The organism is Erythrobacter sp. (assembly GCF_036351135.1).
Lineage (GTDB): Bacteria > Pseudomonadota > Alphaproteobacteria > Sphingomonadales > Sphingomonadaceae > Erythrobacter.
Map to the genome: position 1 here is coordinate 1 of NZ_JAZBON010000013.1, position 57,671 is coordinate 57,671.

Here is a 57,671-nt window from a genome sequence, read left to right on the forward strand (position 1 = left end):
CGCGGTGGTGCCCATTTTCACGAGGCTCCACGAACGCAGGATATATTCCTGGATCGAGGCCTTGATCCACCACATCGCATAGGTCGCGAGGCGGAAGCCGCGATCGGGCTCGAACTTCTTGACGCCCTGCATCAGGCCGACATTCCCTTCCGAAATCAGATCGGAGACGGGCAGGCCATAGCCGCGATACCCCATCGCGATCTTCGCAACGAGGCGCAGATGCGAGGAGACCAGCTGCGAGGCGGCCTCGGGATCTTCATGCTCGGCATAACGCTTGGCGAGCATATATTCCTGCTCGGCGGTCAGCACAGGGTATTTCTTGATTTCCGACAGGTAGCGATTGAGGCTCTGCTCGCCGCTCAGCGCCGGGACGGTAGATGCTTTGCTCACTGTGTTCCAAACCTTTCTTTCGCCAGCCTCGCTTTGCCGGACCCCTGATGGGCATCCGGATGATCGGGCCGCATGGTTACAAATGAGGACTTCAACTCTTGAGGGTCATCCTTATATACGTTGGCTGACCGGGATTGGATGCGCATTTCATCGATCAAAACGGCCAAGTTCGTCGATTAGTTCCCGCATGTCGCCCGGCAATTCCGCTTCGAAACGGAGGTTTTCGTCGGTCACCGGGTGGACGAAGCCGAGCTCGGCGGCATGAAGCGCCTGACGCGCGAAGTCCAGCCGAGAGAGCAGCGGTTTGAGGGATTTGGGCGTTTGTCCGTAGAGTGGATCTCCCAATAAAGCATGACCGATTGACGCGCAGTGAACGCGCACCTGATGAGTGCGCCCTGTTTCGAGCCGACATTCGACCAGCGAAGCCGGCCCGAGGCTTCTGATAAGCCTATAATGCGTGATCGCGTGTTTCCCGCGCGAGGAATTCTTGTCCAGCACCGCCATTTTCTTTCGGTTCGCATCCGAACGGCCGAGCCGTGCGTCGATCGTGCCCGCCGGCGGGTTCGGATGCCCGCCGACGACGGCGAGATAGCGCCGGTGGACGCTGTGCGCGGCGAATTGCGCGGCGAGCCCTTCATGCGCGGCGTCGGTCTTGGCGGCGACCAGCAGACCCGATGTGTCCTTGTCGATCCGGTGGACGATGCCGGGACGCGCCGTCCCGCCGATCCCGCTGAGCGATCCGCGGCAGTGGTGGAGCAGCGCGTTGACCAGCGTGCCATCGGGATTGCCCGCCGCCGGGTGAACCACCATGCCCGCCGGCTTGTCGACGACGATCAGATATTCGTCCTCATAGGCGACGATAAGCGGGATATCCTGCGGCTGGGCGCGCGCAGGGGCGGCGGGGGGTACGGTGATGCGGAAGGGGGTGCCCAATGCAACCTTGGTGCTGGGGGAGGTTTGCGTCACCTCGTCCACGTCGACCCGGCCTTGCGCGATCAGAGCCTGAATGCGGGCGCGTGAGAGGTCGGTCTGCTCGGCGAGCGCCTTGTCGAGGCGGGTGGATGAAGAGAATAGCCCTTTGATAACGTCGGTTCTCGAAGTGGAGGACGGTGCTTCGACAAGTTCAGCACGAGCGGATCTTGAAGTTGTCACGCTACCCACACCTGCTCGTCCTGAGCTTGTCGAAGGACTGTTCTTGCTTTTTGACAGCTTTGAGATCGCGTCCAGATCTCCCCGGATCAAGGCCATTTTCTTCGCCCGCGACCAACCCTTTACCCGGCGTTCCATCTCGAACGCTTCCTGCCGTTCGGCGAATTCGCCTGCCCAAACGAGTTCGACCGGAAGCCGTTCGCTTGTAAATTCGGACCCAAGTCCGGCATTGTGCTGTGCAATGCGTCCTTCGAGATCGTCGGTGTGGCCCGTATAATATTTGCCACCACGACAATGCAGCATGTAGGTCCAGAACGGCATGACCGACGATAAAAAGGAAAATCGGTCCTTCGACAAGCTCAGGACGAGCGGTGGCGGGGAACACCCTATGACGGCTCTCTCCCACCGGGCGGACTTGGAGGTATCCCGCCGCGCGCTCGCCGTGATGGAGGCCGCCTCGGATCGCGCTCACCCGAAAGAAGCGTGCGGGCTGCTGCTGGGCCATGGACGCAGCATCTTGCAGGCCGTGCCCACCCGCAATGTTCATCCGCAGCCCGAAAGCCGCTTCGAAGTGGATCCGCAGGCGCTGATCGATGCCCACCGCGCCGCGCGCGGGGACGGGCCGCAAGTGCTGGGCTATTTTCATTCGCACCCCTCGGGCGAACCCGTGCCTTCGGCGATCGATGCCGCGATGTCGGCCGCTGATGGATCGGTATGGGCGATCCTGGGCGAGGGGCAGTTGCGGTTCTGGCGCGATCTTGACGGAGGGTTCCGTCCGCTTTCCTACGTCCTCGTTCAGGCCTAGATATCCTCGCATGTATCGCAGCGACATCTCCCTTCGCCGACATATGCACACGCTGCGCAGCGCAGGTCACTGGAAGCGGCGGTTTTTTGCCCCTAGGACCGTGTTCCACCTGTTCCATCCTGTAGGATTTCGACCTCTCGCATGACTTCGCAAACCGATCTTGCCGCGCTTTTGTGCTCGCGGCTCTGTCACGACATGCTCTCGCCGGTGGGCGCGCTTTCGAACGGGCTCGAATTGCTTGCCGACGAGGACGATCCGGAAATGCGCGCGCGCTGCATCGAGCTGCTCGAACAAAGCGCCAAGGTCAGCACCGACAAGCTGAAGTTCTTTCGTCTCGCTTTCGGGGCGGCGGGCGGCTTCGGCGAGAATGTAGAGGTCGAGGAGGCGAAGGCGGTGATCGCCTCGCTGGTCGCGGATGCGAAGCGGGTCGAGGTCAACTGGGCGCTCGCCGATGCGACCTTGCCCAAGCCTGCGGTCAAGGTGCTGTTGAACCTGGCACAGATCGCGCTCGATGCGCTGATCCGCGGTGGGACGCTCGACATCGGCGCGGAGCGGACCGGCGGCAATGTCGAGATCGTCGCGCGCGCCGTCGGCAATCGCATCGCCTTCGACGAGAGCATCGGCGAGGCGCTTCAGGGCAACATGCCGCCCCACGAAATCACCAGCCGAACCGCGGCGGCGCATATGATCGCGCTGGTCGCCGAGGAGATGGGCGGAGGCCTGCAATATGCGCTCAGCGAAGACGCGCTGGTGCTGGGCGGGGTGTTGCCCGAACCGGAAGGGATGATCGGATGAGCCAGGACGGGCCACAATTCCAGCCCTCGCAGGAGGTCGAAACCGAGATCATCCGCGACATGGAGATCAACGAGCGCACCCACGCCGTGATCCCTTCGCCCAATTTCGACGATCGTGCGCTGCCGATCTCGATGGTGGTGCTGCATTACACCGAGATGCAGCCGATGGAGCGCGCGCTCGGCAAGCTCATCAACCCCGATTCGGGCGTGTCGGCGCATTACATCATCTCCGAATATGGAGTGGTGACACAGCTCGTGCCCGAGGCGAAGCGCGCCTGGCATGCGGGCGTCTCCTATTGGCGCGGGATCAAGGATGTTAACTCGGCAAGCATCGGGATCGAGCTCGACCATCCCGGGCACAGCGCCGCGCAGCGCGACTTCAAGGATGCGCAATTCGAGGCGCTGGTGCCGCTGCTGGCGCGGATCGTCGAGCAATACGACATCCCGCGCGCCAATGTGGTCGGCCATTCCGACGTCGCGCCGATGCGCAAGATCGATCCGGGCGAGTTCTTCCCGTGGGACCGGCTGGCCGAGTACAAGCTCTGCCTGCCCAGGCCCGAGAAGTTCGACAAGGGCACACCCTTCGACAACGAAGGCGCCTTCATCCTCGGGCTCGAGCGGTTCGGCTACGACATCACCGAGGGGCGCAAGGCGATCGAGGCGTTCGAGCGGCGCTGGCGACCGGAGAAGATCGAGGGCAAACCCGATGCGCAATTGGGCGCGATCTTATGGCACCTGCTGCTGGAGCGCGATCGCGGCGACGCGCGCTAGGACGTGCGCATCTGGGTTCGCGCGAGACAATGGGGGGCGCGGTAAAGCTTCCCTACATCCGCGCGCTGGTATACAGGCGCTGACGCATCGGGGGGCCGAGGCAGCCGCGCACTTCCGCTAGGGGATGCGAGGAAAGTCCGGGCTCCACGAAACGAGGGTGGCGGGTAACGCCCGCCGGCTCCGGACATGGTCCGGGGTCAGGGAAAGTGCCACAGAGAGTATACCGCCGATGGCCCCGGTTCGCACCGGGGCACAGGCAAGGGTGAAAGGGTGCGGCAAGAGCGCACCGGGGGCCTGGCAACAGGCCTCGCAAGGCAAACCCCACTCGGAGCAAGGCCAAATAGGGGTCTCGCGCTCGCGCCCGATCGAAAGGGACGGGCAGGCGTGTTTCGCGCCGAGAGACCCGGGTTGGCTGCTCGAGCGCGCCTGGCAACAGGCCGCCCAGATGAATGGCTGCCGCCCGAGCGCTCACAAGGCGCGAGGGAGACAGAACCCGGCTTATGACGCCCCCCGATGTATTCTTCGGCGCTCAGCTCCTCCTCGCTTACCAATCTGAAAGGCAGTGGTGCGCTTGATGAGGCCTAGAATGGCGGGGAGATGGTCATGAAATCTGCGAATATTGGCTGGATCGTGGCCTCGGTGGGAATGGCGCTCTCGGCATGCGGACCAGCTCCGTCAGCCACCGAAAACCGTGCCGAGGTTCGCTGGCGCATGACGATCAACGTCGACACTCCGGAAGGCACGCGCTCTGGATCGAGCGTATGGAGCTTGACGCTTTCAGAACCGCGCGTTGCTTTGGTCTCGCCCTACAACAGCGACTTCGTGGCTGAAGCTGTTGCCGTGGAACTGCCAAACGACCAGGTCTTGTTTGGCCCCATCTATCAGAATGCGCGTAGCATCCAGTTGTTACCCGAGCGTCATTTCGAAGGTCTGGGTTTCAACGCGAGGCTCGAGGACAGGTTGGGAAACCTCCGCAGCGTTGCCTCCAACGTCGGTGCTACGCATGAAATCCCCTGTCAGACGCCGGAACCGGGTGACGAGGCATGGCAAGCAAGGTTTGACTGCCTGCCGCTGGTAGCTTTTCGCGATCTTGACGACCCGACGAGCGTCTTCAAGGTCGATTATTCGAATGCTTCTCAAAGTCTCGGGGACGGCTACGCGATAAACTCGATCGTCATGACGATCACGGACGAGAAGCCAAGCACTACTATTCATGCTCGATTGCCGTGGCTGAGCAGCCTGAATAACAGCGAATACCAATGGGAAAAGCTGCCGGACGGTATCTTCCAAGGAGCCTTCGGCATGAACTTTTCTAGGGGATTGGATGCTCCCTAAAAGTGTTTGCACGGCACTTCGTGGCCTCGCAAACACCTGAGACCTCAATGCAGAATCAAACAAGGCCACGGCGCCAAAACAAAAACGCCGGGCCTCTCCGCTTAAGAAGAGGCCCGGCGTCTTATTCAGCCGGAGCTATGCGAACCCGCTTAGAAGCGCCAGTTGAGGCCCGCCTGCGCCTGGTCGTTCGACAGGACGCCGCGGCCCATATCGCTGGTCACCGAGACCGAGGCGGTCATGTTATGACCCACGGCCATTTCGGCGCCGGCATTGACGCTGACCCAGCTGGGATCGAGCGCGTTGACGATCGTGAAGGGCGTGTCCGCCGCGCCCGCAAAATGCGCGGTGACGACATCTTCGCGGTCGCCCAGCTCGCGGGCATAGGCGACCGAGCCGAACGCCTTGATCGCGCTGGTCTCGCCGGTCTTGATGTCGAGGCTCGCCATGGCGCCCAGCTTCGCGCCGAGCGAGATGAAGGTGCGATCGGCAATGTTCAGGCCGAACTCGCCCGCGCCCACTTCCTCGTAGCCGCCGATGCGGTTGCCGAGATAGTCGACGCTTGCCACCGGACCGACTTCGACGTTGCTGGCAAGGTCGAAGGCATAGCCCAGACGCACGCCGCCGAAGACCTGGCGGCCGCTCGCCTCACCGATCGCGTTCTCGAAGGCGAAGCGGAAGTCGCCCTGCGAGCGCCGATCGGTGCCGAGACGCTGCTGCGCGGTACCGGCATAGCCGTCAGCGAAGAGGCCGCCATCTTCGTAAGACGCGTAGATCGCGACGGCCTCGCTGCGATCCTCCTGGCCCTGGAAGCCGGCGAAGGATTGCTGCGAGTTGCGGATGTTGGACACCGCGATGCCGAAGCTGAACCCGTCTGAGACGCGCATGTCGGCGCCGATGGTCAGCTCGCCGGCTTGTTGCAGCGCGGCCTGTTCGAAGGCGTTGGCCCCGATCTCGCCGGTGCTGACGCCGTTGATGCCGAACGCGCCGAAGCCTGCCGTTCCGTTGCCCTGGACGCCCAGCTGCTGGCCGCCATTGCGGTAGAGCCCGGAAGCGCTGCCGAAGACGCCGAGCTTGCCCGCTTCCGCAGGCGCATTGCCGGCGATCGCGTAGCTTGCATTGCCCGCCGCGGTGAACCCGCCCGCTGCACGCGACCCGCCACGCAGCGCGAGCGTGCGCTGGGCGATCTGGCCGGTGAAACGATGCGAGAAGGCATTGGCGGTGAAGGTCTGGCCGAACGCGCTGGTCGGAGCGAGCGAGGAAAGCGTTGCGCCGAAATTGGCGAGGTTCGCCCCGTCGATCACCGCGAACATGTCCGCGAACTGGTCGAAATTGGCGTTGCGCAGATCATCCAGCGCCGAACCGAGCGATGCGAGATTGTGGCTGCGGCCGACGATCCCGGCAATGCTGCGTGCTCCGATCTCGACGATCACTTCGTTGCCTTCGACCCGCGCTTCGGCGACGAGCGTCACCGAGTTGCTGAACAGGTCGACCTCGGCGAAGTTGCCGTCGATCGCACCAGCAGTCAGGGCAACATATTCCGAGCCGAAGCGCGGACGGCGATCCCCGGTCGTGACGAGCAGCGTGCCGTCGAGCACCGCGGTTCCGGTGACGTTGTAGACGTCCTGCTCGACGTCGCCCCGGCGACCGACACTGAATTCGGACAGCAGGCCGCCCCCGCTCGTCTGGACGTAGTCGCCGTCGATCGTGAGCGTGCCGAAGTCGTTGCGGCCGCCTGCGCTCAGCAGACCTGCGACATTGAATAGCACGTTCACGTCGAGCGTGCCGCCGTCACCCGCGATCTCGCCGCTGGCCAGCGTGTAGATCGGCGCAGACACCAGACCGTCGACCTCGACCAGCCCCGAGAACTGCTCGATGCCCTGAATGGTCGTGAAGCTGCGCTCGGAACCGACGAACACGCCGGCATTGCGATCGTTTACCACCAGCTTGTCGATCTCGACGTCGATATCGACATTGGTCGTGCCCGGACGATTTAGGTGAACTTCGAAATATTGCGCCGGATTTTCGAATGCGGTGCCGACAATACCGTCGGTGTTCTGCGGGACGAAACCGGTCGAACCCGGGCCGAGGAGCGCGGAACTTTCGGGAAGGCTAACGTCGATATCTTCGAAACCGGGTGTTACGGCGGTGGTGTTGTCCGAAATGTCCTGACCGCGAACGAGACCGACTTTCGGTCCACTTGCGAAAATGCCCGGCTCGTTCCCTTCCGGAATGCCGTTCACGATGTTTCCGTTTGCGTCCTCGATGAAGAAGCCGGGATCGAGATCTTGCGTCCAGCGCTTCGGATCCGACCAGTCGCCATTGCCCGACTTGGCCGAGACGTACTTGTACGGCGTGTTTTCGGTGATGAATTCAAAGAACGGGAACAGCGGATTGTAGAAGCTAACGTCCGAATAGGCGCTGCCCAAGCCGAAGAAATCGTAACCACCCGACAAGACACCGATTGCCAGCGGGAAGTCCGCAAGCTGATCGGCGACGAGCGGCGAACCGGAATCACCAGGAGCAGTGCCCGCTTCGAGCGGGAGCGCGTCGCCATCGAAATAGTCGATCGCGAAGACCGCGGCGAGCGAGTCACACGAAATCGTGTCGCCCGGAAAGTCGCAGCCGGCCTGCTCCTCCGGGGTGCGGTCGGGATTATCGAAGTCGGTCCAGTAATATGCCTGCGATTCGATGCCGAGAACCTGCGTTGAGGGCGCAAAATCGGTGAAGACGCCGTCAATGTAGTCCCCCGGACTACCGATGAGACCGAGCATGTTCTCGCCGACGCGGCGCAGGAAGCGCGAACCCGTATTGGTGCCGCCGTTGAGGCCAGTGCCGTTGGTGCCGTAGCCGACCTGGACGACATGGGTCAGTTCACCCAGAGGCGTCAGCAGAATGGGCAGTGAGGGCACGTCGGTAATAGGCGCATCGAGCGCGATCAGCGCAACGTCCGCCCAAGGAAAGCCAAGGCCGACATTGTCCGGATTGGCGGTCGGGTGGATGATGACGTCGGTGCTGCTCGCAACGCCGCCTTCTGCATAGCCGGCGCCGGTGGGAAGATAGGTGAAGAGGCGGTCTGCGCTGCTCTGACCGGTTGCGATGAGCAAGGTGCGTTCGGCACCCGCTTCGGGCAAACCATAGGTTTCGGATGAAGTCGTCGCGAGACCGGCCACACTGTTGTTCACGCAGTGAGCGGCGAACAGGATCGTGCGCGGATTGATGACACTTCCCGAGCAGTTGAAGAACACTGCGCCATCGCTGTTGCGCTGATTGAAGATATGCACAGCGTAGGGCGCGACATTGTTCGGGTCGCCGAAATTCACGCCGACATCGTCGCGGACGATGAGATCGGGTTCGGGATTGCCGACATTGCCGATGTAGCCGCCACCGTCGAACCGTACGCGGACCTCATCAAAACTGTCGAAGTCGGTGAATTCGATCGTGCGGAAGCCCGCGAAGCTGTCCGTCGTCGAATTCGAAGAAGGCGCGGGCGAAGATTGCGCTTCTTCTTCCTCGCTGTCGGACGCTTCGGTCGTCGTGTCTTCGTCGGTTTCGGATGCGTGAACGGGAGAGGCCGCAAGTGCCCCCGCGAGCGCCAGCATGCCGGCGCCCGCAAATTGCGAACGTAGTTTCATGGATTCAGCCCCCTTGGTGTGATCCTGATTCGGGACGCTACATCAAAGTTAAGGGAATCCAAAAGCGAATAATGAACATAGGCAAAACAATTCCATCGATCGACCGCTTGGGTAACAAATCATTGGGCGACAATGGATTAACCCGCTTAAGAACGAGGTGCACCTGTCCCGATATGGGGCAGTTCAGCCGCGTCCGACTCCGGCATAGGTGAAGCCGCGAGCGCGCAGGTCTTCGGGATCGTAGATGTTGCGCAGATCGACCAGGACCGGGGCTTTGGCGAGTTGCTTCACGCGGTCGAGATCGAGCGCGCGAAAGGCGTCCCACTCGGTGACGATGGCAACGACATCGGCATCCGCGATTGCCTGGTAAGGATTTTCGCACATCGTGACCTCGGGCATCAGCGGGCGGGCCAATTCCATCCCTTCGGGATCGTAGGCGGCAACCTCGACGCCTGCATCGATCAGCGTCTGTGCGACCGCGATGGCGGGCGAATCGCGCATGTCGTCGGTGTTCGGCTTAAATGTGAGGCCAAGCAGCGCCGCCTTCTTGCCGCGCCCCGCCTCCGCCCCGCCGAGCGCGTCTAGGACCTTGCGACCCATCGCGCGTTTGCGGCTGTCATTGACCTTGACCACCGCCTCGACGATGCGGGTCGGACTGTCGTAATCTTCCGCCGTCTTGAGCAGCGCGAGCGTGTCCTTGGGGAAGCACGATCCGCCGTAGCCCGGCCCTGCATGCAGGAACTTGGGACCGATCCGGTTGTCCATCCCGATCCCGCGGCTAACATCTTGCACATTGGCACCGACCTTTTCGCACAGATCGGCCATCTCGTTGATGAAGGTGATCTTGGTCGCGAGAAAGGCGTTGGCGGCATATTTGATGAGCTCGCTGGTGCGCCGCGAGGTGAAGAGGATGGGCGATTCGTTGAGGAAGAGCGGACGGTAGACCTCACGCATCACCTCGCGACCGAAATCGTCCTCAGTGCCGATCACGATCCGGTCGGGGCGCTTGAAATCGCCGATCGCGGCTCCTTCGCGAAGGAATTCGGGGTTGGAGACGACCGCGAAACGATGCGGCGTCCCGCTCGCCTGAAGGATGCGCTCCACCTCGTCGCCGGTACCGACCGGGACCGTCGATTTGGTGACCACCACCGCCTCGCCCGAGAGGTTTGCGCCGATCTCGCGCGCCACTTCATGGACATAGGTGAGGTCTGCGTGGCCGTCGCCGCGCCGGCTCGGCGTGCCGACCGCAATGAAAATCGCCGAAGCGCCCGCAATTCCCTCAGCGAGCGATGTCGTGAAGGAAAGCCGTCCGGCGCCGACATTGCTTTCGACCAGCGCATCGAGTCCCGGTTCGTAAATCGGCATGATCCCCTGATGCAGGGCGTCGATCTTGGACTGGTCCTTGTCGATGCAGACGACTTCGTGGCCGAAATCGGCGAAACAGGCGCCCGATACGAGCCCGACATAACCCGAGCCCACCATTGCAATTTTCATCGCTCGTGTCCCCTCACACCCTGTTCGTCCGATGCGACCTTTCTTGGCACACGGCCGGCCTGGCCCGCTCTTGCCGACAAACCCGGCTCAGGCTTCCTGCGCCGCGCGTTCCCCCTGAACGATCGCGATCGATCCGTCCGCCTCCTCGATCGCCTGGATCACGCGTCGCTGCTCGTCCTCGAGCACGAGTGCGGTAAGCACACCTGAACGAAAAGCGCCAGTGTCAATGCCGATCCGGTTGCCGCGGTCCGTCACCCGATCGAAGATGGTATGACCGTGCACCACCACCTTTTCGAGCGGTCCAGAATGATTGAGAAAACGCTCGCGAATCCACAAGAGGTCGCTGCGCTTCTGTTCGTCGAGGGGCACTTCAGGATCGATCCCGGCGTGGACGAAGAGATAGTCGCCGGCCTCGATCATTTCCTCAAAACCTGCGATGTAATCGCGCTCCTCCTGCGGGACGAGCTCGGGCAGGCGTTCGAACAATTCCTCGAGGGTCAGCGCGTTGAAGCGGTCTTTCGCCAGACCATAGGAGAGGATCGTCTCGCGTCCGCCATGCTTGAGGAAATGGCGCAATATTTCCGGCTTCTTGAAGGCACCCAGGAACATGTCCTCGTGGTTCCCGGCCAGCACGCGTACGCGCCGCTCGCTTTGCCAGGCCCGGGTGCGGTCAATCACGCCCGCGCTGTCCGGCCCGCGATCGACGAGATCGCCCAGCAGGACGACCTGCGTATCGCGCGCCTTTTGCGCCGCATCATCCGCATCGATCGCGGCGATCAGCGCCTCGTAAAGGTCCAGCCGTCCGTGAATATCGCCGATCAGATAATGACGCGTGCCGGGAGGCACCGCGGGTAGCGGCACCTGGGGAGGGGGACGAAAAAGATTGCGGATAGCGTCGAACATCGATTGTCGTTTTTATGGGAGGGAGGTGAAGCTGTTGCCAGGCTTCCGCGAGCAGGATCGATCCCTGTGCCGGAGCGGCAATGTCGCACGTAGCGTCCTGTGCGTGAACCTAAGGCGAATGGCGAGCCGCGGCAACCGCCCGCAGCGCAGAGATCTCCAATGCCTGCGGAGGGCTCCGGCTCACACGTGACATTCAGCCATTCATCACGGCGCCCCTTCCGTCCGTCCCCCTTTCCGCGCTAGGCGCGCCTGAACGTATCGGCGAAGGAGCATGTTTCATGGTCAAATATTTGCATTCGATGCTCCGGGTCAGCGATCCGCAAGCGACGGTTGATTTCTTTCGCCTGATCGGGCTCGAGGAAGTGCGCCGCTTCGACGTCGAGGCCGGACGCTTCACCCTTATCTTTTTGGCAGCACCGGGGCAGGAGGGCATCGCCGAGGTCGAGCTGACCTATAATTGGCCAGCCGAAGACGGGTCGCAGACCGAGGATTACGACGGCGGGCGCAATTTCGGCCATCTCGCCTACCGGGTCGAGGATATCTACGAAACTTGCGAGCGGCTTGCCGAGGCCGGACACGTCATTCATCGCCCGCCGCGCGACGGGCACATGGCCTTCGTCAAGACGCCCGACGGGGTATCCGTCGAACTGCTCCAGGACGGTCATCTCGAACCGCGCGAACCCTGGGCCAGCATGGAGAACACTGGCAGCTGGTGATCCCGAGGCAGCGCTCGGCGATCAGCGCAGCGGATCCTTGGGAAAGGGATCGTGCGGCATTTCGCCCTGATCGTCGCATTCCTCGTCGGTGTGGCTGGCGGTCAGGCGCAGGACGACGAAGCCGAGTGCCGCAGAGATGGCCGAGCCCAGAAGGATGCCGAGCTTCGCGGCTTCGCGTAAGGGTTCCTGGTCGGCGTCGGGGAAGGCGAGGCTTCCGATGAAGATGCTCATCGTGAAACCGATCCCGCACAGGATCGCGACGCCGTAGATTTCGGGCCAGCTGGCGCCCGGCGGACGGGCGGCGAAGCCCGCTCGGTCGGCCAGCCAGACGACCGAGAAGATGCCGAGCTGCTTGCCGACGACGAGCCCCGTCGCGATTGCCAGCGGCAGCGGGGCGATCAGTGCCTCAGGACCCATACCGGCGAGCGACACGCCGGCATTCGCAAAGCCGAAGACCGGCACGATGAGATAGGCGCTCCACGGCGCGAGCGTATGTTCGAGCCGCTCGAGCATCGAGTTCCCATCGCGCCGGCGCAGCGGAATGGTGAGTGCGGCGACGACGCCCGCGATGGTCGCGTGGACGCCGGAATTGAGGACGCAGAACCACAGCGCGAGGGCGAGCAGAATATAGGGCCAGAAATAGTCGACCCGCAGTCGGTTGAGCACGATCATCACCGCCAGCACGCCGAGTGCGGCGAACAACCAGACCGTGTAGAGCGCTTGAGTGTAGAACACCGCGATCACGATGACCGCGCCGATATCGTCGACGATCGCGACGGTCAGCAGGAACAGCCGCAGCGAGGCGGGTACGCGGTTGCCCAGAAGGCCGAGCACGCCCATCGCGAAGGCGATGTCGGTCGCGGCGGGGATCGCCCAGCCATTGGCATAGATGCCGCCGCCCGAAATCAGCATGAAGACACCGGCGGGCACCAGCATCCCCGCCGCCGCAGCCAGCATCGGCAAACGCCGCGCGGCCGGATCGGATAGTTGTCCGGAGACGACCTCGCGTTTCACTTCGAGGCCGACGACGAAGAAGAAGATCGCCATCAGTCCATCGTTAATCCACAGATGAAGATCGTAGAGCTTGGGGATCGGGGTCCATGGCAGCTCGCCGTAGAACAGGTCGCGATACTCGTCCGCCATTGCCGAATTGGCCGCCAACATTGCAGCTGCTGCAACAAGGATGAGTAAAATGCCCGCCGAGGCGTCGCCGACAAAGAGCGCGCGGACTGGTGCAAAAATTCGAACTATAGGGTTCTGAATAGATGTCGCGGTCTTGGTCATGGTTAAAGCTGTTCTTCTGTGAATCGCTGCAGTTGCAATCGAAAATTAGCGGTGTTAGCCGTCCGTTCGTTCAAGGAATGAGGGGGTCGCCTTGGCTTACATTGGATGGGATATCTGGCACTGGCTTGCCGTATGCCAGCACGAATTGCTGCTGTTCGCAGGATTTTTCTTTTTGCTGGGCGCGGTCGATGATCTGGCTGTCGATTTGGCGTGGCTATGGCTCAAACTGACGGGCCGGGCAAGGACGGGGCGGGTAACGCGTCAGGAGCTGCAGGAGCGGCCCCTGCATGGGCCCACAGCTGTCTTCGTGCCAGCCTGGCAGGAGGCGGACGTGATCGTCGAGACGATCGCGCATCTGCTCGGCGTCTGGCCGCAGCGGCATCTGCGCCTCTATATCGGAATTTATCGTAACGATGCGGCCACGCTTGATGCGGCGATGGCGGGCGCGCGGGGCGACCCGCGCCTGCGTCTGGTCATTCACGATCGCGACGGGCCGAGCACCAAGGCCGACTGCCTCAACCGCCTTTACGAGGCGATGAGCGACGATGAACTGCGCTCGGGCTTCCGTTTCAAGGCGATCGTCTTCCACGATGCCGAGGACATGGTCGATCCGGCAGGGCTCGGGCTGCTCGACTGGGCGATCGAGGACGGCGCGGATTTCGTCCAGCTACCGGTGGAGCCGCTACCGCAGCCCGCCCGCGACTGGCTCGGCAGCCATTATTGCGAGGAATTTGCCGAAGCGCATGGCAAGGCGATGGTCGTGCGCGGCGCGATCGGGGCCGGTCTGCCGGCGGCGGGCGTTGGCTGCGCCGTTGCGCGCGGCGCGCTGACGGCGATGGAACGGCGTACCTCGAGCGCGCTGCCGTTTGCGTCGGATTCGCTGACCGAGGATTACGAATTGGGCCTGAGGATCGCGGAGTCGGGCGGGCAGTGCCGCTTTCTCCGGGCGCGCGGCGAAGACGATCGTCTGATTGCTACCCGCGCCTATTTTCCCTCGCAGCTTGGGCCGGTCGTGCGCCAGAAGACGCGCTGGGTTCACGGCATCTCGCTGCAGGGGTGGGATCGCACAGGGTGGAGCGGCGGCCTTGCCGAGCGCTGGATGCGTGCGCGCGATCGCCGTGGGCCATTGACCGCACTGGTCCTGGCTCTGGGCTATGCCCTTATCTTGCTAACGGTATTCTCGGCCCTTGCCGCCTCGATCGGCGGTGCGCAGCCGATCGAATTGTCACCGTTGCTGATCGGCGTGCTGATCGCCAATCTCGCCTTCTTCGCATGGCGGGCGGCGTGGCGCTTTGCCTTTACTGCGCGCAATTACGGGATCGCCGAAGGGCTGTTCGCGGTGCTGCGCATTCCGGTGACCAATCTCGTTGCGATCATGGCAGGTAGGCGGGCGGTGTCGGCCTATTGGCGCACCTTCTTCGGCGAGGTGACGGCCTGGGACAAGACTTCGCATTCGCGCCATCCTTCGCAGCCGAGCCACGAGCACAGCTACGATCACAGCTCCAAACAAAGGGCACCCGTGCCGCTCCACGATCTACACCGCACGCAGGTCGACGGCGATCCAGATGCACCTGCTCTGCCTTTGCGGCGCGGTGCTGGGCATGGCGAACCCACTGCGCTTGGGCAGCTGCCCGAGGAGGTCGAGGCATGAGCGCGATCGACACCGTGCGCCGACGCGGCAGCCCGCTCATTATGCTGAGCCTGCTATTGATCTCATGGGTCGGTGGGCGAGTCGCGACCTGGGAGCCGCCCTTCGCCCTGCCGGGCGGAGATGGCGGGATCGGCAAGGTGCTGTTCGCCGAAAACAGCCGCGTCAACATGCGCGAGCCGGGGCCCGCACCGCAATCGATCGCTTATCCGCATCTCCAGGGCCTACCTGCGCTCGCGCCCTATCCGGCCTACGGCAACGGCACAAATCCACCGCCGGCCGCAGGTCTTCCGCCGGCGGGATATGGCTATCCCTACCTCTATTCCTCGGCGCATCCAGCGGCGATGCGCGGCGTGCCGGTGATGGCCTATCCGGTCTACGTACCCTACCCGCCGCCGCCAGCAGCAAGGCGGGCCGGGACGCGCGCGGCGCGTGGCACGGGTGCAAACCGATACGGGCGCTTCGGTCCCGGCGAAGGCGCTTATCCCTATCAACCGTCACCCGATCTTCGCAGCTACGGAGCAGGCGGCGGTGCCGAGCTTCAACGCTTGCGCGCAGCGTTCGATCGGCAAAATCCCTACCACGGGGCCTATTCGGCCTCGGCCTCTGCCAGCGCAGCGAGCGTAGCGCAGGGGCAGCCGCCTTTCGTCGCGCCTCGCCCGCCGGCGTCTCCGCCGCGGGCGAAGCGTGCCGATCGCTGGTCGCTCGACGTCTTCGGCTTCTACCGCCAGGGCTCAAACGCTCTCGATGTCTCGCAGGCGCGCGCACCGACCTATGGCGCGAGCCAGATTGCCGGCAATCTACAATGGCGCGCCCGCCCGTCCTCGTCGCACGATCCCCGCCTCTATGCCCGCGCCTACAGCGCGCTCGTCCCGGGCGGCGAGAGCGAAGTCGCCGCTGGGCTCTCCGCCCGGCCTTTCGGTGCGTTGCCGCTTCGCGCCTACGGCGAGGTGCGCGCGACGCGCAATCCGCTCGTCCCGGATGCGGACGGTTCGGCTTCGAGCGACATCCGGCCGGCGCTCTACGCGGTCAGCGAGGCGGCGCCCGTCAAGCTACCGCGCGGCTTCTCGCTCGAGACATATGGCGCGGCGGGCTATGTCTGGGGCGATTTCGACACTTATTTCGTCGACGGCCAGGCGGTTGCCGTGAAGCCGGTCCTGTCGCTGGGGGGAAGCGACGGTTCGGGCGGACAACTGAGCGTCGGCGCCGGCGCATGGGGCGGCGCGCAGGAAGGGGTCAGCCGGCTTGACATCGGGCCGACCATGCGGCTCGACTGGAGCCTCGGCGACGTCCCGGCGCGCGTCTCGGTCGATTATCGCCAGCAGGTCGCGGGCGACGCCGAGCCCGGTTCGGGAGTCGCCGCCACGGTCTCCACCCGCTTTTAGCGCATAGGAGGGCGCGCCGAGTTTCGGAAGGCGCGATGTCGCGCCTTCCAACGCCCTTCATGCTGCGGTAGTCGCGATGGCATGGACGTCTACCTGCCCATCGCGAATCTCTCGGTCGACGGGCTGTTCATCGTGTTGCTCGGCGGGCTGACCGGCATCCTGTCGGGCCTGTTCGGGGTCGGCGGCGGGTTCCTGACAACGCCGCTGCTGATTTTCTACGGCATCCCGCCCACCGTTGCCGCCGCCTCCGCCGCGACGCAGGTAACCGGCGCCAGCGTTTCGGGTGTGATCGCGCATGGCCGGCGCAAGGGCGTCGACTACCGGATGGGCGGCGTCATGGTCGCAGGCGGCGTAGTCGGCGCGCTGATCGGGGCGCTGCTGTTTCGCCTGTTGCAGGTCTGGGGACAGATCGACGTCGTCATCAACATCCTCTATGTCGTCATGCTGGGGACGATCGGTTCGCTGATGCTGCGCGAGGCGCTCGATGCGCTGTTCCCCGCACCCGAACATCGCGATGCCCGCCCGCGCAAGCGCCGCCACCATCCGCTCGTCGCCGCGCTGCCGTTTCGCACGCGCTTCTACGCATCCGGGCTCTATATATCGCCCATAGCGCCGCTGGTGCTGGGCGTGGTGGTCGGCATTCTGACCATGCTGATGGGCATCGGCGGAGGATTCATCCTCGTGCCAGCCATGCTCTATATCCTCGGCATGAGCGGCAATGTCGTGGTCGGTACATCTTTGTTTCAGATCCTGTTCGTCACCATGGTTACCACCATGACCCACGCGCTCACCACCAAGGCGGTCGACATCATCCTGGCCGGGCTGTTGCTGCTCGGCTCGGTCATGGGGGCGCAGTGGGGCACGCAGATCGCCCTCAAGGCACGGCCCGAGGTCCTCCGACTGGTGCTCGCGGCGATCGTCATCGCAGTGGCGCTGCGCATGCTTTACGGCCTCGGCGTGCAACCCGACGAGATCTACACGGCCAGTCCGCTATGACCCGGTGCCGCAGATTCTCCGTCGCCGCGCTGGCGTTGTGCGTCGCCGCGCCGTTCCTGATGGGCCAGCGCGAGCCGATCCTGGTCCCGGAGGTCAGCCAGTCGCGGGTCGAAGTACGGCAGGGCTTCACCGGCGCGAACCTTCTCCTTTATGGTGCGGTGATCGAGCCGGGGCGGGGCGCCGCCGCCCTTGCCGCCGCAGACCGGGACGCGCTGCCACCCTACGACATTGCGGTCGTGCTTAAAGGCCCCTCGCAGCCCATCAGGCTGCGCGAAAAGGAGCGGATTGCGGGGGTGTGGATGAATGCGCGGTCCAGCGATTTCCGCTCCGCCCCTTCCTTCTTCGCGGTCGCCTCCTCGCGCCCCATCAGCGAGATCGTCGATGCACGCACCGCCGCCATCTACGAGCTCGGCACCGAGTTCATCCAGCTCTCTCCCACCGGCCAGATCGAACCCGAGGAACAGGCCCGCTTCGCCCGCGGGCTCGTCGAATTGCGCCAGCGCGCCGGGCTCTACCAGCAGAACCCGCAGGGGGTGCGGATCAGCGAAGGCGTGCTCTACCAGGCGCGGATCGCGCTGCCCTCCAACGTCACCACCGGCGAATATACCGCCGAGACCTTCGCGATCGCCGATGGCCGTGTGCTGGCGAGCGCCACCGCCGATATCGAGGTGATCAAGGTCGGGCTCGAGGGCAGCGTCGTCTACGCGTCGCAGCGTTGGGCGCTGTTTTACGGGCTTGGCGCGATAATGCTGTCGCTTGGCATGGGGTGGTTCGCCGGGCAGGTCTTCTCGAAGATCTGACACGGCCGGCACCCCGCCGACTGTCGCATTCACAGATAAGCGCGTTCTTGACGCGATCTTAACCTTGCCTCCGCAAAGTCGCCCTGGCTTGGGATCGGGCGGCGCGTATACGCCGTATCGACCTTTATCACGGGGTTTCGAGACACGCGCATGAGCGATATGAGCAACCACAATTTCCCCGCCGGCCAGCCCGGCGCCCGGTCCCAGCAAGAGGCGCCGCGCGTACCTACGCCGGCGCCCGAGACGTCGGCGGAAGGCCGGACGCCGCCGGCTTCCGACAACGGCGGGGAACGAGGCGGCGAGAAGGACAATGCCAGCCTGCCAATCGGCATCGTGCTCGAAATCTCGGGCGCCGGCTCGCAGATCGCCCTCGACATGCAGCGTCTTTCCGAATGCATGGAGGACGAGGACCCTTCGATCATGCTGGCCGGGCAGGTCGGCAGCCAGATCAAGATCCGCGTCGGCAATGCCTGGCTGCTCGCCAATGTCCGCGACCAGCGCAAGGATCGGCGCGCGCAGGACGGCATCATCGCGCATATCGACTTTCTCGGCGAAGGTTCGGAGGAAAAGCTCACCGGACGCATCCACGGCTTCAAGCGCGGGGTTACCCGCTATCCCGTACCGGGTGCGATGATCTATCCCGCGACCACTCCCGACCTCGAGCAGATCTATGCGAGCGACGGCCGCGCCAACATCACCATCGGGACCGTGTTCCCGACACGCGACATTCGCGCCGGGCTCTATATCGACGCGATGCTCGGCAAGCACTTCGCGCTTCTGGGTTCGACCGGGACCGGTAAGTCGACCAGCGCCGCGCTAATCCTTCACCGCATCTGCCAGTCCGCGCCCGAGGGTCATGTCGTCATGATCGACCCGCACGGCGAGTATTCCGCGGCGTTCCGCCAGACCGGTCGCATCCTCGACGTCTCGAACCTCCAGATGCCCTATTGGCTGATGAACTTCGAGGAGCATTGCGAAGTGCTTCTGACCAGCGACGGCAACGAGCGCCAGGTCGATATGGACATTCTTGCCAAGTGTTTGCTGCATGCCCGCTCGAAGAACCGGCTGGCCGAGAACATGGGCAAGATCACGGTGGATTCGCCGATCCCCTATCTCCTCTCCGATCTCTCGACCAAGCTGCAGGACGAGATGGGCAAGCTCGACAAGGCGACTTCGTCGGCGCCCTATATGCGGATCAAGGGCAAGCTCGAAGAGATCAAGTCCGACCCGCGTTACCAGTTCATGTTCTCCGGCATGCTCGTCGGCGATACGATGACCGACTTCATCTCCAAGGTCTTCCGCATGCCGGGCGAGGGCAAGCCGATCTCGATCATCGACGTCTCGGGCGTGCCTTCGGACATCACCTCCACCGTCGTCGCCGTCCTCTCGCGCCTCGTTTTCGACTTCGCGATCTGGGGCCGCGAGGAGAAGACTCGGCCGATCCTGCTCGTTTGCGAGGAGGCGCACCGCTACGTGCCCAACGAGAAGAACTCCGATGGGTCCTCGGTCGGACGCATCCTCAGCCGGATCGCCAAGGAGGGTCGTAAGTACGGCATCTCTCTCGGCCTCATCACGCAGCGCCCCTCGGACCTTGCCGAAGGCGTGCTGTCGCAGTGCGGTACGATCATCTCGATGCGTCTCAACAACGACCGCGACCAGGCTTTCGTGCGCTCGGCCATGCCCGAAGGGTCGCGCGGCTTCCTCGATTCGATCCCCGCGCTGCGCAACCGCGAATGCATCATCTGCGGCGAGGGCGTCGCGATCCCGATCCGCGTCAACTTCGACACGCTCGAGGAGCACAAGCGGCCGGCCTCCGAAGACCCCAGCTTCAGCGAGCTGTGGAAGACCAGCGGCGGCGAGGACGAACTGGTCGAGCGCGTCGTGCAGCGGTGGCGCTCGCAGGGTTGAGGTTGACGCGAGTTCCCGCGAAGGCGGGGACCTTTCCGCAACCTGGCGCCAAGCCGAAAGAGGTCCCCGCCTTCGCGGGGACTCTCCCCCTTTCTCATGTTGCTCTCTCATCGCCGTAGAGGTGGATGTGCAGGCGGTCGCTCATGCGAAAGCCGTGTTCGAGGCATAGCGGCGCCAGCCATTCCTCGCGCTCGCGCAGCGTCGCGCTGTCCGTGCCTTCGGGCATCAGGAAGACGTGGCCGCGCTTGAACATGTAGCGGCGTTGGAGGGCGAGGACCTCGTCGACGTCTTCAGGCTGGGCGATCACGAACTTGAAGAAGGCGCGCGGGTCGGTGGCATAGGCATCGAGCCGTTCCTCGATCAGCGCCAGCTCGCGCAGGTTACCGGAATGCGCGAGCTTGGGGCTGACGTTGTACTGGTCCACGCGAATGTCGACATGCGCGCTCGCCTTGGTCGTGCCGTTTGTCTCCACCTCGACCTCGATGTCGGGCAGGATCGCCAGCATGTCGGCGAGCGCCCCGCATTGCAGCAGCGGTTCGCCCCCGGTGATGACCAGCCGCCTTTGCCTCAGCGCGGCGATCTTCGCGGCGGCCTTGGCGGGGGACACTTTCACCTGATTGGCTCCACGCTCGTACGTGACGCCGCCGCGATGCGGACGCTCGTCGCCCTCGAAGTGCCATGTGTAGGCCGTGTCGCACCACACGCAGGCAAGGTTGCAGCGCGACAGGCGAATGAAGGCCACGGGCTGGCCGGCACTGGGGCCTTCGCCCTGCAGCGAGGCGAAGATCTCTGGATCCCCGTGGTCGTCGGTGGCGAGCACTAGATCGGCCATGCGCGCCTCGCATATCCTACAGGATGGAACAGGTGGAACACACTCCAGCGGGAAAAGCGCGAAAGTGTAATCCTACGCCGCCCAAAGTGTGACTTTGGGCGCGATAGTGTCACCGTGGCTGGGAAAAGCGTCACCCTGCGCCGCGCAAGCGTCACTCTACGCGCATCGCAAGTGTCACTCTCCTGGGGCGCAGCTGTCACACTACGGCCTGGGAAAAAGGCGTTCGGAGTGAGGCGACGGGATGGGGCGGAACGGACCATTCGTGCCTTGTGCCATATCCCGCTTTGGTAGGAAAACTTGGTGTCTGAAAGACCGTTCGTGCTGAGCTTGTCGAGAACGCTTCTAAAGCTCTCGGCTTCGCTCGAGCGTGCCGTTGGCGCTACGCGCCCTCTTCGAGTCCGACACCCGCCTGCGCGGGCGCAGGCAGGCTCAGGGCGAACGGATTTCTTAGTTCAACCCAGCCGCGCCAGCGCCGCCTCCAGCCGCTCAACCTCGGCAGCATGATGCCCATGATCCTCGCGCGCTTTCTCGACCGCTTCGGGCTTGGCGCGTTCGACGAAATTCGCATTCGACAGGCGGCCTTCGAGCGACTTCGCCTCCTTTTGCGAGGCGGCGAGCGCCTTTTCGAGCCGCGCTTTCTCGGCGTCGATATCAATGATGCCTTCGAGCGGGATGATGAAGACGTCCGAGAGCGCAGTTACCTGCATCGCCGGGCCGTCGGGTGCTTCGCCGACGGTCACTGGCGTAAGCCGCGGCAGTCGCTCGATTGCGGCGCTGCTGCGCTCGATGGTGCTCTTCGCCAGGTCCGAAGGCGAAGGGACATAGGCTGCAAGTTTCGCCCCTGGAGCAATGCCGAGCTCGTTCTTCGCGCTGCGCACATTGGTGGTGAGGTCGATCACCCAGTCGATCGCGTCGGTGGCGTCTTTCGAGACTTCGGCGCGGGGATCGGGCCATTTGGCGAGGATCAGGTCGTAGGGGCGCTCACCGCCTTCAAACTCGGCCTGCGCGTGCCAAAGCTCTTCGGTGATGAAGGGCATGAAGGGGTGCAGCATCACGAGTATCTGGTCGAGCGCCCATCCGGCTACTTCGCGGGTCTCCTGAAGCGGAGAAAACTCCCTCTCTCCTTGGGGGGGGAGGGTCGGGGAGGGGGGGCGCGGCGCGTCGGCCCCTCCCCCAACCCCCTCCCCTGAAGGGGCGGGGGCATTGGCAAAGACCGGCTTGATAAGCTCCAGATACCAGTCGCAGAATTTCGACCAGGTGAACTGATAGATCGCATTCGCCGCGGCATCGAAGCGAAGGTCGGCCATCGCCGTCTCGATCTCTTCGCACGCGGCCTGAACCTCGCCGATGATCCACTGGTTCGCGGCGAGCCGCGCCTGCGGAGCCAGAATCGTGGTCGATGCGCCGATGCCGTTGGTCTGGCAGAAACGCGTCGCATTCCAGAGCTTGGTCGCAAAGTTGCGGTATCCTTCGACCCGCTTCTCATCCATCTTGATGTCGCGGCCCTGGCTTTCCATCGCCGCCATGAAGAACCGTAGCGCGTCGGCGCCGTACTGGTCGATGAGGCCGAGCGGATCGACGACATTGCCCTTGGACTTGGACATCTTCGCGCCGTCCGCAGCGCGCACGAGACCGTGGAGATAGAGCCGCGGCCACGGCGCCTCGCCCATATTGTACTGCCCCATCATCATCATCCGCGCATCCCAGAAGAAGAGGATGTCGAAACCGGAGATGAGGAGCGAGTTAGGGAAGTGTTTTTCGAGCAAGGAAACCGGTTGTGCGCCATCCTCCAAACCCGCTCGTGCTGAGCTTGTCGAAGCACCGCTTTCCGTTTCAGCGCCGTTGGAAGAAGTTAAGGACGGCCCTTCGACAGGCTCAGGGCGAGCGGGGTGGGCGGTATTCGTTTCACCTTCCGGCCACCCGAGCGTCGCGAAGGGCCAGAGCGCACTAGAGAACCACGTATCCAGAACGTCTGGGTCCTGCGTCAGTGCGACACCATCACCCGCCTGAGCCCGCGCTTCTTCCTCAGTCGGCGCGACGAACACATTACCCTCTTCGTCGAACCAAGCCGGGATCCGGTGCCCCCACCACAGCTGGCGCGAGACGCACCACGGCTGGATGTTTTCCATCCAGTTGAAGAAGGTCTTCTCCCAGCTTTTCGGCACGATCTCGATCGTTCCGTCTCGCACGTCCGCGATCGGCTTTTGCGCCAGTTTCTCCGCATCGACATACCACTGGTCGGTCAGCCAGGGCTCGATCACCACTCCGCCGCGGTCGCCGAAGGGCGTGGCGATTGCACGCGGTTCGGCGTCCATTTCGACTTCCTCGCCCTTTTTGGTCTTGGCGATGTGCGGGATGAGGTAGCCCTGCTCCTTGAGCCGCTGGACGACCAGTTCGCGCGCGCCCGGTTCTTCGCCGGCAATCTTTTCGGGGCGGAAGCGGTGGAGGCCGATGAATTCGTCGGGCACGAGCCCGTCCGCCGTCTGGCAGACATCGGCATCGATTGTCAGCATGTTGAGCATGTCGGCCGGCTCGATCCCGGCGCGCTTGCCGACCTCGAAGTCGTTGAAATCGTGCCCCGGCGTGATCTTCACCGCGCCCGAGCCGAGTTCGGGGTCGGCATGTTCGTCGGCGACGATCGGCACGCGGCGGCCCGTGATCGGCAGGACGACATGCTTGCCGACGACGCTTTTGTAGCGCTCGTCGGAAGGATGAACCGCGACCGCCATGTCGGCGAGCATCGTTTCGGGGCGGGTGGTCGCGACCTCGATATAATCGCGGCCATCATCAAGCGTCACACCATCGGCGAGCGGATATTTGAAGTGCCAGAAATGGCCGGCAATCGTCTGCTGCTCGACCTCCAGATCGCTGATCGCGGTTTTCAGCTTCGGGTCCCAGTTCACGAGCCGCTTGTCGCGGTAGATCAGGCCGTCATTGTACAGGTCGACGAAGGTCTTGACGACGGCCTTGGTGAAATGCGGGTCCATCGTGAACTGCTCGCGGCTCCAGTCCATCGAACAGCCGAGGCGTCGCAGTTGGTGGGTGATCTGGCCGCCGCTTTCGCGCTTCCATTCCCACACCTTTTCGACGAATTCTTCGCGCGAATAATTCGTGCGCTTGTCCTGACGTTCCTCAAGCTGCCGCTCGACCACCATCTGCGTCGCGATGCCTGCATGGTCGGTACCCACCACCCAAAGCGCGTCCTTGCCGCGCAGGCGCTCGTAGCGGATGACGATATCCTGCAGCGTGTTGTCGAGCGCGTGGCCGATATGCAGCGAGCCGGTCACATTTGGCGGTGGGTTGACGATGGTGAAGGGTTCGGCGTCGGGCCGCTCGGGCCGGAAGGCGCCGGTGCTTTCCCAATGTTCGTACCACCGCTTCTCGATCTCGGCGGGGTCGAAGGTCGTGTCGAGTGTGTGTGTCATTTCGCAGATGGCCATGCCAAGCCCATAGGTGCAGTGCAACACATGCCGTCACTCAAGGCGCGCGATGGGGCGATTTCGGTATCGACCTCGCCTTCGCGGGGGAGGGGGGCACAACGGCGCTTGTCGCGCGACGCATTTACTCGCATATCTCGCAGCCGATATGGATGGGGTGGCATCTTTTACGCTGGAAGAGGACGGCGCAGAGGCCGAATCCGGCGGGAATGACGGCGTGCGCGTCGCGCTCACCGGGCCGCTTCTGGTGGCGACGGTCGGCCCGCTCGAGGAGCGGCTGGACGCGATCACCGATCCGGTTTCCTCCGTCGATATTGCCGGCGTGCCCGAAATGGACACGATCGGCGCCTGGGTGACCTATCGCCTCGCCGAGCGGCACGATGCCCGGATCGTCGGGGCGAGCGACGCGGCCGAGCGGCTGCTGACCGCCGTCCGCTCGGTCGGCGAGACCGATGTCGAGCCCGCCCCGCGGCAGCCGGCCTGGAAACGCGTGCCGCGCTCGATCGGGTCAAAGGTCTTCAGTGCGCGCAGCGGCGTGCTTGGCGTGGTCGGCTTCTTCGGACAGATCCTCACGGGGTTCGCCAATCTCGTGCGCCACCCCTCGCGCTTTCCAGGCCGCGCGGTGGTGCGCCAGATGGAGCTCGTCGGCGTGTCCGCGCTGCCGATCATCGGGCTGATGAGCTTCCTCATCGGCATTGTCATCGCGCAGCAGGGTGCGGTCCAGCTGGCGCAGTTCGGGGCCGAGACGCTGACCGTCAACCTGGTGGGCCGTATTACCCTGCGCGAGCTCGGCGTGCTCATGACCGCGATCATGGTCGCCGGGCGTTCGGGCAGAGCCTTTGCCGCGCAGATCGGCACCATGCGCCTCACCGAAGAGGTCGACGCGATGCGCACCATCGGCATCTCTCCGATCGAACAGCTGGTGATCCCGCGCATCATCGCCTGCACCTTCATGATGATCGTGCTCGGCTTCTTCTCCTCGATCGTCGGGATCATCGGCGGCGCCGTCATTGGCCAATTGTCGCTCGGCATTCCGTTCTTCACCTTCCTCGAACGCATTCAGGAAGTGGTGCCGCTCTACGATGTCTGGGTCGGGCTTATAAAGGCACCGGTCTTCGGGCTGATCGTCGCGCTGGCGGGCTGCTATCACGGGATGCAGGTCAAGGGGGATTCCGAGGCGGTCGGCATCCGCACCACCATGGCGGTGGTCTCGGCCATCTTTGCGGTGATCGTTATCGATGCGTTCTTCGCGGTGTTCTTCACCGAGATAGGCTGGGGCTGAGGCGATGGCGCGACGCAGGAAGAAGCCGGTTCAGCACCCGTCGAGCGCGTTCAAGCGCTTTTCCGACGAGCCGCCGATCGTGGTCGAGGGGCTGGTCAACCAGTTCGGCGATTTCCGCGTGCACGACAATCTCGATCTGGAGGTTCGGCGCGGCGAGATCATCGGCGTCGTCGGCGGGTCGGGAACGGGCAAATCGGTGCTGATGCGCTCGATCATCGGCCTCCAGCGGCCAACGCAAGGCACGATCCACGTTCTGGGCAGGAGCATCACCGATTCCGATCTCGATCAGAAGATCGGCGTGCGCCGCCGCTGGGGCGTGCTGTTCCAAGGGGGCGCGCTGTTCTCAACGCTGACGGTGGGCGAGAATGTCGAGGTGCCGCTGCGCGAATTCTATCCCGAGATCGGACCCGACCTGCGACGCGAGATCGCCCGCTACAAGGTGCTTCTCTCCGGCCTTCCCGAAGAAGCGGTGCACAAATATCCGAGCGAGCTTTCCGGCGGAATGAAGAAGCGCGCCGGGCTCGCCCGCGCGCTGGCGCTCGATCCCGAACTGCTCTTCCTCGACGAGCCGACCGCCGGGCTCGATCCGATCGGCGCGGCCGCCTTTGATCGCCAGACGCGCGACCTCAAGGAGACGCTGGGCCTTACAGTGTTCCTCATCACCCACGATCTCGACACGCTTTACGAGATTTGCGACCGGGTCGCGGTGCTGGCGGACAAGCAGGTCATCGCGGTCGGCACCATCCCCGAATTGATGGAAACCGGCCATCCCTGGATCGACGAATATTTCAACGGCCCGCGCGGGCGCGCCGCGCTCGCATCGAAGGAGCGCGCCAATATCGAGATGGCGGGCGCGGCTTCTCCGAGCGAGGGCTAGGAATTCGGGCGGCGCTTGTTCTCGGGAAACACGGGCACAGGCACGGGCTTAGCCATGGACAGGCACGGGCGATATCGCCCATAGGGAAACGCGATGGAAACGAGGGCAAATCATTTGTGGGTGGGGGCCGTCACGCTGCTGTTGCTGGTCGCGCTCGCCGCATTCGTCATCTGGATCGCCCGCCTCAATCAGGGCGCGGTTAACGAATACGACATCTTCTACAAGCAGTCGGTGTCCGGCCTCGCCAATGGCAGCCAGGTTTCCTATGCCGGCGTGCCCGTGGGCCAGGTCAGCCAGATCTCGCTGTCGACCGAGGATCCCGAATTCGTGCGGGTGCGCGTGCGCGTGCGCGACGAGGTGCCGATCCTGGTCGGCACGATGGCGACGATCCAGGCGAGCTTCACCGGCGTTTCCACCATCATGCTCGACGGGGCGCGCAGGGATGCGCCGCCGATCACCTGCGAGACCACCGCCTGTCCCGAGGGACGCCCGGTGATCCCGCCCGGACGGGGCGGCTTTGGCGAGATCGTCGCCAACGCGCCGCTGCTGCTGGAGCGGCTGGCGACCCTGACCGAACAGCTCAACACCATTCTCGGCCCCGAGAATCAGGAGCAGATCGCGGGGATCCTTCGCAACTCGAACCGGCTCACGAACGACCTGGCGGCGGCCTCGCCCCAGCTCGAATCCACGCTCGCGGAGCTGGAGACCACCCTGCGCGAAGCGGGCGAGGCGCTCGACGCGTTCGAGCAGGCGACCCTGACGACCGACCAGCTGTTGAACGAGGAAGGCCCGGCGCTGGCCGAGGAACTGCGCGGGACGCTCAATTCGGCGAACAAGGCGGCCCTGTCGCTTTCCGCCACGCTCGAAGACGCACGCCCCGCGGCGCGCGCGCTGCGCGAGACGACACTGCCCGCGGCGGAGGCGACGCTGCGAGACCTGCGCACCACCAGCCGGTCCCTGCGCGCGATTACCGAGCGGCTGGAAACCGAGGGCGCGAGCTCGCTGCTGTCGAGCCGTCCGCTGCCCGATTACGAGCCTTGATGAAGGGGTGCGAGGCGTGAAATATCAACTTGGAAGAACCCGTATGATCGCTCGTGTAAGCGCAGCCAAAGCCGCGGCTGCCAGCGGTTTCGCCCTGCTCCTCGCCGGCTGCGTCAGCTTCGGGCCCGAGCCGCCCGAAAACCTTTTCACCCTGACGCCCGACAATCGCGTGGCCCAGGGCGCGAGCGCGATGGCGGCCAGCGGCGCAGGCGAGGGGCCGATCGCGGTGCTGACGCCCGAAACCCCCGCCCGGCTCGACGTGACCCGCATACCCGTCACGGTGACCGATACGCAGATCGCCTATCTGCAAGACGCGCATTGGGTCGAGAAGCCCGCGCGCCTGTTCCGTCAATTGCTCGGCGAAACCCTGCGCAGCCGCACCGCGGGGGGCGGCGATACCGGTATCCTGGTGCTCGACACCGACGATACGCCGGTGGTGGCGACGCGCTTCTTGCGCGGCACCCTGCTCGACATGACCTATGACGCGGCCACCTCGTCCGTGATCGTGCGGTTCGACGCGCTGCACACCATGGACGATGGCAGTGTCGCCTCGCGCCGCTTCGAGGCGCGCGAGGATGGCGTCCTGCCGGAAGCGGCTGCCGTGGGTCCGGCACTGAACCGGGTCGCCAATTCGGTCGCGCAGGATGTCGCCGACTGGGTGATCGCCGCCGGCTGAGCGGCTCAGGTGGCAGCCAACCGCGCGAACTCGCAAGCCCTGACGAAATCCGCCTCGCGCCTGTCGCGGCGGGCTTCGGCCTCCTCGTCGCGGCCCCATTGCTCCGCCTGCCAATCCTCCTCGAGGTTCGCCGCCTGCCATAATGCGCTCGGATCGCTCCCCTCTTCGAGCGCTTCCAGCCCCGTAATCAGCGAAGCGGCGAGGCTGGTCGCGATGTCGAGCGCGGCGAGGGTAAAGGGGCCATGCCCATCGAGCACGCTGCGCAATCTGCCCATGGCGTCGGGGTCCTGTGGACGCGCGATAATGCCCGAGACCCGCGTCAGCATCAGCCCATGCCGCTCCTCGAATCGGCATACGATCGGCTCCCACTCCTCCTGCTGGCGCGCATAGAGCGGCTCTTCCGGGTCGGCGCGGTAGAGCAGCGTGTCGGTCTCGCCATAGGGCAGGATCGCCGCGATGCGCGACGCAGGGTCTGGCGCTATCACGTCGAGCGCGTAATCGGCCATAGCGCGAAGAGGCATTGCGGACGGGTCTATCTTCTCGCCCTGCGCCTCCCATTCCGCCGCGAGCGTGTGGGCGAGTGCCTCGCTCGGCGCGATCTGCGGTGCGCCGCCCGGGGTCTTCACCGAACGGCCATCGAGAAGGACGCGCCAACCCCCGAGCGCCGGATCGACGCCGACCTTCTGGTAGAATCGCTTCATTTGCGGTCCAGGTGATCGGGCAGATGGTTGTCGCGCGCCTTGAAGCGGCGGGCGAGCAGCGGCGGACCGAAGAAGAAGGCGAGCAGCCCACTCACCGCCAGTACGACGCCCAGCCAGTAGGGTGCGGGCAGGACGTCTTGCGCAATCGCGACGCCGACGAGCACCGCGATGATCGAGGCGATCCGGGTGAATTGCAACCAGACGAAACGGGCCTGCGCACGTTCGCGTTCGGCGTCGGTGTAGCGGCTCATGGGGCGCCCAACGCCTCTTGCAGATGCGCGACATCGCGCGCGACCAGCTCCGCACCGCTGGCGAGCAATTCGTCCGCGCCGTGATAGCCCCAGGCGACGCCGACGGCGCGCACACGGGCGGCTCGCGCCATCTGCATGTCGAAGCTCGTATCGCCGATCATCACCGCGTCGCCCGCCTGCGCGCGGGCTTCGAACAGGGCGGCTTCGAGCATCGCCGGATGGGGTTTGGAAGGGTGGCGGTCGGCGGTCTGGAGCGAGACGAACAGATCGGTCAGCCCGTGTTCGGCAAGGCAGGCGGTCAGCCCGCGATCCGACTTGCCGGTGGCGACCGCAAGGCTCCAGCCCGCGCCGTGCAGCGCATGGAGCAACTCGGCGATACCGTCGTAAAGCGGTTCACTGAGCAGCCCTTCCTCGCGCCGTGCGCGGAAACTCGCCTTGTAGAGCTCGACCAGATCGCGCTGCAGCCCGTCCTCCGCTTCCGGCGCGAGCTCGCGGATGGCGACCGGCAGGCTGAGTCCGACCAACTGGCGGACCCGCTCCGGGGCGGGGGGCGTCAGCCGCGCCTTCTCGAAGGCCCGCCGCATCGCCCACAGGACATCGGCCTGGCCATCGACCAGCGTTCCGTCGCAATCGAATATTGCGAGGCGAGTCACCTGCTAAGCCCCCGAGATACGATCACCGCCGTTTCCCTGTCGGCTTGCCCTTCGCCTTTTTCTTCGCCGCAGCTTTCGAAACGGTGCGCGAGCGGCGTTCGCCGCGGCGGTCCTTGCGATATTGCTTGGCGTGGCGGCGGGCGGCCTGCTTCTTTTCCGCAGGCGTGCGCTCGGGCGCTTCGTCGCGGATCGGTGCGGCGTCGGACAGCGCCGGGTCGAATCCCAGCGCATTCATGCTGGCAGCGAAATGCGCGGGCAGATCGGCGGTGACGTCTAGCTTCCCGCCGGCATTGCCCTTGCTTTCCGGAGTCCCGATGATGAGGCGGCGGGCGTGAAGGTGCATCTTGCGGCTGATCGCGCCGGTCAGGAAGGCATCCTGCCCGCCATATTTGCCATCGCCCACGATCGGATGGCCGATCGCCGCCATATGAACGCGCAGCTGGTGCGTGCGGCCCGTGAGCGGTTCCAGTTCGACCCATGCTGCCTTCGTCCCGGCGCGCTCGACCACGCGGTAACGCGTCTTTGCGCTTTGCCCGGCCTCCTCGTCGACATGCATCTTCTCGCCGCCGGTGCCCGGCTGTTTGGCGAGGGGGGCATCGATCGTGCCCTCGCGCACTTCGGGCACGCCGACCACCAGCGCCCAATAGATCTTGCGCGCGCTGCGCCCGGAAAAACGCTTGGAATAGCTCGCCGCGCTGCCCGGCGTCTTCGCGATCAGCAGCACGCCCGACGTGTCCTTGTCGAGCCGGTGGACGAGGCGCGGCCGCGGCTGGTCCTCGCCGTCCATGAAGGCATCGAGCAGCCCGTCGACATGGTTCTTCGTTTTGGTCCCCCCCTGCGTCGCAAGACCCGGCGGCTTGTTCAGCACCAGCGCGCTCGGCGTCTCGCGGATCACCATCGCGCGCGCCATGGTGATCTCGTCCTCGCTCAGGGGACGGCGCGGGCGAGGCGCCTTGTGCTTCGCCTCGCCGCCCGGGGGCACGCGCAGAACCTGACCCGCCTCCAGCCGATCCTCCGGCTTCACCCGTCCGCCATCCACCCGGATCTGCCCGGTGCGCGCCCAGCGCGAGATGGTGGCAAAGCCGATCGCGGGCAGGTTGCGCTTGAACCAGCGGTCGAGCCGGATGCCGTCGTCGTCCTCGCCGACGGTGAACTGGCGAACCTGCTTGGCGCGATCGAGGGACGGCTCGCTCATGACGCGCTCTGAACCGCGATCAGGCCGACGAGAAACGCCGCCATACCGGCGATTACCGAAGCCGCGCCATAGCCCAGCGCCTGAAGCGCGAAGCCGCGATGGACCAGCGTGACCATCTCCGCGCTAAAGGCGCTGAAGGTGGTGAACCCGCCGAGCAGACCGATGCCCAGCAGCAGGCGCAGGCTGTCGGCGGTGACGGGCGCGATGCTTGCGCGGGCGAGCCAGCCTAGCAGCACGCCCATGGCGAGGCTGCCGGCGATGTTGACCGTGAGCGTGGGCCAGGGAAAGCCCGATCCGGAACCTGCGATTCCCTCGACCAGTCGCCCGATCTGGTAACGCCCGAGCGCGCCCAGCGCGCCGCCGCAGGCGACCGCGAGCGATGCGGCGAGGGGGGAGAGGGCGGTGGCGGCCATGATCGGCAGCGCCTTAGCTTGGCGCTTGCCCTCTGCCTAGTGGGAGGAAGCGGGCGCCGGGCCCAGCCGCTCACGTCTTGCCAATCGCCGCCCCTGCCGCTAAAGAACCCGCACGAGCGCGCGGTCCGCCATCGGATTCGCGCCCCATTCAATCGTTCAATTCATGCGCACTCCCGCGTTTTTGCTGGCGGGCTCGGGCGCTTTGTTAAGTGAGGTTCGAGCCGTTTATGCAAATCATCGTTCGCGATAACAATGTCGATCAGGCCCTGCGCGCGCTCAAGAAGAAGCTGCAACGCGAAGGTGTGTATCGCGAGATGAAGCTGCGCCGCCACTACGAAAAGCCCAGCGAAAAGCGCGCCCGCGAAAAGGCCGCCGCCGTCCGCCGCGCCCGCAAGCTCGAGCGCAAGCGCATGGAACGCGACGGCGTCAAATAAGCCAGCCGCCGTTTCATAGGGCCGTTGTGCCGTGCACAAGCGCTTGAAACGCATTACGCGATAAGCCATCAGGGCGCGGGAAATTTCCGCGCCCTTTTGTTTATCGGGCGCCTTCGAACTGGGATCACACATGACCGAAGTCACCCGCGTGCCGTTGCAGCCCGTCGCAAAGGGTTCGCTGACCAAGATCTGGCTCGGCGTCGTCATCGCCGTGCTCCTGGGCGCGGGACTGGCCTTCGCCGCGGTGCCCAAGGGGTTCAGCATCGACACCATCGTCGAGGGCACCGGCCCGACGCCCGAAGAAGGCGACATGGTCTTCGTCAAATACCGGGGCAGCCTCGCCGCAACCGGCGAGGTGTTCGACGAATCGCAGGACATTCCGCTTCCCGTTGCGGGCGTGTTTCCTGAAGGGAGCCCGTTCCCGGTCGAGGAGGACGCGACCATCGAAGGCTTCTACCAGGGCCTCCAGCAGATGCGCAAAGGCGGCCGCTACGAACTCTACATCCCGGCCGATATGGCCTATGGCGCCGAGCCTCCGCCAGGCGCGCCGATCCCGCCCAATGCCGATCTCGTCTTCGAAATCGAAGTTGTGGATTTCATGAGCCGCGAGATGTTCGATCGCAATCTGGGCATCCTGCAACGCGCGATGCAGTCCGGGCTGGGCGCGGGGCCGGGTGCGGCTCCGAGTGACGGGCCGCAGACGGCGGGGCCGGGGGGCGCAGGCGCGCCGCCGCCGCCCCAGCCGACCATGCCGGACAATTGAGCGCGCCGCGCCGCGCATAGCAGAGGAACGAGGCCGATGTCGGTCGACAAGGAAATGGTCGCCAAGATCGCCAAGCTGGCGCGCATCGACATGCACGATGCCGAGCTCGAGGCGCTGGTGCCCGAACTCAACAACATCCTGGGCTGGGTCGAGCAGCTGGGCGAGGTCGACGTGACCGGGATCGAGCCGATGTCCGCGGTGATCCCCAACACGCTGCGCCTGCGCGAAGACGAGGTCGATGCCGATCCGCAAACTGCCGGCGGCCGCCGCGAGGACGTGCTCGCCAACGCGCCGGTCGCCGAGCACGGCTTTTTCGGTGTGCCCAAGGTGATCGAATAGGATCCCGCAGCACAATTTCCGTTCGCCCTGAGCTTGTCGAAGGGCGCGCTCGAGCGTAGCCGAGAGCGAAGAACGGGTTCTCGGCTTCGCTCGAACAGGTGCTTCGACAAGCTCAGCACGAACGGTTTTTGAGATATGACCAACCTGACTTCCCTCGGCGTGAAAGCCATCCGCGACGGCGTCGCCGCCGGCGACTTCACCGCGCGCGAAGTGGCGGAAGGCTTTAACGCCGCGGTCGCGGAAGCCGCCGAACTGAACGCCTTCATCGTCACTACGCCAGATCATGCGCTCGCCGCCGCCGAGCTGATCGACGACAAGCGCGCCAGGGGCGAGGAACTGGGCGCGATGGGCGGCGTGCCGATCGGGATGAAGGACCTGTTCGCCACCAAGGGCGTGCAGACCACCGCGGCAAGCCACATCCTCGAAGGGTTCGAGCCGCCTTACGAAAGCACCGTGTCGAGCAATCTGTGGGCCGCGGGCGCCGGGATGCTGGGCAAGCTCAATCTCGATCAGTTCGCGATGGGCTCTTCCAACGAAACCAGCCATTTCGGTAATGTCGCCTCGCCCTGGAAGAAGGAAGGCACCAACGCCGCCATGTCGCCCGGAGGTTCCTCAGGTGGCTCTTCCAGCGCGGTCGCAGCGCGGATTGCGCCCGCCGCGACCGGCACCGACACCGGCGGCTCGATTCGCCAGCCCGCCGCTTTCACCGGCATTTGCGGGATCAAACCGACCTATGGCCGCTGCTCGCGCTGGGGCGTGGTGGCATTCGCCTCCTCGCTCGATCAGGCCGGCCCGATGGCGCGCAGCGTTGAGGATTGCGCGATCATGCTCCGCGCGATGGCGGGCTTCGACCCGAAGGACGCGACCAGCCTCAAGATGGATGTGCCCGACTGGGAGAGCGCGCTCAATGCCGACCTCAAGGGCAAGCGCGTCGGCATTCCCAAGGAATACCGGATGGAGGGGACCGATCAGGCGATCCTCGACAGCTGGGAACAGGGCAAGGCGTGGCTGAAGGATGCAGGCGCGAAAATCGTCGATATATCCTTGCCGCATACGAAATACGCGCTTCCCGCCTATTACATCATCGCGCCAGCCGAAGCCTCGTCCAACCTCGCACGCTATGACGGCGTGCGCTACGGCCCGCGTTCGCTACCGGATCCCGGCTCGGGGGCCGGGACAAGCGGCGCTGGTTTGCAGGACATGTATGCCAAGACCCGCCACGACGGCTTCGGCGACGAGGTCAAGCGCCGCATCCTGATCGGCACCTATGTGCTCTCGGCAGGGTTCTACGACGCCTATTACAATCAGGCGCAGAAGGTCCGCGCACTGGTCGCGCGCGACTTCGAAGAGGCTTGGGATGCGTGCGACGTCATCCTCGCGCCGACCACGCCGACCGCGAGCTTTCCGCTGGGCAGCCTCGAGGACGATCCGCTGACCATGTATCTGAACGACGTTTTCGCCGTACCCGCATCGCTCGCCGGACTGCCGGCGATGAGCGTGCCCGCGACGCTGAACCCGGACGGTCTGCCGCTTGGCCTGCAGCTGGTCGGCAAGCCCTTCGACGAACAGAGCGTGCTCGATGCAGGGCTCGCCATCCAGCAACGCGCCGGGTTCGACCATGCGCCGGAGAAATGGTGGTGACCAATTTCGAACTCGCCATTATCGCGGTCATCATTCTTGGCTTTGCCGTGCCCGCATGGCTTGGCGCGTTCGCTTTGTTGCGAGCCTCGGCGCGTCAGGCGCAGGTCGCGCCGCAGAACACCGAACCCAACAAGCGTTATTTCGCTTATGTCGAATTGCTCAAGTCGCTCCACGCGCAGCTCGATCCAAAGCTCAAGATGCGCAACGGTCCGCTTTTCGCAGCGACCGTGCGCGAGCTGGCGAATTATCCCGAATACCGCACATTGAGCGTGCTCTTGCTCGAGGAAATCTCGGTGACCGGCTCGCGCAAGTTCGATCAGGTCGTGCGCGCCGAGATGAAGGCGGTGGAAGAGGACCTGCTCGAGCTGGAAGAAGCGCGGTGAGCCTGCTCGAGTGGACCGGCGTGGCGATTGCCATCGCGGTTATGCTGGTGATGGCGATCCCACTGCTGCTCAAAGGCCGGATCGACGCGGGCGAGGCGCGGTTCGACAGCGACGGGCGAGCCCTGTCGGACGGTGAGCACGAGCGCGACGAGGATTGACGCAGGGCGCTCCCGCGCCTGGTCTAGGCGAGACTGGGCCGGACCGGACGCCGGCTGCGCCCGAGTAGAAGGAAGGGCTTCTCGATCGCCACCCAGGAAACCAGTCCGGCTAGTAGCGACAGTGGTAGCGCAATCAGGAAATTGACCGCCCAGGGCGCCGCCAGTGCGCCCAATATACCGCCCAAGCTGAGAGGCACGAACAGTTGCTGGATCGGGAAGGCGTAAACATAGACGCCGTAGGAAATGTCGCCGCGCGCCGTCACGTCCCGGAACCATTGCGGGCAGTGATAGGCAAAATAGACGATCGCATAGGCACCAAGGGTCGCCATCGCCTCGGCGAAGAACGGGGTCAGGATCGCGAAGCCGCAGGCGATGACCGCCCATAGCGCCCAGTCGCGCCGAAGCGGGATCCGGTCGGCGAAAAGATAAAGCAGCATGCCGGTTCCGAAATAGCGGTAGAGCTGCGCAAAGAGGTCGAGGAAGTAGAACACTCCGCCGGTGCCCTCGGGAATGGCCCACGCGATCGCAAAGCTGGCTAGCCAGCCGAGCACGACGACGACGCGGCGCAAGGCCCCAAATGCGAAGGCGATGGGCACGAGGATGTAGCAGGCGACCTCGTATTTGAGGCTCCACAAGCTGCCATTCACCGCGGAAAGCGGCTGAGCCGTAAAGACCCCCGGCAGGTCGAAGCCAACAGGCAGGAACACCGCATGACCCAGAAACCGCCATGTCGCGGGATCGCCGAAATAGGCGCCGATCGAAAGTTTGGTGACGAGCGGTCCAAGCGCGGCCACGCAAACCAGCACCGCCGCGACCAGCGCCGGCATGATCCGCATCGCTCGCTTCGTCGCATAGCGCGCAAGGCTGCCGCGATCGAGGCTGGCAGGGATGAGGTAGCCGCTGATCAGGAAGAAGATCGAAACCGCCAGCGCCCCGATCGTGATCTGGCCGCCGCTCGCCCATTCGAGCGGCTCGGTTGCCCCGGTCAGCGGGAAAGCGTGGCTTAGGATGACCGCGATCGCCGCAATCAGCCGGATCGTGTCGAAGCCGTTGGCGCGCATATCGACATCGGCGAGGCGCCCCGGCCGGCCGCCGCGGGTGGCCGATGCCTGCGCGAGCGGGGGCGCGGCGGGCGAAGGAGCGGTCTGCATGCGCGGCATCACCGGATCATTAGGCGCAAAACCGTTCATGTCCAATAGCTTGGTGGGGGCAGCGGCGAGGCGTAAGGGGCGCACGTTCAATGGGGAGTTGTGTGGTATAAAGGTGCTGGTAGAGATGCCGTCCTGTTCCCGGCCCCCACCGGCATCGAATGGGTGGCCGCGTTCGGGTCAGGAAAAGGGTGAATCATGAGCGACTATCGGATTGAGGGGCAGACCGGCGAATGGGAGGTCGTGATCGGCCTCGAGGTTCACGCGCAGGTGACAAGCAATGCCAAGCTGTTTTCCGGCGCCTCGACCGCTTTCGGCGCGGAGCCGAACACGCAGGTCAGCCTGGTCGATGCGGCGATGCCCGGGATGCTGCCGGTGCCCAATCGCGAATGCATTCGCCAAGCGGTGCGCACCGGCATGGCGATCGAGGCAGAGATCAACACGTGGTCGCGTTTCGACCGCAAGAACTACTTCTATGCCGACCTGCCGCAGGGCTACCAGATCAGCCAGCTCTACCACCCGCTGGTGGGCGAAGGGCAGCTGCTGATCGAGGCGGACGAGAAGGGCGGCATTCCCGAAGACAAGGTGATCGGTATCGAGCGCATCCATGTCGAACAGGATGCGGGCAAGCTGATGCACGATCAGCATCCGACCATGTCCTATGTCGACCTCAACCGCAGCGGCGTCGCTCTGATGGAGATCGTCTCGCGCCCCGACATGCGCTCGCCAGCCGAAGCCGGAGCCTATGTAAGGAAGCTGCGCTCGATCCTGCGCTATGTCGGCTCGTGCGACGGGAACATGGAAGAAGGCTCGATGCGCGCGGACGTCAATGTTTCGGTGCGCAAGCCGGGCGAGGAATTCGGCACGCGGACCGAGACCAAGAACGTGAATTCGGTGCGGTTCGTCATGCAGGTCATCGAGTACGAGGCCAACCGCCAGGTCGACGTGATCGAGGGCGGCGGAACGGTCGATCAGGAGACACGGCTGTTCGACCCCGGTACGGGCACGACGCGCACAATGCGGAGCAAGGAAGACGCGCACGATTATCGCTATTTTCCCGATCCCGATCTACTGCCGCTGGTGCTCGAGGACGACTTTCTCGAAGAATGCCGCGCGAGCCTGCCCGAATTGCCCGATGCCAAGCGCACGCGTTACGAAAGCCAGCTTGGCCTGACGCCCTACAATGCGCGCGAGCTGACCGCCGAGGTCGAGACATTCGCGCGCTTTGAAACCCTGCTCAGCGCAACCGCAAGCGCCATCGGCAAGGACGAGAAGACCGTCGCCACGCAGGTCGCCAACTGGGCGCTTTCGGTCGCGCCGGGCGTCATGAAGTCACTCGGCGACGAGGCCGACCCCGCCCACGCCACTGCCGAGCGCCAGGCGGCGATCCTCGCGATGCAGGACAAGGGAGAGATCAGCGGCGGACAGGCGAAGGAAATCTTCGAGATCGTCCTGAAGGAAGGCCGCGAGCCCGCCGAAATCGCCGAGGCCGAGGGGCTGAAGCAGGTCTCCGATACGGGCGCGATCGAAGCCGCGATCGACGACATCCTCGCCAATAACGAGGACAAGGTCGAGCAGTACAAGGGCGGCAAGGACAAGCTCTTCGGCTTCTTCGTGGGCCAGACCATGAAGGCCATGAAGGGCAAGGCGAACCCGCAAGTGGTGAACCAGATCCTGAAGGACAAGCTGGGCTGACAGCTTGCGGCGGACGTGAACCCGCGGTCTGCATACCGATCACGAAAAAGCCCGCCAAGACCTGTCTGGGTCTCGGCGGGCTTATGTATTGCGACGCTATCTGAGCGCCGGGCCGATTACGTATGTACGGAGTTTCGGCGTGCCGACGTGCCGTTGTAGCGATAGAGGATGTCGTCGACCTGACGATCGTTGTCCATCTTGTCGCCGTCGACGAGAACCAGCACATCGCCTTCGTTCACCCGGCGCTCGTAATAGTCCGCGTCTTCACGCTCGACGCCGTGATCGCTCAGAAGGCCGGCGATACCGCCCGCCGCGGCGCCAACCGCCGTACCGGTGACGGCCGCGCCTCCAGCCGCGACTTCGGCAATTGCGCCCGCGGCAACCAATGGGCCGACACCCGGAATGGCAAGCGCGCCGATCCCGAGCAGAGCGCCGATGCCGGCACCTGCCGCGGTCTTGCCGACCACGTCCTTGACCGCTTCGCCCGTATCGGCTTCGACCCCGCCGACATGCTTGTCGCCGTCGAGATGGTCGCGCTTGGCGATGACGGAAATGGCGCGGTCCGGAATGCCGGCATTGCGCAGTTCGTTGACCGCGCGTTCGGCGTCGGCACGATTTTCGTAAGCAGCGTGATAGGTCGTCATGAGCTCTCTCCTAAATGATTGATCTACAGGGACTAACTGGCGGAGAGCCGCGATGGTTCCGACGAGGCTGCCATTCGAACGAATATTGCGACGAACCGAGGCCCGCAATCCTCCCACCCGCTCGTCCCGGGCAAGGCGCACGCAAAAAGGCCGCCGGAGCGCGAACTCCGACGGCCCATGGTGATCCGGTTGAAACCGCGGGTCAGGCGGTCTTGGTGCCCGTCAGCGGCATCGCGCCGAACGCGCCGGCATTGACGTTGCCCGCCATCGTGTCGCCTTCGACGGTCGCTTCGCAATCGAGCGTCATCGGCATCGGCACGGTCATGTTCATCTTCCAGTTGAGCTTGTTGCCGTCGATCTTGCCTTCTTCGACGTCCATCGAGCCCATGCCGCCGGCCATGTTGCCGCTGAAGGTGCCATCGCCATTGTCGACCACGGTGAAGGTGCCCGACTGATCGCCCATCGGGCTCTTGACGGTGGTGTTGTAGGTGCCGGAAACGTCAGACATCGGTAAATCTCTCCTCTAGGGCGGGGTTGCCCCGGAACGTGCTCGCCCCGAGGTTCGGGCGCGGGTTTTACACGCGCGCCGCTCGCATTCAACATCTATCGGACGCATGGCAGGGCGCGGATGGACGGCGCCGTCGCCGCCTCCCGCCCCGCGCCCCGATGCGAGCGCGCGATGCCGTAACGTCGCGCGGGTCGCTTCGGCTTATCCGCCCGCTTCGACGCTCTCCATCTCGCGCACCTCGATCGGCAGTCCGAGCGGCTCGAGCTGCGGGCGCACGACGCTGACATCGCCGACGACGATGAACACGAACTGTTCGGGGTCGAGTGCCGCGCGCGCCGCCGCATCGAGGCTCGCCGTGGTCTGACCGGTGTAGCGATCGACGAGCGTTTCGTAATAATCGTCCGGGCGATCGAACAGCGCGAGGGTCTGCATCGCGGACAATACCGCGCTCGACGTTTCGAACTGTCCGGGCAATTCGCCGATCTCGGCCGCGACGTTGCGGGCGAGCTCTTCCTCGGTCACGCCGCGCGAGCTCAGGAAGTCGGCGATTTCGCGGCGGATTTCTGCGATGGAGGCGCCCGTCCGGTCCGCCTGAACGCCGCCGCCCGAAATATAGGCGACCGCGTTTTCCTTGGCCTGCGGACCGCCGCCATAGCCGTAGCTCCAGCCCTTGGTTTCGCGCAGATTCATGTTGAGCCGCGCGAGGAAGTTGCCGCCCAGCGCGTTGTTGGCGTTGGTGAAATCGACGAAGGCGGGATCGCTCGCATCGAGATCGGTCAATTGCCCCGCCGCGATGAAGCTCTGCGGCGAGTTGGGGCGGTTGATCAGGACGATGCGGCTGCCTTCGGGCTCATCGGGCATGGCCGTGAAGTCCTTCTCGCCCTTGGGCGTCGAAGGAGCCTCCCAATCGCCGAATGCTTCGTTCAGCTGCATAACGATCGTGTCCATCGGCAGGCTGGAAATAACGAAGACCTCGCCATTGTCCGGGCGGATCCAGCTGTCCTTGAACTCGACCAGATCGTCGCGCGCGATCGAGCTCACACTCTCGATCGTGCTCGATCCGCCATAGGGCGTCGTCCCGCCGAACAGCTCCGCGTTGGCGGCGCGGATGGCGATGCCCTGCGGAGAGCGCAATTCGGCGCGGATGCCGGTGATTGTCTGCGCGCGCACGCGTTCCAGATCGCCCTCGTTGAAGGCCGGCTCGCGGATGATCTGGCTGATGAGATCGAGCGAGGGCGCAAGGTTGGCCGACAGCGCGGACAGCGTGAAGCTCGAACGGTCATCGCCGCCCCCGGTGCTGATCGTAAGGCCCAGCCGCTCGCGCTCTTCTGCGATCTCCTGGCTGGAGAGGTCCTGCGTCCCCTCATCGAACAAACCGAGCGCGAGCGATTCGAGGCCGCGCATGTCGACCGGGTCGGCGGCTTCACCGGCATTGAACGACATCGTCACATAGGTCGCCGGGACGGCATCGCGCTGCGCGTAGGTCAGCTGCATGCCGTTGGCGAGCGTCGTGCGTGCAAGGTCCGGGAAATCGAGGCTCGGCACGCTGTCGATGGGCGGTGCGGGCCGTTCCACGGTGACGGTGATTTCCTCCGAAGCGGGATCGCGTTCGGTCGCGCTGGCATCGGCCTCGGCGACGCTGGAGGCTTCTTCGTATTCGCCGGTGCGCTCACCGGGTTGGAGGACGAGCGTCATGGCCGGCCGCGTCATCCATTTCTGCATGGCCGTCTGGACATCGGCCGGGGTAATCGAGGCGAGCAGTTCGAGCTGGTCGACCGCGAAGCCGGGATCGCCGGCCAGCACTTCGCCGCGCGCCAGCGCCACCGCCTTGCCGCCGAAACCGCCAACCTGTTCGAGCCCCCGGATCGTTCCGGCAAGGTTGCTGGTCGCCGCGCGGCGCACTTCGTCTTCGGTCGGGCCGGTCTCGATGAACCAGTCGATCAGCTGTTGCAGCCGCGCTTCCAGCGTTTCGAGCTGGACACCGTCGCGCAAAGTCGCGCCGACATTCAGCACGCCCACGCGCTGGAAGTCGAAATTGCCTGCATTGACGCTGACCGCGAGCTGTTCGTCGCGCACGAGCAATTCGTCGAGCCGGCTCGAGGCGAGGCCGCCGAGAATCTGCGTGCCGACATTGAGCGCAGTCAGCTCCTCGCTGGTGATGCCGGGCGCGGGCCAGTACATGTTGATCGAGGTGGCCGGCACCTGGTCGAACATGACGGTGCGCACCGGTTCGGCCAGGGTCGGGATTTCGGCCATCGCCGGATCGTTCACCGGCCCGCGCTCGATCGCCCCGAAATAGCGCTCGACCAGCGGGCGCGCTTCGGCGGCGTCGATGTCGCCTGCGAGCACGAGCGTCGCGTTGTTCGGGCCATATTTGTCGCGGAACCACTGGCGCACATCCTCCAGCGTGGCCGCCTCGATATCGGCCATCGAGCCGATCGGGGTGTGGCCATAGGGATGAGGCTTTGGAAAGAGCGTTTCGACGATCTCGTAGAAGACGAGGCCGCCGGGCTGGTTGTCGCCCTGGCGCTTCTCGTTCTGGACCACGCCGATCTGGTTATCGAGCTTGCCTTGCGTGACTGCGCCGAGGAAATACCCCATTCGGTCGCTTTCGAGCCACAGCGCGCGTTCCAGCGCGGGACGCGGCACGGTCTGGAAATAGTTGGTGCGGTCGAAACTGGTCGTGCCGTTATAATCGGTCGCGCCCATTTCCTGCAGGTACTGGAAATAGTCGTTGGGCGCGTTTTCGCTGCCGTTGAACATCAGATGTTCGAACAGGTGGGCAAAGCCGGTGAGGCCCTCGGGCTCGTCCTTCGAGCCGACATTGTACCACATCGCGACCCCGACGATCGGCGCCTTGCGATCCTCATGCACGATGACGGTTAGGCCGTTTTCGAGCTCGAACTCCTCGTAGGGAATCTGCACCTGCGCAACGAGTTCTTCGAGGTCGCCGGCGCTGGCGTTCATATCGGTATGCGCCTCGGCGAATGCCGGCGTGTGCGGCGCGGCGAGCGCGAGGCCGATGGCGGTCAGGCTGGCGGTGGCCAAACGTATCTTCATGGCGGGGAGGTCCTCTCGATTGCTGATCTGTTGGTTGCGAATGTTCTGCGCCGGAGTGCCGCCCCGATCAAGTGTTTCGCGCGCACGATCGGGCGTCGCGGCTCAGAAGGCGTTGGTGACGCGCATCGTGCTCGCGGCATGCGCGCGGACATCGTCCTGGTAGAAGCGCACCGGCTTCAGCCTGTGATTGACATAGAGCCGCATCTGATCGGTGTAATGCTTCGAACCCGGCCGGGTGGTGGCGGCTCCGAAGGGCTGGATCGAGCGCGAACGCACCCGCCCGCCGTCTTGCGGAAATTCGACCCACTGGATGAAGCTGTCGCCATGGACCAGCGCGAGGCGACCATCCTCCTCTACCGACCATGTGGTGGAGGCCCGAAGCGTGTCCGACCCGCCATCGAGCGGCAGATCGACGTCCCCCTGGCGCAGCCGCAGCAGGTCGCTCATCGGCGGATCGATCCGCCCGAAATGCTCGCTGAGATGATCGACCGCCGCCTGCAGATGTTCGCGAATGTCGGGATAGACACCCTTGTTCTGATATTCCGCCGACATGAAGTCGCGGATCATCAGCAAGGCAAGCGCATCGGCCCGCCCCTTGTTGTCGGCAGTGAAATCCCAGTCCAGCAGCAGCGCGCGCGCTTCGACGAGGTCGGGAGTAAGGTCGCTTTCATCGAGCGCCCCGAGCGCGTCATACATATCGGCGAGATAGCCGCGCCGTTCATATCCGGTGTCGTATTTGATCGCCTCCAGCGTCGCGCGGTCGAACACCTGCGCCTCGCTCATCAGCTTGTAGGCGCGCCAGGAGCGGTTGGTCTGCTTGCGCTCGATCCCTAGCACCGGCGAGAAATCGCCCGGCGCCAGGTCATCCTCTGCGCCCGCCGCTGTGAAGGGCTCGTTGTTCGCATTGTAGAGCCAGCCGCTTGCCGGATTGACGATGCTGGGGATCTCCTCGAAGCCCACCGGCCCGTCCCAGATCAGGTCCGAGCGCGTCCCGTCGAGAATGCCGCGCCAGTCAGCGGACACGTCTTCTGGCCGGTCGGGGATCGCGGCGTTGTAGATCATCGCGATATTGCCCTCGCGATCGGCATAGATGAAATTGGTCGAGGGGATCGCCAGCCTCGCGATCTGCGACTGCCATTCCTCGAAGTCTTGCGCCTTGTTGATCCGGTAATAGGCGTCGAGCTGCTCGGCCGAACCCATCCCGCCATAGCGGATCGCGAACCAGCCATCGTCGTTGCGGATCACCGGCCCGTGTTCGCTGCGATAGATCGTGCGGCGGATCGGCAGGGTCAGCGGACCCATGCGGACCGGCAGGGTGACGGTCTTCACTTCCAGATCGCGCCATTCGTCGTCGAGGCGGTATGCGAGAGCGTCTTCATCCACCTCGAGTTCGTAGACGTCGATCATGTCAGGCCGGTTGACGGTATTGGTCCATCCCAGATCGCGATTGTGGCCGAGGAAGGGGAAGGGCGATCCGGGAAAGTTCGCGCCGGTGAAATGCCAGCCTTCGCCCGATTGCACGCCCAGCTCGTACCAGGCGACCCCGCCGCGCAGCGGCTGGTGCGAGTTGGAGATCAGCACCGTCGGCCCGTCGGTGCGCTCGGGCGCGATCGCCCAGGCGTTTGAGCCGAGATGATCCGCCTCCTCGCCCTTTGGCAGGACGAGCGGGCGGCGCGCATCGGCCTGCGTTTCTAGGACCTGCGTGGTGGTGGTGGCCTCATCGTCCGTTTCATTGCCGGGCATCGGGGTCGGCGTCGCGTGGTCGATCTGCGTGCCCTCGCGCGGGAAGCCGGGGATGTCGGAGCCGTATTCGCGCCGCAGTTCCTCGCCTTCGACCAGCGGTCCGATGACGTTGCCGAGGCCGTAGAAGAAGGGCTGGCGCAGCACGAAGCCCGCCGCGACATCGACGCCGTTGACCGGGAACAATCCGGAGAGCTTGACCTCGTCCGGGTTCTCCCGCGCATATTGGTTGAGCCCGGCGGCATAGGCGTTGAACAGCGCCTGCGTATCGGCCGGCAGGCGCGGAAATTCGCGCGCCGCCGTGCCGCCTGCATCGAGCAGTTGATAGGCGTAATCGAACATTGCCCCGTCTTCGCCCGCGATGGCGCCGTAGCGACCTTTCGACATGGCGGCGACGTCCTGCAGCGTGAAGAAATCGTCCTGCGCATGGGCGATCGCCACGCCATAGGCGACGTCGGCATCGGTGGCGCCGTAGATGAAGGGCACGCCATATTCGCTGCGCACGATCTCGGCGCTGTAGGTGCGCTGCGGCGGGGGCGCGCTTTCCTCGGCGACCAGCGGCTCCCAAGAGGCAAGGCCGACGACGATCGCCACCACCAATGCGGCGAGCGCGATCGCGCCGCTCTTCAGCCAAGACATTCCATTCTCCCGAAAGTTCGCCTTTCGCGTCCACGTTCTTCTGGCGCGTTTCGCGGGCACGCGCCGAGGCGTCAAGCGGCACTTGAGAAAGGCGCAGCGGTGGCCCACCTAGTCCGCTAACACACCGCTATAAGCGGCGGGGCCTTGTGTTGCCAAAATGCAACACTACATGTCTAGGGCACATCTGTGATGAGGGACATTCTATGAATCTCGAAAAGTTTACCGATCGCGCCAAGGGCTTCCTGCAAAGCGCCCAGACGGTCGCGATCCGCATGAACCATCAGCGCATCACGCCGCTGCACCTCTTGAAGGCGCTGCTCGAGGACGACGAAGGCATGGCGGCCGGCCTGGTCCAGCGCGCCGGGGGCGAAGCTTCGCTTGCCGTCAGCGCTGTCGATGAGGGGCTGGCGAAGATTGCGCAAGTGACGGGCAGCGGCGCACAATCGACGCCGGGGCTCGATAACGACGCGGTGCGCGTGCTCGACAATGCCGAACAGCTCGCCGAGAAAGCGGGCGACAGCTTCGTGACGGTCGAACGGCTGCTGACCGCGCTCGCCCTTGCGCCCGGCGCGACGGGCGAGGCGATGAAGGCGGCGAGCGTCACCCCTCAGGCGCTCAACGCCGCCATCGAGCAATTGCGCGGCGGCAAGACCGCCGACAGCGCCAATGCCGAGGCGAATTACGACGCGATGGAGAAGTTCGCGCGCGACCTCACGCAAGCCGCGCGCGACGGCAAGCTAGATCCCGTCATCGGCCGCGACGAGGAAATCCGCCGCACCATCCAGATCCTCGCCCGCCGGACCAAGAACAACCCCGCACTGATCGGCGAGCCCGGCACCGGCAAGACCGCGATTGCCGAAGGCCTCGCGCTGCGCATCGCCAATGGCGACGTGCCCGACAGCCTCAAGGGCCGCACGCTGATGAGCCTCGACATGGGCGCGCTGATCGCCGGCGCGAAATATCGCGGCGAATTCGAGGAACGGCTCAAATCCGTGCTCGACGAGGTGAAGAACGCCGACGGGCAGATCATCCTGTTCATCGACGAGATGCACACGCTGATCGGGGCGGGCGCGTCGGAAGGCTAGATGGATGCCTCGAACCTGCTCAAGCCTGCCCTCTCGCGTGGCGAGCTGCACTGCATCGGCGCGACCACGCTCGATGAATATCAGAAATATGTCGAGAAGGACCCCGCGCTCCAGCGGCGTTTCCAGTCGGTCTATATCGACGAGCCGAGCGTCGAGGACACGGTCTCGATCCTGCGGGGGATCAAGGACAAATACGAGCTGCATCACGGCGTGCGCATCACCGACACCGCGATCGTCGCCGCGGCGAAATTGTCGGACCGCTACATTCAGAACCGCTTCCTGCCCGACAAGGCGATCGACCTGATGGACGAAGCCGCTTCGCGCATCCGCATGGAAGTGGAGAGCAAGCCCGAGGAGATCGAGGCGCTCGACCGGCGGATCATCCAGATGAAGATCGAGGAGAGCGCACTCGCCAAGGAAGACGACGCCGCCTCGAAGGATCGGCTCGAAATCTTGCGCAAGGAACTCGCCGAGCTTGAACAGGAGAGCGCCGAACTGACCACGCGCTGGCAGAACGAGCGCGACAAGATCGAGGCCGAGGGCCGGATCAAGGAGGAGCTCGATGCCGCCCGGCTGGAGCTTGAACAGGCGCAGCGCTCGGGCGATCTCGCCAAGGCGGGCGAGCTTTCCTACGGCACCATCCCGAACCTCGAAAAGCGCCTCGCCGAAGCGGAAGACCTGACGGAGAATGCGCTATTGCGCGAGGAGGTGACCGAAGAGGATATCGCCAGCGTCGTCTCTCGCTGGACCGGCATTCCCATCGACAAGATGATGGAAGGCGAGCGCGAAAAGCTGATGGAGATGGAGGAGATCCTCGGGCGCCGCGTGATCGGACAGTCCGACGCGATCCTCGCCGTGTCCAAGGCCGTCCGCCGTGCGCGGGCGGGGCTGCAGGACCCGAACCGTCCGCTTGGCAGCTTCCTGTTTCTCGGCCCCACCGGGGTCGGCAAGACCGAGCTAACCAAGGCGCTCGCCGAATTCCTGTTCGACGACGATCAGGCGCTCGTGCGCATCGATATGTCGGAGTTCATGGAGAAGCATTCGGTCGCTCGCCTGATCGGCGCGCCTCCGGGCTATGTCGGCTATGACGAGGGCGGGGTGCTGACCGAGGCCGTTCGCCGTCGGCCCTATCAGGTGGTGCTGTTCGACGAGGTCGAGAAGGCGCATGGCGATGTGTTCAACGTGCTGCTCCAGGTGCTCGACGATGGCCGGCTGACCGACGGGCAGGGGCGCGTGGTGGACTTCTCCAACACGCTCATCATCTTGACCTCCAACCTCGGCAGCCAGTTCCTCTCGAACCTTGGCGACGATCAGAAGGTCGCCGATGTCGAGGACCAAGTGATGGAGGTGGTGCGCGGGCATTTCCGCCCCGAATTCCTGAACCGGCTGGACGAGATCATCCTCTTCCACCGCCTGGCGATGGAGCACATGGCGCCGATCGTCGAGATACAGATCAAGCGGGTGCAAAAGCTGCTCGACGATCGCAAGATCACGCTCGACCTCACCGATGCGGCGCTGCGCTGGCTGGGCCGGGTCGGCTACGACCCAGTGTATGGCGCGCGTCCTCTCAAGCGCGCGGTGCAGCGCTATCTCCAGGACCCGCTGGCCGAGATGCTGATCGAGGGCCGCGTCCTCGACGGTTCGACGGTCAAGGTCGACGAAGGCGACGGCGAATTGCAGATTGAGATCGTCTGAACGACCCCGAGCGGGCAGGCCGCTTCAGCGCCCGGTTGTTGCCGCACAACAAAAAAGGGCCCCGGTTTACCGGGGCCCTTTTTCGTGTTCCAGGCGCTCGACTTACAAGTCGATGTTGAAGCCTGCATAGAAGTAGCGACCGAACGTATCGTAAGGATCGCCACCCGCGGTGCCGAGCTGGCCGAAGGGCGGCTGAACGTCGAACGCATTGTCGACGCCGACGAAGAAATTGTACCGGTCCTCGACGTTATAGGTCAGGCGGAAGTTGTTGTAGAGGATCGGATCGAAGGTCGGATCGTCCAACTGGTCCGCATTGAGCGGATCGAGCAGCGCCAGCTCGCCCGGGACACAAGTCCCGCCCGACGATCCGACCACGCCCGAGCTCGGGCAGATATCCCGGATCGCACGCGAGTTCTCGATGTTGCTGAACGTCTGGGCACCCAGATAGCGGGCCGACCAGGTGAAGATGAAGTCTTCCATATCGTAGGTCGCGTTGAAGGAGGCGGCCCAGTTCGGATCGCCCAGCTCGCCCCGGATACGGTTAGGGTTGGTCGGATCGGTCGGGTCTTCGAAGAAGGTCAGCGTCAGCAGGCGCGTCGCGATGGCGCGCAGGCTGAGGCGGTGACCGTTGTCGAAGGTCTGGTTGTAGGCGAGGTCGAAGTCGATGCCTTCGGTCTCGCGCGTGGCGAAGTTGATGCCGCCCGCGATCACCGCCGGTTCGACGAACAGACCGGTTGTCGGATCGCGCTGTACATTGGCACAGAACGGGTTGTCGATGGTCTGCGCATCGAAGCAATTGTTGATGATCGTCTGCGCACCCAGCACCGCGATCTGATCTTCGATCTCGATGTTGTAATAGTCGACCGTGAAGGTCAGGCCGGGAACCCAGCGCGGGGCGAGGATGACGCCGAGCGTCAGCGATTCGCCCTTCTCTTCGGTCAATGCCGGGTTTCCGCCCGAGGTGAACCCGGTCGAGGCCGTCCGCGCCAGACAGTTGGTGAACTGATCGCCCACCCCGACCGGGAAGGACGAGCCTGCGCACGCCGCGGCGAGCTGGGCATCGACCGTGGTCGGCACGCCCGCCGCCGCGCAGTTGGCCGCCCGGTTGGGGTTATTGTTGATCGCACCGGTCTGCTGGTCGCACGGGTCGGCCAGGAACGCGAAGTTCTGCGATTGCGGCGAGAACAGGTCGCTCTGCGTCGGTGCACGAACCGAGGTTGCGTAACCGGCGCGGAAACGAATGTCCGAAACCGGCGCATAGATGCCGTTTACGTTGTAGGCCCAGACGGTGCCGACATTGGTGTTGTAGTCGGAGACGCGCACCGCACCGTTGATCGTCAGCTCCTCGGCGAACGGCAGATCGGCCAGCAGCGGGATCTGAACTTCGCCGAAGGCTTCCTTCACCTTGAAGGCGGGCGGATCGAAGGGCTGAATCGCGTTGAGGAACGTGCCCCCGCTCGCAGTCAGCTCGTCGAAGGCGCTGAAGGCGCGCTCTTCGCGATATTCGGCGCCGAGCGCGAAGCCGATCGGACCGCCGGGCAGTTCGAACAGCTGCGACAGGTCGCCGGTGACGCTGGCGAGCGCCACGAATTGCTCGGCTCTCTCCTCACGCATTGCGGTGGTGTTGATGAAGTCGAGAGCTTCCTGGCTCGGAGCGCCGAAGCCGAACACGTTGACCGGCACGCAATTCGGAGAATCGTTGGTCGGATCGTCGTCGACATTGACCCGGCAGGCCGGATTGCCACTGGCGTCGAGCACCGCATCGGCGGCGAGGATGAAGCCGTCAGGATTGCCGTCGAGGTCCGCCAGGACGAGGTTGTTGAGCGAGTTCAACTCGGACTCGAACCGCCCGTAATTGAGCGAGATTTCGTAGCTCCAATCGTCATTGAAGACGCCCTCGATCCCGCCGACGATGCGGTAGGTATCACGGGTTTGCAGTTCGCCGCGCCCGCCGAAGTCGACGTTGAAGCGGGTGAGCGGGATGGTCTCGGTATTGGTGCGACCGGCCGAACACAGTCCGAAACCCTGAAGAGTGGCCAGCGCCTGGTCATTGAGGAAGGCGTTGTCGCAGAACAGCGGACTGCCCCCGACGAAGGTCGGACCGCCGACGAAGAAGCTCGGCTGGCCTTCCTGCTCGGCTTCGACGCGGACGAACTTCGCTTCGAGGAACGGGCTGAACGCGTCAGAGAAATCGTAGCGCAGCAGCAGGTTGGCGGTGTAGCGCTCGAGCCCGGCGGCAAGCTGGCCGGTGTTGCGCAGCGTCGAACCGCCACCGCCGATGTCGTTGCCGGAGAAGGGCAGGAACTGGTCGGGCGCATCGACGAACAGATTGCCGTTCTCATCGAACCGCAGATATTCGGTCGCCGAGACTTGGCCCACCGTACCGCCGTCGGAAATGAAAGCGTTGCGGATGCCGCAGACCGGCTCCAGGTCGGTGATGCCGTCCGAACCGAACGGACCTTCGTCCGACTGGTCGTCAGAAACGACGTTGAACTGGCAGCGACCGGTAAAGGCGCCGGTCAGCTCGTCGCGATCGCGGAAGAACAGCGGATCGGACTTCGCATATTCTGCGGCGAAGGCGATGTTGCCGCGTCCGTCGCCGAAATTCTCGCCGACGGTGGCGGAGATAAAGCGGGTTGCGCGGTCGCCCCGGCCAGAGATACCGCCCTGGCCGCGCACCGCGATGCCTTCGAAGTCGCGCTTGAGGATGAAGTTGACGACACCGGCGACCGCGTCCGAGCCGTAAACGGCCGAGTTACCGCCGGTCACGACATCGACGCGTTCGAGCAGGTCGACGGGAATGGTGTTGACGTCGACGATGTAATCGCCCGGCAGCGCGGTGATGTGGCGCTTGCCGTTGACGAGAACCAGCGTGCGACTCGTGCCCAGACCGCGAAGGTCGAGCAGGTTGAGGCCGGCGGTTCCGATGAAGCGGGTCGAGTTGCCCTGGCTGAACGTGGTGCGCAGCGAAGGCAGATCGTTGAGCGCATCGCCCAGCGAGATGTCGCCCTGTTCGGTTAGGTCTTCGACCGAGACGCTGGTCAGGGGAACGGGCGAGCCAAGGGTCGGGCGCGCGATACGCGAACCGGAGACGATGATGGCGTTGGTGGCCGGCGGAAGGTCCTCAGCCGGCGGAGCCATCACGTCCTGCGTTTCCTCGGCGCTGCCCTGACCCCGGTCCTCGTCGGCGTCCTGGGCCATCGCCGGTGAAGCGGCGAGCGCGATCCCGACTGCGAGCGAACCGGCGCTCAGTCGTAGGTTGGTCAAAGTCTTCATGTGGTGCTTACCCTCATCCAAGTGCGCGCAGCCGGGCGGCGGCGCGGCACGTTGCCCTTCGGAGAAAACTTGCCCTGTTTGGGTGCTTCGCCCCGAATGTTCTGACGGGCGTACCGCCGATGGGGCGCGCGGGACGTTTTCGCCCCTGCATGCGCCATCAGCCAGTCAGTCCCTGCGGTGTGGGTGACGCAAAGCGCTGCGCAAGGGAAGCTGGCCGGAAGGGATGGCGCACGAAATGAGAGCCAGTGTAACGTGAATGCAACACCAATAGGGGTTATCGGTGAAATGGACATCTGGTCCGCCCGATGACTAGGCGCGCTTCGCATCCGCGAAGCGTTGTATTGGGAGAGAGGTTTTGCTTGGGGACGAGGCCGTCATGTTCCCCCGCAGCGTCGCGCCGCTGCTTCGACTATGGCGAAGGTGGTCGGCGCAAAAGAAAACGGCGGACGTTGCCGCCCGCCGTTTCCTGTAGGTTCGGTTTTGCTCGTTCTTAAAGGGCGACGTTCAGCCCGACGAAGAAGAAGCGTCCGGTGTCGTAAATACCCGGATAGGTGTTGCCGTTACCGTTATTCGCCGGACCGGCGGAAACGGAGACGGGGAAGTTCTCTTCGAACACGTTGTTCACACCGGCGCGGCCGGTGATGCCGTCGAGGAACTCCCACTGCACCGACAGATCGACGTAGTTGACCGCATTGAGCTCCAGTTCGACCGGAGCCGGCGAGGCGGAGTCATTGTCGACACCGCTCTGGTGACGCCACACGATATTGGCCTGCAGACCTTCAAGCGGAGTTTCCCAGCTCGTGATCAGACGGTGACGATACTGGGAGGTCGGCAGACCGCACTGGCCGGCGAACTCGCCTTCACACTCCACGACATCCGCGCCTGGGAACGGCTGGAAGTCCTGGGCCAGGAGATAGGTCCCGGCATAGTTGAAATTCAGACCGCCGAAGCTGCCGATATCGTAATTGTAGTTCACCTGCGCGTCGAAGCCTTCGCTTTCCAGCGCCGCCGCGTTCACGTTCGTGAGCGTGAAGCCGATATCCGGACCACTTGCGTTGAGCGAGCCAGCCGCATCGCGATTGATAAGATCGCAGAACGTCTCGTTGCCGGTTGCAAGGCAGTTGTCCAGAATGACCTGGGCGCCCAGGCCGGCGACGATCGCATCCTCGATCTCGATCTTGAAGTAATCGACCGAGGCGGAGAAGCCAGGGAAGAAGGTCGGCTGAAACACGACGCCGGCCGTGATCGTGTCCGAGCTTTCCGGATCGAGCTCCGGGTTACCGCCGAACACACCCTGGGTCTGTCCGGAAATGACGTCGGGAACCGAGCCGAACTGCGCCGCGGTCACACCGGTGTTGGCGCAAGCGGCGGCACTGGCGATCGGAACCGTACCCGAGCACGGATCGAAGACCCCGTTGCCCTGGGCGTCGGTGCCCGCCTGTGCGAGATCGGGAAGACCCGTGCTCTGACCGGTGAACAGTTCGACGACGTTCGGAGCACGAACGGCGCGCTGGAACTGACCACGGAACGAGATGTCCCGGATCGGAGCCCAGGCCAGCTGGAAGCCGTACGTGTCGGTCGAGAAGCTGTTCTGCACGTCGTTGCCGTCGACCGTGTAGTCGGAGTAACGATATTGCGCGCTGAAAACGAGCTCGTCGAAGAACGGACGGTTGGTGATCAGCGGAACCTGGATTTCGCCGAACAGTTCGAACACCTCGACTTCACCCGAAACCGGAAGGGTCGGGCCGCCGACGCCGGTGAAACCGCCATCGGGCTGCTGGCTGATCTCGTCCGGCGTCGCATCGAGCGAATCCTTGCGATATTCGGTACCGACGAGGAAACCGACACCGACATCGTCGGCGAGCGGCGAGAGAAGACCGAAATTGGCAAGGTCGGTCTGGACCGTGGCACCCACGACGAGCTGTTCGGTTTCACCGGTGGTGATGCCGACGCCCTGGATGAAGTCCAGAGCTTCCTGCGTAACGAGGCTCTGGCCGTCCGCCGAACGCTGGAAGATGTTGTAGGGCACACAGCCGTTCGACGGGTCGATACAGACGGGGTTGCCGTCGTCGTCGGTCGTCACGAGCAGCGCCTGACCCAGACGGTCGATCCGGAAATCGTTCGTCGAGGTATCTTCGTCGCGCGTTGCCGCATACTGGCCGAAAGCTTCGTAATCGAAGAATTCGCCGAACGTGCCACGGATCCCGCCGACCGCGCGGAAGGCACGGTTTTCGAGACGCGAGTTACGGCCACCGCCTTCGACGTTACGATAGGTCGAGGTGATGCCGTCGATGATGGCGGGCGTGCCATCTTCATTGAGGCCGGTCTCGATCTGATCTTCCGAGCACTGCAGTACGATTTCCGCAAAGGAACCGGTGTCACCGGCTGCGTTCGTTACGTTGTCGCCCTGAAGCAGCGGGTTGTCGCAGTTGATGCTGCGCTGGAAGAAGCCGAACGAGGCCGAAGGCGCGATCTGCGCATCCGAGACGTTGTCGACATAAGCGAGATCGCCGAACAGTTCGTGACCGTCGGCCACTTCGTAGGTCGCCTTGGTGTAGAACTGGAAGCGTTCGGCAGGCCGCTGGAAGAAGTTTTGCGGACCGAAGTTGAAGGTCTGGGCCGGGCCGCCGACGAAGGGCACGAACTGGCCGTCTTCGTTGAGGAACACGTCGGTGTTCGCGAAGTCAGCAACATTGTTGTAGCGACGGAAGTTCGACGAACCGATACAACCAAAGCCGTTGGCCGAGTTCGCGCCAGTGCTGGCGCCCAGCGCACAGGCCGAAGCGGTACGGTCGCGCTGCAGGATCTCGTTGCGGTTTTGATAGCCGAAGAAGCCGGTCACATTGCCGCGTCCGTCCGCCATGTTCGCACCGAAGATGACCGAAGCGCTGATTTCCTCGCCGTCGGTGACCGATCCGGGGATCGGCTGCTGAGCGGCGGCGAGCACTTCTTCGAAAGTGGTGCGGCCGTTGTCGCTCTGCGCGAAGCCGTATTGCACGTCCAATTCGACGCCTTCGAAATCGTCGCGAAGCACGAAGTTCACAACACCCGAAACAGCGTCCGAACCGTATACCGCCGACGAACCGCCGGTCAGGACGTCAATGCGCTCGACGAGGTTGGTCGGGACGAGATCGAGGTTGACCGCGATCGATGCCGAGTCGCCGTAGGGCAGGCGGCGGCCGTCGATCAGGGTCAGCGTACGCTGCGGACCCAGGTTGCGAAGGTCGAGCTGCGAGGTGCCGGTGGCGCCGTTCGACTGGTCGGCCGTCTGAGCGGCGAAGACCTGCGGCAGCGCGTTGGTGAGGTCTTCGATGTCGACGACACCGCGAACCGCGATTTCCTCGGAGCTGACAGCGAGAACAGGGCTGACCGAGCGCAGGTTCGGGTTGACGTTCAGACGCGTACCGGTGACGACGATGGCGTTGACTTCGCCTTCGTCCTCGACGGTCGTCACCTCAACGACTTCCGCGTCCTGTGCAAAGGCGGGCGAGGCGGCCAGGGCGATCCCGACAGCCATGCTGCCGGCCCCCAGGCGGAGTTGCGATGAAATCTTCATATGGTTGTCTACCCTCAATCAAGGTCCATGTTGTAGCGGCTCACGAGCCGCAGACGATCTGTACGATATCGACCGGGTTTGTCGCAGGAACCCGTAAAAGGGCGGCCGCTTTCCCGGTCTGTTTATCAGGCATGCCCCCCGCTCGTACGGCGTATCCGAGACGGCTTTTGAGGTCCGGATACAGTACGCCAATGCGCGCAAATGGCATGCCCCTGGGGTGCCGATTGGCCTATGGCTGCCTGTAAGGGAAGCGAGAGGGCCGATGCGTTGCAACAAAGGCCAAACACTGTAGCGAGATTGCAACACTAGTGTGAACACCCGCGGGAAACGGGCATACGGCAGGGCGGTCTGGCCGTCCGACCGACTGTTCGAGAGGGTGGTCACGCCAAGCCGCCAGGTGGTCGGCCATGCACCGTTCATGTGTCAACCGACCGCACCAGCCTCGCCTGCACCGCACTTGTCGCCCCGCGCCCGCCTACCCTTTCTTGCAGGCGCCAGATTGCGGGTCGATGAGCCGGGTTGATTCAGGGCGGGGGCTGCAATAGGCGAGTGGCAAATCGCAAGCCCCCTGCGCCCGTACGCCCCCTTATATCCGTGCGTGGCCGCGCCCCAGTGCCGTCGATCGGCGGCTCGCAGTCCGAAAGAGGAAAAGCATGCCCACAGCCTATATCGTCGAAGCCGTCCGCACCGCTGGGGGGCGCAGGGGAGGGCGGCTCGCCGGTGTTCACCCGGTCGACCTGCTCGCCGCATCGCTCGACGCGATCGTCGATCGCTCAGGGGTAGACCCGGCGGCGGTCGACGATGTCATCACCGGCTGCGTCAGCCAGGCGGGCGAGCAGGCGATGCAGGTTGGGCGCATGGGCGTCCTGTCCTCAAAGCTCCCCGACAGCGTGCCCGCGGTCACGATCGACCGCCAGTGCGGCTCCTCGCAGCAGGCGATCCAGTTTGCCGCGCAGGCCGTGATGAGCGGGACGCAGGACGTCGTGATCGCAAGCGGCGTCGAAAGCATGACGCGCGTGCCGATGGGCTCCAACGCGACGCTGCACATGAAAGAGGGACTGGGCCACTACAAGTCGCCGGGTCTCGAAGAGAAGTTCCCCGGCATCCAGTTCAGCCAGTTCATGGGCGCTGAGACGATCGCGAACAAGCACGGCTTCGACAAGGGCCAACTCGACAGCTTTGCGCTGGGCAGCCACACCAAGGCGAAGATGGCGACCGAAACCGGCGCCTTCGATGCCGAAATCGTGCCGGTGGAGATCGAGACGCCCGAAGGCGACGATGTGCACAAGGTCGACGAGGGCATCCGTTTCGACGCGACGCTCGACGGGATTGCGGGCGTCAAGCTGATCAGCCCGGATGGCAAGATCACCGCAGCCACCTCGAGCCAGATCTGCGACGGGTCTTCGGCTGTGCTGGTGGTGAGCGAGGAGGCGCTGAAGCGTCATGGCCTCACCCCGATGGCGCGCATCCATAACCTCACCGTCACCGCGGGCGATCCGGTCATTATGCTCGAAGAGCCGCTGTTTGCGACCGACAAGGCGCTGGAACGCGCCGGGCTGAAGATCGACGATATCGATCTGTACGAGGTGAACGAGGCCTTTGCGCCCGTGCCGCTGGCCTGGCTGAAGCATACCGGTGCCGATCCGGAGCGGCTCAACGTCCATGGCGGCGCCATCGCGCTCGGCCATCCACTGGGCGCGTCAGGCACCAAGCTGATGGCGACTTTGGTCCATGCGCTGAAGCGCCACGGCAAGAAATACGGCCTGCAAACTATGTGCGAAGGCGGCGGCGTCGCCAATGTCACGATCGTGGAGAGCGTTTGACCGTCCTTCGAGATGGTTCGGACTTCGTCCTCACCTCCTCAGGATGAGCGGAGGAGGTGACTGAATTCAACATCCCGCTCGTCCTGAGGAGCCGAAGCTGCAGGCAGAGGCGTCTCGAAGGACCCATCTGAGAGGAAGAGCATAATGGAAGTATCGAGCAACACCCCCGCCGTCGTCACCGGCGGCGCCTCCGGCCTTGGCGCGGCAACCGCGCGCGCTTTGGCGGCGAAGGGCGCGAAGGTCGCGATCTTCGACATGAACGAGGACAAGGGCAATGCGATGGCCGAGGAACTCGGCGGCGTGTTCTGCAAGGTCAATGTGACCAGCGACGAGGATGTCGATGCAGGTTTCGAAAAAGCCCGCGAAGCGCATGGGCAGGAGCGTATCCTCGTCAATTGCGCCGGCATCGGCAACGCGATCAAGACCGCAAGCCGCGACAAGCAAACGGGCGAGATCAAGCACTTCCCGATCAGCGCGTTCGATTTCGTCATCCAGGTGAACCTCATCGGCACCTTCCGCTGCATCGCCAAGTCGGCGGCTGGCATGATGACGCTCGATCCGCTCGGGGAAGACGGCGATCGCGGCGCAGTCGTGAACACCGCCAGCGTGGCGGCCGAAGACGGCCAGATGGGCCAGGCAGCCTATTCAGCATCGAAGGGCGGCGTTGTCGGCATGACGCTCCCCATCGCGCGCGACCTGATGCGCGAGGGCATCCGAGTGAACACGATCCTTCCCGGCATCTTCAACACCCCGCTGATGAACGCCGCCCCGCCGCAGGTGAAGGAAGCGCTCGCCGCGTCCGTCCCGTTCCCCAAGCGCCTCGGCAACCCCGAAGAATACGCCAATCTCGCCATGTGCATGATCGAAACCGGCTATTTCAACGGCGAGGACGTGCGCCTTGACGGCGCGATCCGCATGGCGCCGCGTTAAGGCCCGGTGCGAGCCCCAGCGAAGGCTAGGGCCTCTCGCGACAAGACGAAAAACCCCCGCTGGCGACAGCGGGGGTTTTTTGTCGGGGGCAGGGGGATAATGCTGTGATCAGGCCATCAGGGTCGGGCTGGCGGGGATGATGGCGTAGGCGAAGAGGATCGCCGAAACGCTGACCGAGATCGCGGCGGCGAGAAGGTTCTGGCTGGTCTTGGCTGCAAACTTTGTGGGTCTCCTTGGGTCGGTGGCGGTATGTGCCAAGTGTTTTGCAGAGGCCGTGCCAAACTCGAAAAACGGCGCAAATCCGGGCTCTGCGCGCCGAGGCAAAGGCGGGCCCATCAGTCTTCTTACGCAATAGTGGGGAATTCTCCCAATCCTTGGGATCGCTGTGTGACGCGAAAAGTCCCCGGGGCTTCGCCGTGCCGGTGGCTCGTTCTTGCGCGAGGTCGGATCAAAGGCCCTGGCCGCCTGAGATTTCGATCCGCTCGCCCGACATCCAGCGCATGTCTTCGGAGAGGATCGCGGCTACCGCATCGCCGATCTCTTGCGGCAGGCCAGGGCGGCCAAGCGCGGTCATGCTCGAGACGAATTGGTTGACCTCAGGGTTGTCGCGCACGGCGCCGCCGCTGAAATCGGTCTCGATCGCGCCGGGAGCGATGGTGTTGACCCTAATCTTGCGCTCGCCCAGTTCCTTAGCCGCATAGCGGGACAGAACCTCGACCGCGCCCTTCATCGTCTTCGTTCGGGTGCTGGAGGCGGGCAGCCTGCGCGCCGTTGCGATGGAGATGG

General features: G+C 64.4%; 46 protein-coding genes, 1 other RNA gene and 2 pseudogenes (1 of these 49 running past the window's edge). 26 read left to right on the forward strand and 23 right to left on the reverse strand.

Going from position 1 to position 57,671, the window contains the following annotated elements:
* The 3 genes and pseudogenes from V2I30_RS03600 to V2I30_RS03610 all read right to left on the reverse strand — a co-directional run.
* A partial coding sequence (locus tag V2I30_RS03600) for a sigma-70 family RNA polymerase sigma factor (RefSeq protein WP_330660705.1) occupies positions 1-390 on the reverse strand: 390 nt, incomplete at its 3' end.
* Between the two features lie 147 nt (positions 391-537).
* Entirely contained in the window at positions 538-1,473 is a 936-nt protein-coding gene (locus V2I30_RS03605; protein ID WP_330660858.1) for an RluA family pseudouridine synthase, read from the reverse strand.
* A 177-nt stretch (positions 1,474-1,650) separates the two neighbouring features.
* Positions 1,651-1,860 (reverse strand): annotated as a pseudogene (locus V2I30_RS03610) (GIY-YIG nuclease family protein); the annotation flags it as partial.
* Between the two features lie 67 nt (positions 1,861-1,927).
* Between V2I30_RS03610 and V2I30_RS03615 the strand changes: the two are divergent.
* From V2I30_RS03615 to V2I30_RS03635, 5 genes are all read left to right on the forward strand, one after another.
* Positions 1,928-2,344: a M67 family metallopeptidase gene (locus V2I30_RS03615; RefSeq protein WP_330660706.1), complete on the forward strand. Its 417-nt coding sequence runs from the start codon at positions 1,928-1,930 to the stop codon at positions 2,342-2,344.
* 141 nt (positions 2,345-2,485) lie between these two features.
* Positions 2,486-3,139 (forward strand): histidine phosphotransferase family protein, encoded by a 654-nt coding sequence (locus V2I30_RS03620; RefSeq protein WP_330660707.1) that lies wholly within the window; start codon positions 2,486-2,488, stop codon positions 3,137-3,139.
* Between the two features lie 59 nt (positions 3,140-3,198).
* Positions 3,199-3,909 (forward strand): N-acetylmuramoyl-L-alanine amidase, encoded by a 711-nt coding sequence (locus V2I30_RS03625; protein WP_330660859.1) that lies wholly within the window; start codon positions 3,199-3,201, stop codon positions 3,907-3,909.
* A gap of 88 nt (positions 3,910-3,997) precedes the next feature.
* Positions 3,998-4,426, forward strand: an RNA gene (gene rnpB / locus V2I30_RS03630) — RNase P RNA component class A.
* A gap of 86 nt (positions 4,427-4,512) precedes the next feature.
* Positions 4,513-5,244 (forward strand): hypothetical protein, encoded by a 732-nt coding sequence (locus tag V2I30_RS03635; protein ID WP_330660708.1) that lies wholly within the window; start codon positions 4,513-4,515, stop codon positions 5,242-5,244.
* Positions 5,245-5,393: 149 nt separating this feature from the next.
* Here the strand turns inward: V2I30_RS03635 and V2I30_RS03640 are convergent, their stop codons facing one another.
* The 3 genes from V2I30_RS03640 to V2I30_RS03650 form a co-directional block, all read right to left on the reverse strand.
* Positions 5,394-8,876 carry an autotransporter domain-containing protein gene (locus V2I30_RS03640; protein WP_330660709.1) on the reverse strand — a complete coding sequence of 1,161 codons (3,483 nt, stop codon included), beginning with the start codon at positions 8,874-8,876 and terminating at the stop codon, positions 5,394-5,396.
* Positions 8,877-9,059: 183 nt separating this feature from the next.
* Positions 9,060-10,370 (reverse strand): UDP-glucose dehydrogenase family protein, encoded by a 1,311-nt coding sequence (locus tag V2I30_RS03645; RefSeq protein WP_330660711.1) that lies wholly within the window; start codon positions 10,368-10,370, stop codon positions 9,060-9,062.
* A gap of 87 nt (positions 10,371-10,457) precedes the next feature.
* On the reverse strand, positions 10,458-11,273 hold the full coding sequence (locus tag V2I30_RS03650) for a metallophosphoesterase family protein (RefSeq protein ID WP_330660712.1): 816 nt from the start codon (positions 11,271-11,273) through the stop codon (positions 10,458-10,460).
* A 278-nt stretch (positions 11,274-11,551) separates the two neighbouring features.
* Between V2I30_RS03650 and V2I30_RS03655 the strand changes: the two genes are divergently transcribed.
* On the forward strand, positions 11,552-11,989 hold the full coding sequence (locus V2I30_RS03655) for a VOC family protein (RefSeq protein ID WP_330660713.1): 438 nt from the start codon (positions 11,552-11,554) through the stop codon (positions 11,987-11,989).
* Positions 11,990-12,010: 21 nt separating this feature from the next.
* Here V2I30_RS03655 and nhaA read toward each other — a convergent pair whose 3' ends face one another.
* Positions 12,011-13,273 (reverse strand): Na+/H+ antiporter NhaA, encoded by a 1,263-nt coding sequence (nhaA, locus tag V2I30_RS03660; protein WP_330660714.1) that lies wholly within the window; start codon positions 13,271-13,273, stop codon positions 12,011-12,013.
* A gap of 91 nt (positions 13,274-13,364) precedes the next feature.
* Here nhaA and V2I30_RS03665 point away from each other — a divergent pair, with 91 nt between their 5' ends.
* The 5 genes from V2I30_RS03665 to V2I30_RS03685 all read left to right on the forward strand — a co-directional run bounded on the left by V2I30_RS03665 (position 13,365) and on the right by V2I30_RS03685 (position 20,010).
* Positions 13,365-14,924: a glycosyl transferase family protein gene (locus V2I30_RS03665; RefSeq protein WP_330660715.1), complete on the forward strand. Its 1,560-nt coding sequence runs from the start codon at positions 13,365-13,367 to the stop codon at positions 14,922-14,924.
* A complete protein-coding gene (locus tag V2I30_RS03670; RefSeq protein ID WP_330660716.1) occupies positions 14,921-16,306 on the forward strand; it encodes a hypothetical protein in 1,386 nt (461 codons plus the stop codon). Before V2I30_RS03665 ends, V2I30_RS03670 begins: the two co-directional genes overlap by 4 nt.
* An 81-nt stretch (positions 16,307-16,387) precedes the next feature.
* Entirely contained in the window at positions 16,388-17,302 is a 915-nt protein-coding gene (locus V2I30_RS03675; RefSeq protein ID WP_330660717.1) for a sulfite exporter TauE/SafE family protein, read from the forward strand.
* Positions 17,299-18,102: a TIGR02186 family protein gene (locus V2I30_RS03680; RefSeq protein ID WP_330660718.1), complete on the forward strand. Its 804-nt coding sequence runs from the start codon at positions 17,299-17,301 to the stop codon at positions 18,100-18,102. Before V2I30_RS03675 ends, V2I30_RS03680 begins: the two co-directional genes overlap by 4 nt.
* Before the next feature lie 150 nt (positions 18,103-18,252).
* Positions 18,253-20,010, forward strand: coding sequence for an ATP-binding protein (locus V2I30_RS03685; protein ID WP_330660719.1), 1,758 nt, complete (start codon positions 18,253-18,255; stop codon positions 20,008-20,010).
* Between the two features lie 94 nt (positions 20,011-20,104).
* Here the strand turns inward: V2I30_RS03685 and V2I30_RS03690 are convergent, their stop codons facing one another.
* The gene (locus V2I30_RS03690) at positions 20,105-20,842 is read right to left on the reverse strand and encodes a 7-carboxy-7-deazaguanine synthase QueE (protein ID WP_330660720.1); all 738 of its coding nucleotides are present in this window, start codon (positions 20,840-20,842) and stop codon (positions 20,105-20,107) included.
* A 452-nt stretch (positions 20,843-21,294) separates the two neighbouring features.
* Positions 21,295-24,282 (reverse strand): valine--tRNA ligase, encoded by a 2,988-nt coding sequence (locus V2I30_RS03695; RefSeq protein ID WP_330660721.1) that lies wholly within the window; start codon positions 24,280-24,282, stop codon positions 21,295-21,297.
* Between the two features lie 145 nt (positions 24,283-24,427).
* Between V2I30_RS03695 and V2I30_RS03700 the strand changes: the two genes are divergently transcribed.
* The 4 genes from V2I30_RS03700 (at position 24,428) to V2I30_RS03715 (ending at position 28,155) form a co-directional block, all read left to right on the forward strand.
* Positions 24,428-25,561 (forward strand): MlaE family ABC transporter permease, encoded by a 1,134-nt coding sequence (locus tag V2I30_RS03700; RefSeq protein WP_330660722.1) that lies wholly within the window; start codon positions 24,428-24,430, stop codon positions 25,559-25,561.
* 4 nt (positions 25,562-25,565) lie between these two features.
* Positions 25,566-26,438, forward strand: coding sequence for an ABC transporter ATP-binding protein (locus tag V2I30_RS03705; RefSeq protein WP_330660723.1), 873 nt, complete (start codon positions 25,566-25,568; stop codon positions 26,436-26,438).
* Between the two features lie 93 nt (positions 26,439-26,531).
* Positions 26,532-27,479: an MlaD family protein gene (locus V2I30_RS03710; protein WP_330660724.1), complete on the forward strand. Its 948-nt coding sequence runs from the start codon at positions 26,532-26,534 to the stop codon at positions 27,477-27,479.
* A gap of 43 nt (positions 27,480-27,522) precedes the next feature.
* Positions 27,523-28,155 carry an ABC-type transport auxiliary lipoprotein family protein gene (locus V2I30_RS03715; protein ID WP_330660725.1) on the forward strand — a complete coding sequence of 211 codons (633 nt, stop codon included), beginning with the start codon at positions 27,523-27,525 and terminating at the stop codon, positions 28,153-28,155.
* A gap of 5 nt (positions 28,156-28,160) precedes the next feature.
* Here the strand turns inward: V2I30_RS03715 and V2I30_RS03720 are convergent, their stop codons facing one another.
* From V2I30_RS03720 to crcB, 5 genes are read right to left on the reverse strand one after another with little or no spacing between them, the layout of a single operon-like run.
* Complete coding sequence (locus V2I30_RS03720) at positions 28,161-28,856, reverse strand: ATP12 family chaperone protein (RefSeq protein ID WP_330660726.1); 696 nt, start codon at positions 28,854-28,856, stop codon at positions 28,161-28,163.
* Complete coding sequence (locus V2I30_RS03725) at positions 28,853-29,107, reverse strand: hypothetical protein (protein WP_330660727.1); 255 nt, start codon at positions 29,105-29,107, stop codon at positions 28,853-28,855. The genes V2I30_RS03720 and V2I30_RS03725 overlap by 4 nt, the downstream gene beginning before the upstream one ends.
* Positions 29,104-29,760: an HAD-IA family hydrolase gene (locus V2I30_RS03730; protein ID WP_330660728.1), complete on the reverse strand. Its 657-nt coding sequence runs from the start codon at positions 29,758-29,760 to the stop codon at positions 29,104-29,106. The genes V2I30_RS03725 and V2I30_RS03730 overlap by 4 nt, the downstream gene beginning before the upstream one ends.
* Positions 29,761-29,782: 22 nt before the next feature.
* The gene (locus tag V2I30_RS03735; RefSeq protein WP_330660729.1) at positions 29,783-30,955 is read right to left on the reverse strand and encodes an RluA family pseudouridine synthase; all 1,173 of its coding nucleotides are present in this window, start codon (positions 30,953-30,955) and stop codon (positions 29,783-29,785) included.
* The gene (gene crcB / locus V2I30_RS03740; protein ID WP_330660730.1) at positions 30,952-31,368 is read right to left on the reverse strand and encodes a fluoride efflux transporter CrcB; all 417 of its coding nucleotides are present in this window, start codon (positions 31,366-31,368) and stop codon (positions 30,952-30,954) included. Before crcB ends, V2I30_RS03735 begins: the two co-directional genes overlap by 4 nt.
* 227 nt (positions 31,369-31,595) lie before the next feature.
* Between crcB and rpsU the strand changes: the two genes are divergently transcribed.
* The 6 genes from rpsU (at position 31,596) to V2I30_RS03770 (ending at position 35,086) form a co-directional block, all read left to right on the forward strand.
* On the forward strand, positions 31,596-31,802 hold the full coding sequence (rpsU, locus tag V2I30_RS03745; RefSeq protein ID WP_066772550.1) for a 30S ribosomal protein S21: 207 nt from the start codon (positions 31,596-31,598) through the stop codon (positions 31,800-31,802).
* A gap of 130 nt (positions 31,803-31,932) precedes the next feature.
* A complete protein-coding gene (locus V2I30_RS03750; RefSeq protein ID WP_330660731.1) occupies positions 31,933-32,565 on the forward strand; it encodes an FKBP-type peptidyl-prolyl cis-trans isomerase in 633 nt (210 codons plus the stop codon).
* Between the two features lie 36 nt (positions 32,566-32,601).
* On the forward strand, positions 32,602-32,904 hold the full coding sequence (gene gatC, locus V2I30_RS03755; RefSeq protein ID WP_330660732.1) for an Asp-tRNA(Asn)/Glu-tRNA(Gln) amidotransferase subunit GatC: 303 nt from the start codon (positions 32,602-32,604) through the stop codon (positions 32,902-32,904).
* A gap of 135 nt (positions 32,905-33,039) precedes the next feature.
* A complete protein-coding gene (gene gatA / locus V2I30_RS03760; protein WP_330660733.1) occupies positions 33,040-34,545 on the forward strand; it encodes an Asp-tRNA(Asn)/Glu-tRNA(Gln) amidotransferase subunit GatA in 1,506 nt (501 codons plus the stop codon).
* A complete protein-coding gene (locus V2I30_RS03765) occupies positions 34,542-34,928 on the forward strand; it encodes a hypothetical protein (protein WP_330660734.1) in 387 nt (128 codons plus the stop codon). The genes gatA and V2I30_RS03765 overlap by 4 nt, the downstream gene beginning before the upstream one ends.
* Positions 34,925-35,086, forward strand: coding sequence for a glutamyl-tRNA amidotransferase (locus V2I30_RS03770; RefSeq protein WP_330660735.1), 162 nt, complete (start codon positions 34,925-34,927; stop codon positions 35,084-35,086). The genes V2I30_RS03765 and V2I30_RS03770 overlap by 4 nt, the downstream gene beginning before the upstream one ends.
* 23 nt (positions 35,087-35,109) lie before the next feature.
* Here V2I30_RS03770 and V2I30_RS03775 read toward each other — a convergent pair whose 3' ends face one another.
* The gene (locus V2I30_RS03775; RefSeq protein ID WP_330660736.1) at positions 35,110-36,276 is read right to left on the reverse strand and encodes an acyltransferase family protein; all 1,167 of its coding nucleotides are present in this window, start codon (positions 36,274-36,276) and stop codon (positions 35,110-35,112) included.
* A gap of 156 nt (positions 36,277-36,432) precedes the next feature.
* Here V2I30_RS03775 and gatB point away from each other — a divergent pair, with 156 nt between their 5' ends.
* The gene (gatB, locus tag V2I30_RS03780) at positions 36,433-37,929 is read left to right on the forward strand and encodes an Asp-tRNA(Asn)/Glu-tRNA(Gln) amidotransferase subunit GatB (protein WP_330660737.1); all 1,497 of its coding nucleotides are present in this window, start codon (positions 36,433-36,435) and stop codon (positions 37,927-37,929) included.
* Positions 37,930-38,045: 116 nt separating this feature from the next.
* Here gatB and V2I30_RS03785 read toward each other — a convergent pair whose 3' ends face one another.
* The 4 genes from V2I30_RS03785 to V2I30_RS03800 form a co-directional block, all read right to left on the reverse strand.
* On the reverse strand, positions 38,046-38,573 hold the full coding sequence (locus V2I30_RS03785; RefSeq protein WP_330660738.1) for a general stress protein: 528 nt from the start codon (positions 38,571-38,573) through the stop codon (positions 38,046-38,048).
* Between the two features lie 202 nt (positions 38,574-38,775).
* Positions 38,776-39,081 carry a hypothetical protein gene (locus tag V2I30_RS03790; RefSeq protein WP_330660739.1) on the reverse strand — a complete coding sequence of 102 codons (306 nt, stop codon included), beginning with the start codon at positions 39,079-39,081 and terminating at the stop codon, positions 38,776-38,778.
* A gap of 201 nt (positions 39,082-39,282) precedes the next feature.
* On the reverse strand, positions 39,283-42,141 hold the full coding sequence (locus tag V2I30_RS03795) for a M16 family metallopeptidase (RefSeq protein WP_330660740.1): 2,859 nt from the start codon (positions 42,139-42,141) through the stop codon (positions 39,283-39,285).
* Positions 42,142-42,243: 102 nt separating this feature from the next.
* A complete protein-coding gene (locus tag V2I30_RS03800; protein ID WP_330660741.1) occupies positions 42,244-44,520 on the reverse strand; it encodes an acylase in 2,277 nt (758 codons plus the stop codon).
* Positions 44,521-44,723: 203 nt separating this feature from the next.
* Here V2I30_RS03800 and clpB point away from each other — a divergent pair.
* A pseudogene (gene clpB / locus V2I30_RS03805) lies at positions 44,724-47,300 on the forward strand (ATP-dependent chaperone ClpB).
* A gap of 102 nt (positions 47,301-47,402) precedes the next feature.
* On the opposite strand, the gene V2I30_RS03810 reads toward clpB, so the two are convergent.
* Positions 47,403-50,576 (reverse strand): TonB-dependent receptor domain-containing protein, encoded by a 3,174-nt coding sequence (locus V2I30_RS03810; protein ID WP_330660742.1) that lies wholly within the window; start codon positions 50,574-50,576, stop codon positions 47,403-47,405.
* 490 nt (positions 50,577-51,066) lie between these two features.
* Entirely contained in the window at positions 51,067-54,093 is a 3,027-nt protein-coding gene (locus V2I30_RS03815; protein ID WP_330660743.1) for a TonB-dependent receptor domain-containing protein, read from the reverse strand.
* Between the two features lie 692 nt (positions 54,094-54,785).
* Here V2I30_RS03815 and V2I30_RS03820 point away from each other — a divergent pair.
* Positions 54,786-55,955: an acetyl-CoA C-acetyltransferase gene (locus tag V2I30_RS03820; protein WP_330660744.1), complete on the forward strand. Its 1,170-nt coding sequence runs from the start codon at positions 54,786-54,788 to the stop codon at positions 55,953-55,955.
* A 144-nt stretch (positions 55,956-56,099) separates the two neighbouring features.
* Positions 56,100-56,885, forward strand: a complete 786-nt coding sequence (locus tag V2I30_RS03825) for an SDR family NAD(P)-dependent oxidoreductase (RefSeq protein ID WP_330660745.1) — start codon at positions 56,100-56,102, stop codon at positions 56,883-56,885.
* 108 nt (positions 56,886-56,993) lie between these two features.
* Here the strand turns inward: V2I30_RS03825 and V2I30_RS03830 are convergent, their stop codons facing one another.
* Together V2I30_RS03830 and V2I30_RS03835 are read right to left on the reverse strand one after the other, a co-directional pair.
* The gene (locus tag V2I30_RS03830) at positions 56,994-57,143 is read right to left on the reverse strand and encodes an enoyl-CoA hydratase (RefSeq protein WP_330660746.1); all 150 of its coding nucleotides are present in this window, start codon (positions 57,141-57,143) and stop codon (positions 56,994-56,996) included.
* A 190-nt stretch (positions 57,144-57,333) separates the two neighbouring features.
* On the reverse strand, positions 57,334-57,615 hold the full coding sequence (locus V2I30_RS03835) for an SDR family NAD(P)-dependent oxidoreductase (RefSeq protein WP_330660747.1): 282 nt from the start codon (positions 57,613-57,615) through the stop codon (positions 57,334-57,336).
* 13 nt (positions 57,616-57,628) lie between these two features.
* Here V2I30_RS03835 and V2I30_RS03840 point away from each other — a divergent pair, with 13 nt between their 5' ends.
* On the forward strand, positions 57,629-57,671 hold the start of the coding sequence (locus V2I30_RS03840; protein ID WP_330660748.1) for a LysR family transcriptional regulator. The gene runs 647 nt beyond the window's last position; the window shows 43 of its 690 coding nt (coding positions 1-43); its start codon is at positions 57,629-57,631; the stop codon falls past the right edge of the window.

Coding starts and splice junctions, on each gene's coding strand:
- V2I30_RS03615 (WP_330660706.1), top strand. CDS start 1,928: ATGACGGCTCTCTCCCACCGGGCGGACTTGGAGGTATCCCGCCGCGCG.
- V2I30_RS03620 (WP_330660707.1), top strand. CDS start 2,486: ATGACTTCGCAAACCGATCTTGCCGCGCTTTTGTGCTCGCGGCTCTGT.
- V2I30_RS03625 (WP_330660859.1), top strand. CDS start 3,199: ATGGAGATCAACGAGCGCACCCACGCCGTGATCCCTTCGCCCAATTTC.
- V2I30_RS03635 (WP_330660708.1), top strand. CDS start 4,513: ATGAAATCTGCGAATATTGGCTGGATCGTGGCCTCGGTGGGAATGGCG.
- V2I30_RS03640 (WP_330660709.1), bottom strand. CDS start 8,876: ATGAAACTACGTTCGCAATTTGCGGGCGCCGGCATGCTGGCGCTCGCG.
- V2I30_RS03645 (WP_330660711.1), bottom strand. CDS start 10,370: ATGAAAATTGCAATGGTGGGCTCGGGTTATGTCGGGCTCGTATCGGGC.
- V2I30_RS03650 (WP_330660712.1), bottom strand. CDS start 11,273: ATGTTCGACGCTATCCGCAATCTTTTTCGTCCCCCTCCCCAGGTGCCG.
- V2I30_RS03655 (WP_330660713.1), top strand. CDS start 11,552: ATGGTCAAATATTTGCATTCGATGCTCCGGGTCAGCGATCCGCAAGCG.
- nhaA (WP_330660714.1), bottom strand. CDS start 13,273: ATGACCAAGACCGCGACATCTATTCAGAACCCTATAGTTCGAATTTTT.
- V2I30_RS03670 (WP_330660716.1), top strand. CDS start 14,921: ATGAGCGCGATCGACACCGTGCGCCGACGCGGCAGCCCGCTCATTATG.
- V2I30_RS03675 (WP_330660717.1), top strand. CDS start 16,388: ATGGACGTCTACCTGCCCATCGCGAATCTCTCGGTCGACGGGCTGTTC.
- V2I30_RS03680 (WP_330660718.1), top strand. CDS start 17,299: ATGACCCGGTGCCGCAGATTCTCCGTCGCCGCGCTGGCGTTGTGCGTC.
- V2I30_RS03685 (WP_330660719.1), top strand. CDS start 18,253: ATGAGCGATATGAGCAACCACAATTTCCCCGCCGGCCAGCCCGGCGCC.
- V2I30_RS03690 (WP_330660720.1), bottom strand. CDS start 20,842: ATGGCCGATCTAGTGCTCGCCACCGACGACCACGGGGATCCAGAGATC.
- V2I30_RS03695 (WP_330660721.1), bottom strand. CDS start 24,282: ATGGCCATCTGCGAAATGACACACACACTCGACACGACCTTCGACCCC.
- V2I30_RS03700 (WP_330660722.1), top strand. CDS start 24,428: ATGGATGGGGTGGCATCTTTTACGCTGGAAGAGGACGGCGCAGAGGCC.
- V2I30_RS03705 (WP_330660723.1), top strand. CDS start 25,566: ATGGCGCGACGCAGGAAGAAGCCGGTTCAGCACCCGTCGAGCGCGTTC.
- V2I30_RS03710 (WP_330660724.1), top strand. CDS start 26,532: ATGGAAACGAGGGCAAATCATTTGTGGGTGGGGGCCGTCACGCTGCTG.
- V2I30_RS03715 (WP_330660725.1), top strand. CDS start 27,523: ATGATCGCTCGTGTAAGCGCAGCCAAAGCCGCGGCTGCCAGCGGTTTC.
- V2I30_RS03720 (WP_330660726.1), bottom strand. CDS start 28,856: ATGAAGCGATTCTACCAGAAGGTCGGCGTCGATCCGGCGCTCGGGGGT.
- V2I30_RS03725 (WP_330660727.1), bottom strand. CDS start 29,107: ATGAGCCGCTACACCGACGCCGAACGCGAACGTGCGCAGGCCCGTTTC.
- V2I30_RS03735 (WP_330660729.1), bottom strand. CDS start 30,955: ATGAGCGAGCCGTCCCTCGATCGCGCCAAGCAGGTTCGCCAGTTCACC.
- crcB (WP_330660730.1), bottom strand. CDS start 31,368: ATGGCCGCCACCGCCCTCTCCCCCCTCGCCGCATCGCTCGCGGTCGCC.
- rpsU (WP_066772550.1), top strand. CDS start 31,596: ATGCAAATCATCGTTCGCGATAACAATGTCGATCAGGCCCTGCGCGCG.
- V2I30_RS03750 (WP_330660731.1), top strand. CDS start 31,933: ATGACCGAAGTCACCCGCGTGCCGTTGCAGCCCGTCGCAAAGGGTTCG.
- gatC (WP_330660732.1), top strand. CDS start 32,602: ATGTCGGTCGACAAGGAAATGGTCGCCAAGATCGCCAAGCTGGCGCGC.
- gatA (WP_330660733.1), top strand. CDS start 33,040: ATGACCAACCTGACTTCCCTCGGCGTGAAAGCCATCCGCGACGGCGTC.
- V2I30_RS03775 (WP_330660736.1), bottom strand. CDS start 36,276: ATGAACGGTTTTGCGCCTAATGATCCGGTGATGCCGCGCATGCAGACC.
- gatB (WP_330660737.1), top strand. CDS start 36,433: ATGAGCGACTATCGGATTGAGGGGCAGACCGGCGAATGGGAGGTCGTG.
- V2I30_RS03785 (WP_330660738.1), bottom strand. CDS start 38,573: ATGACGACCTATCACGCTGCTTACGAAAATCGTGCCGACGCCGAACGC.
- V2I30_RS03790 (WP_330660739.1), bottom strand. CDS start 39,081: ATGTCTGACGTTTCCGGCACCTACAACACCACCGTCAAGAGCCCGATG.
- V2I30_RS03795 (WP_330660740.1), bottom strand. CDS start 42,141: ATGAAGATACGTTTGGCCACCGCCAGCCTGACCGCCATCGGCCTCGCG.
- V2I30_RS03800 (WP_330660741.1), bottom strand. CDS start 44,520: ATGTCTTGGCTGAAGAGCGGCGCGATCGCGCTCGCCGCATTGGTGGTG.
- V2I30_RS03810 (WP_330660742.1), bottom strand. CDS start 50,576: ATGAAGACTTTGACCAACCTACGACTGAGCGCCGGTTCGCTCGCAGTC.
- V2I30_RS03815 (WP_330660743.1), bottom strand. CDS start 54,093: ATGGCTGTCGGGATCGCCCTGGCCGCCTCGCCCGCCTTTGCACAGGAC.
- V2I30_RS03820 (WP_330660744.1), top strand. CDS start 54,786: ATGCCCACAGCCTATATCGTCGAAGCCGTCCGCACCGCTGGGGGGCGC.
- V2I30_RS03825 (WP_330660745.1), top strand. CDS start 56,100: ATGGAAGTATCGAGCAACACCCCCGCCGTCGTCACCGGCGGCGCCTCC.
- V2I30_RS03835 (WP_330660747.1), bottom strand. CDS start 57,615: ATGAAGGGCGCGGTCGAGGTTCTGTCCCGCTATGCGGCTAAGGAACTG.